This window comes from Pedococcus sp. (genome assembly GCF_036554925.1).
In the GTDB taxonomy this organism is placed as follows: domain Bacteria; phylum Actinomycetota; class Actinomycetes; order Actinomycetales; family Dermatophilaceae; genus Pedococcus_A.
In genome coordinates, this window is record NZ_DATBMI010000062.1 from 1 (window position 1) to 54,930 (window position 54,930).

56 protein-coding genes (1 of these 56 only partly in view) are annotated in these 54,930 nt (G+C 72.6%); 31 read left to right on the top strand and 25 right to left on the bottom strand.

From position 1 onward, the window contains the following. Positions 1 to 15 precede the first annotated feature (15 nt). From arc to VIB11_RS04990, 3 genes are all read left to right on the top strand, one after another. Positions 16 to 1,623, top strand: coding sequence for a proteasome ATPase (gene arc / locus VIB11_RS04980; protein ID WP_332029065.1), 1,608 nt, complete (start codon positions 16 to 18; stop codon positions 1,621 to 1,623). Positions 1,624 to 1,653: 30 nt separating this feature from the next. Next, on the top strand, positions 1,654 to 2,235 hold the full coding sequence (locus VIB11_RS04985; RefSeq protein ID WP_332028947.1) for a DUF6226 family protein: 582 nt from the start codon (positions 1,654 to 1,656) through the stop codon (positions 2,233 to 2,235). Positions 2,236 to 2,353: 118 nt separating this feature from the next. After that, positions 2,354 to 2,548 (top strand): hypothetical protein, encoded by a 195-nt coding sequence (locus VIB11_RS04990; RefSeq protein ID WP_332028949.1) that lies wholly within the window; start codon positions 2,354 to 2,356, stop codon positions 2,546 to 2,548. A gap of 25 nt (positions 2,549 to 2,573) precedes the next feature. On the opposite strand, the gene VIB11_RS04995 is transcribed toward VIB11_RS04990, so the two are convergent. Genes VIB11_RS04995 through VIB11_RS05005 form a run of 3 tightly spaced genes read right to left on the bottom strand, consistent with a single transcriptional unit; the run spans position 2,574 to position 4,993 of the window. Beyond that, positions 2,574 to 2,960, bottom strand: a complete 387-nt coding sequence (locus tag VIB11_RS04995) for a DUF3054 domain-containing protein (RefSeq protein WP_332028951.1) — start codon at positions 2,958 to 2,960, stop codon at positions 2,574 to 2,576. Then, positions 2,957 to 3,946 (bottom strand): ribose-phosphate pyrophosphokinase, encoded by a 990-nt coding sequence (locus VIB11_RS05000; protein ID WP_332028953.1) that lies wholly within the window; start codon positions 3,944 to 3,946, stop codon positions 2,957 to 2,959. Before VIB11_RS05000 ends, VIB11_RS04995 begins: the two co-directional genes overlap by 4 nt. A 39-nt stretch (positions 3,947 to 3,985) precedes the next feature. Beyond that, positions 3,986 to 4,993, bottom strand: a complete 1,008-nt coding sequence (locus tag VIB11_RS05005) for an alpha/beta hydrolase (RefSeq protein WP_332028955.1) — start codon at positions 4,991 to 4,993, stop codon at positions 3,986 to 3,988. A gap of 94 nt (positions 4,994 to 5,087) precedes the next feature. Here VIB11_RS05005 and dop point away from each other — a divergent pair, with 94 nt between their 5' ends. The 4 genes from dop to prcA are packed head-to-tail and all read left to right on the top strand — an operon-like array spanning position 5,088 to position 8,517. Further along, positions 5,088 to 6,605 (top strand): depupylase/deamidase Dop, encoded by a 1,518-nt coding sequence (gene dop, locus VIB11_RS05010; RefSeq protein ID WP_332028957.1) that lies wholly within the window; start codon positions 5,088 to 5,090, stop codon positions 6,603 to 6,605. Positions 6,606 to 6,650: 45 nt separating this feature from the next. Beyond that, positions 6,651 to 6,857, top strand: a complete 207-nt coding sequence (locus tag VIB11_RS05015; protein WP_332028959.1) for a ubiquitin-like protein Pup — start codon at positions 6,651 to 6,653, stop codon at positions 6,855 to 6,857. Further along, a complete protein-coding gene (gene prcB / locus VIB11_RS05020) occupies positions 6,854 to 7,681 on the top strand; it encodes a proteasome subunit beta (RefSeq protein WP_332028961.1) in 828 nt (275 codons plus the stop codon). Before VIB11_RS05015 ends, prcB begins: the two co-directional genes overlap by 4 nt. Next, positions 7,678 to 8,517, top strand: coding sequence for a proteasome subunit alpha (gene prcA / locus VIB11_RS05025; protein WP_332028962.1), 840 nt, complete (start codon positions 7,678 to 7,680; stop codon positions 8,515 to 8,517). Before prcB ends, prcA begins: the two co-directional genes overlap by 4 nt. Before the next feature lie 81 nt (positions 8,518 to 8,598). On the opposite strand, the gene VIB11_RS05030 is transcribed toward prcA, so the two are convergent. From VIB11_RS05030 to VIB11_RS05050, 5 genes are all read right to left on the bottom strand, one after another. Continuing rightward, the gene (locus VIB11_RS05030) at positions 8,599 to 9,237 is read right to left on the bottom strand and encodes a peroxiredoxin (RefSeq protein WP_332028964.1); all 639 of its coding nucleotides are present in this window, start codon (positions 9,235 to 9,237) and stop codon (positions 8,599 to 8,601) included. A gap of 155 nt (positions 9,238 to 9,392) precedes the next feature. Then, positions 9,393 to 10,289 (bottom strand): alpha/beta hydrolase, encoded by an 897-nt coding sequence (locus VIB11_RS05035; RefSeq protein WP_332028966.1) that lies wholly within the window; start codon positions 10,287 to 10,289, stop codon positions 9,393 to 9,395. 73 nt (positions 10,290 to 10,362) lie between these two features. Beyond that, positions 10,363 to 11,373: an NAD-dependent epimerase/dehydratase family protein gene (locus tag VIB11_RS05040; protein ID WP_332028968.1), complete on the bottom strand. Its 1,011-nt coding sequence runs from the start codon at positions 11,371 to 11,373 to the stop codon at positions 10,363 to 10,365. A 46-nt stretch (positions 11,374 to 11,419) separates the two neighbouring features. Then, entirely contained in the window at positions 11,420 to 12,556 is a 1,137-nt protein-coding gene (locus VIB11_RS05045) for a hypothetical protein (RefSeq protein ID WP_332028970.1), read from the bottom strand. Next, on the bottom strand, positions 12,553 to 14,043 hold the full coding sequence (locus tag VIB11_RS05050; RefSeq protein WP_332028973.1) for a hypothetical protein: 1,491 nt from the start codon (positions 14,041 to 14,043) through the stop codon (positions 12,553 to 12,555). Before VIB11_RS05050 ends, VIB11_RS05045 begins: the two co-directional genes overlap by 4 nt. Before the next feature lie 75 nt (positions 14,044 to 14,118). Between VIB11_RS05050 and pafA the strand changes: the two genes are divergently transcribed. The 3 genes from pafA (at position 14,119) to VIB11_RS05065 (ending at position 16,977) form a co-directional block, all read left to right on the top strand. Continuing rightward, a complete protein-coding gene (pafA, locus tag VIB11_RS05055; protein ID WP_332028975.1) occupies positions 14,119 to 15,486 on the top strand; it encodes a Pup--protein ligase in 1,368 nt (455 codons plus the stop codon). A gap of 72 nt (positions 15,487 to 15,558) precedes the next feature. Continuing rightward, a complete protein-coding gene (locus VIB11_RS05060) occupies positions 15,559 to 16,509 on the top strand; it encodes an FKBP-type peptidyl-prolyl cis-trans isomerase (protein ID WP_332028977.1) in 951 nt (316 codons plus the stop codon). Between the two features lie 81 nt (positions 16,510 to 16,590). Next, positions 16,591 to 16,977 (top strand): FKBP-type peptidyl-prolyl cis-trans isomerase, encoded by a 387-nt coding sequence (locus tag VIB11_RS05065; RefSeq protein WP_332028979.1) that lies wholly within the window; start codon positions 16,591 to 16,593, stop codon positions 16,975 to 16,977. A gap of 47 nt (positions 16,978 to 17,024) precedes the next feature. Here VIB11_RS05065 and VIB11_RS05070 read toward each other — a convergent pair whose 3' ends face one another. After that, the gene (locus VIB11_RS05070; protein WP_332028981.1) at positions 17,025 to 18,122 is read right to left on the bottom strand and encodes a DUF3866 family protein; all 1,098 of its coding nucleotides are present in this window, start codon (positions 18,120 to 18,122) and stop codon (positions 17,025 to 17,027) included. Positions 18,123 to 18,217: 95 nt separating this feature from the next. Between VIB11_RS05070 and VIB11_RS05075 the strand changes: the two genes are divergently transcribed. Genes VIB11_RS05075 through VIB11_RS05105 form a run of 7 tightly spaced genes read left to right on the top strand, consistent with a single transcriptional unit; the run spans position 18,218 to position 25,539 of the window. Continuing rightward, on the top strand, positions 18,218 to 19,222 hold the full coding sequence (locus VIB11_RS05075; RefSeq protein WP_332028983.1) for a helix-turn-helix transcriptional regulator: 1,005 nt from the start codon (positions 18,218 to 18,220) through the stop codon (positions 19,220 to 19,222). Beyond that, on the top strand, positions 19,219 to 20,232 hold the full coding sequence (locus tag VIB11_RS05080; RefSeq protein WP_332028985.1) for a WYL domain-containing protein: 1,014 nt from the start codon (positions 19,219 to 19,221) through the stop codon (positions 20,230 to 20,232). Before VIB11_RS05075 ends, VIB11_RS05080 begins: the two co-directional genes overlap by 4 nt. Before the next feature lie 11 nt (positions 20,233 to 20,243). Continuing rightward, complete coding sequence (locus VIB11_RS05085) at positions 20,244 to 20,555, top strand: hypothetical protein (RefSeq protein ID WP_332028986.1); 312 nt, start codon at positions 20,244 to 20,246, stop codon at positions 20,553 to 20,555. A gap of 37 nt (positions 20,556 to 20,592) precedes the next feature. Continuing rightward, the gene (gene tatA / locus VIB11_RS05090; protein WP_332028988.1) at positions 20,593 to 20,871 is read left to right on the top strand and encodes a Sec-independent protein translocase subunit TatA; all 279 of its coding nucleotides are present in this window, start codon (positions 20,593 to 20,595) and stop codon (positions 20,869 to 20,871) included. 52 nt (positions 20,872 to 20,923) lie between these two features. Then, entirely contained in the window at positions 20,924 to 21,736 is an 813-nt protein-coding gene (tatC, locus tag VIB11_RS05095) for a twin-arginine translocase subunit TatC (protein WP_332028990.1), read from the top strand. 9 nt (positions 21,737 to 21,745) lie between these two features. Continuing rightward, positions 21,746 to 22,654: a diacylglycerol/lipid kinase family protein gene (locus VIB11_RS05100; RefSeq protein WP_332028992.1), complete on the top strand. Its 909-nt coding sequence runs from the start codon at positions 21,746 to 21,748 to the stop codon at positions 22,652 to 22,654. Between the two features lie 26 nt (positions 22,655 to 22,680). Further along, entirely contained in the window at positions 22,681 to 25,539 is a 2,859-nt protein-coding gene (locus VIB11_RS05105; protein WP_332028994.1) for a DEAD/DEAH box helicase, read from the top strand. Between the two features lie 7 nt (positions 25,540 to 25,546). Here VIB11_RS05105 and VIB11_RS05110 read toward each other — a convergent pair whose 3' ends face one another. Further along, positions 25,547 to 26,476 carry a 5'-3' exonuclease gene (locus VIB11_RS05110; protein ID WP_332028996.1) on the bottom strand — a complete coding sequence of 310 codons (930 nt, stop codon included), beginning with the start codon at positions 26,474 to 26,476 and terminating at the stop codon, positions 25,547 to 25,549. Between the two features lie 49 nt (positions 26,477 to 26,525). Here VIB11_RS05110 and VIB11_RS05115 point away from each other — a divergent pair, with 49 nt between their 5' ends. Beyond that, positions 26,526 to 26,948 carry an Lrp/AsnC family transcriptional regulator gene (locus VIB11_RS05115; protein WP_332028998.1) on the top strand — a complete coding sequence of 141 codons (423 nt, stop codon included), beginning with the start codon at positions 26,526 to 26,528 and terminating at the stop codon, positions 26,946 to 26,948. A 159-nt stretch (positions 26,949 to 27,107) separates the two neighbouring features. Here the strand turns inward: VIB11_RS05115 and VIB11_RS05120 are convergent, their stop codons facing one another. Both VIB11_RS05120 and VIB11_RS05125 read right to left on the bottom strand, forming a co-directional pair. Next, positions 27,108 to 27,692: a biotin transporter BioY gene (locus VIB11_RS05120; protein ID WP_332029000.1), complete on the bottom strand. Its 585-nt coding sequence runs from the start codon at positions 27,690 to 27,692 to the stop codon at positions 27,108 to 27,110. A gap of 84 nt (positions 27,693 to 27,776) precedes the next feature. Then, entirely contained in the window at positions 27,777 to 29,237 is a 1,461-nt protein-coding gene (locus VIB11_RS05125; RefSeq protein WP_332029002.1) for a lysine 2,3-aminomutase, read from the bottom strand. An 86-nt stretch (positions 29,238 to 29,323) separates the two neighbouring features. On the opposite strand from VIB11_RS05125, the gene VIB11_RS05130 reads away from it, so the two are divergent. Continuing rightward, entirely contained in the window at positions 29,324 to 30,406 is a 1,083-nt protein-coding gene (locus VIB11_RS05130) for an L-erythro-3,5-diaminohexanoate dehydrogenase (RefSeq protein ID WP_332029004.1), read from the top strand. On the opposite strand, the gene VIB11_RS05135 is transcribed toward VIB11_RS05130, so the two are convergent. Continuing rightward, positions 30,403 to 32,073, bottom strand: a complete 1,671-nt coding sequence (locus tag VIB11_RS05135; RefSeq protein ID WP_332029006.1) for a hypothetical protein — start codon at positions 32,071 to 32,073, stop codon at positions 30,403 to 30,405. The genes VIB11_RS05130 and VIB11_RS05135 overlap by 4 nt on opposite strands. A gap of 77 nt (positions 32,074 to 32,150) precedes the next feature. Between VIB11_RS05135 and VIB11_RS05140 the strand changes: the two genes are divergently transcribed. From VIB11_RS05140 to VIB11_RS05170, 7 genes are all read left to right on the top strand, one after another. Beyond that, the gene (locus VIB11_RS05140; protein ID WP_332029008.1) at positions 32,151 to 33,776 is read left to right on the top strand and encodes an amidohydrolase; all 1,626 of its coding nucleotides are present in this window, start codon (positions 32,151 to 32,153) and stop codon (positions 33,774 to 33,776) included. A 66-nt stretch (positions 33,777 to 33,842) separates the two neighbouring features. Next, positions 33,843 to 35,441, top strand: coding sequence for a lysine 5,6-aminomutase subunit alpha (locus VIB11_RS05145; protein WP_332029010.1), 1,599 nt, complete (start codon positions 33,843 to 33,845; stop codon positions 35,439 to 35,441). Further along, positions 35,438 to 36,205, top strand: a complete 768-nt coding sequence (locus VIB11_RS05150; RefSeq protein WP_332029012.1) for an OAM dimerization domain-containing protein — start codon at positions 35,438 to 35,440, stop codon at positions 36,203 to 36,205. The genes VIB11_RS05145 and VIB11_RS05150 overlap by 4 nt, the downstream gene beginning before the upstream one ends. After that, a complete protein-coding gene (locus VIB11_RS05155) occupies positions 36,202 to 36,609 on the top strand; it encodes a hotdog domain-containing protein (RefSeq protein WP_332029014.1) in 408 nt (135 codons plus the stop codon). The genes VIB11_RS05150 and VIB11_RS05155 overlap by 4 nt, the downstream gene beginning before the upstream one ends. Before the next feature lie 426 nt (positions 36,610 to 37,035). Then, complete coding sequence (lnt, locus tag VIB11_RS05160) at positions 37,036 to 38,742, top strand: apolipoprotein N-acyltransferase (protein WP_332029016.1); 1,707 nt, start codon at positions 37,036 to 37,038, stop codon at positions 38,740 to 38,742. Further along, complete coding sequence (locus tag VIB11_RS05165) at positions 38,735 to 39,532, top strand: polyprenol monophosphomannose synthase (RefSeq protein ID WP_332029018.1); 798 nt, start codon at positions 38,735 to 38,737, stop codon at positions 39,530 to 39,532. Before lnt ends, VIB11_RS05165 begins: the two co-directional genes overlap by 8 nt. After that, positions 39,517 to 40,023 carry an FxsA family protein gene (locus VIB11_RS05170; RefSeq protein WP_332029019.1) on the top strand — a complete coding sequence of 169 codons (507 nt, stop codon included), beginning with the start codon at positions 39,517 to 39,519 and terminating at the stop codon, positions 40,021 to 40,023. The genes VIB11_RS05165 and VIB11_RS05170 overlap by 16 nt, the downstream gene beginning before the upstream one ends. A 137-nt stretch (positions 40,024 to 40,160) precedes the next feature. Here VIB11_RS05170 and VIB11_RS05175 read toward each other — a convergent pair whose 3' ends face one another. From VIB11_RS05175 to VIB11_RS05190, 4 genes are all read right to left on the bottom strand, one after another. Beyond that, positions 40,161 to 40,520 carry an RNA polymerase-binding protein RbpA gene (locus VIB11_RS05175; protein ID WP_332029021.1) on the bottom strand — a complete coding sequence of 120 codons (360 nt, stop codon included), beginning with the start codon at positions 40,518 to 40,520 and terminating at the stop codon, positions 40,161 to 40,163. 168 nt (positions 40,521 to 40,688) lie between these two features. After that, positions 40,689 to 42,071, bottom strand: coding sequence for an MFS transporter (locus VIB11_RS05180; RefSeq protein ID WP_332029023.1), 1,383 nt, complete (start codon positions 42,069 to 42,071; stop codon positions 40,689 to 40,691). An 88-nt stretch (positions 42,072 to 42,159) separates the two neighbouring features. After that, on the bottom strand, positions 42,160 to 43,332 hold the full coding sequence (locus VIB11_RS05185) for a M15 family metallopeptidase (RefSeq protein WP_332029025.1): 1,173 nt from the start codon (positions 43,330 to 43,332) through the stop codon (positions 42,160 to 42,162). Between the two features lie 230 nt (positions 43,333 to 43,562). After that, complete coding sequence (locus VIB11_RS05190; protein WP_332029027.1) at positions 43,563 to 44,087, bottom strand: GNAT family N-acetyltransferase; 525 nt, start codon at positions 44,085 to 44,087, stop codon at positions 43,563 to 43,565. Between the two features lie 219 nt (positions 44,088 to 44,306). On the opposite strand from VIB11_RS05190, the gene VIB11_RS05195 reads away from it, so the two are divergent. Further along, the gene (locus VIB11_RS05195; RefSeq protein ID WP_332029029.1) at positions 44,307 to 44,660 is read left to right on the top strand and encodes a single-stranded DNA-binding protein; all 354 of its coding nucleotides are present in this window, start codon (positions 44,307 to 44,309) and stop codon (positions 44,658 to 44,660) included. A 35-nt stretch (positions 44,661 to 44,695) separates the two neighbouring features. On the opposite strand, the gene VIB11_RS05200 is transcribed toward VIB11_RS05195, so the two are convergent. Beyond that, positions 44,696 to 45,010, bottom strand: a complete 315-nt coding sequence (locus VIB11_RS05200; RefSeq protein ID WP_332029031.1) for a WhiB family transcriptional regulator — start codon at positions 45,008 to 45,010, stop codon at positions 44,696 to 44,698. A 140-nt stretch (positions 45,011 to 45,150) separates the two neighbouring features. Between VIB11_RS05200 and VIB11_RS05205 the strand changes: the two genes are divergently transcribed. Next, the gene (locus tag VIB11_RS05205) at positions 45,151 to 46,188 is read left to right on the top strand and encodes a MerR family transcriptional regulator (protein ID WP_332029033.1); all 1,038 of its coding nucleotides are present in this window, start codon (positions 45,151 to 45,153) and stop codon (positions 46,186 to 46,188) included. Positions 46,189 to 46,249: 61 nt separating this feature from the next. Here VIB11_RS05205 and VIB11_RS05210 read toward each other — a convergent pair whose 3' ends face one another. The 3 genes from VIB11_RS05210 to VIB11_RS05220 form a co-directional block, all read right to left on the bottom strand. Beyond that, positions 46,250 to 46,813 (bottom strand): dihydrofolate reductase family protein, encoded by a 564-nt coding sequence (locus tag VIB11_RS05210; RefSeq protein WP_332029035.1) that lies wholly within the window; start codon positions 46,811 to 46,813, stop codon positions 46,250 to 46,252. A 111-nt stretch (positions 46,814 to 46,924) separates the two neighbouring features. Next, positions 46,925 to 47,374 (bottom strand): DUF5655 domain-containing protein, encoded by a 450-nt coding sequence (locus tag VIB11_RS05215; protein WP_332029037.1) that lies wholly within the window; start codon positions 47,372 to 47,374, stop codon positions 46,925 to 46,927. A gap of 2 nt (positions 47,375 to 47,376) precedes the next feature. Beyond that, positions 47,377 to 49,353, bottom strand: coding sequence for an alpha-amylase family protein (locus VIB11_RS05220; protein WP_332029039.1), 1,977 nt, complete (start codon positions 49,351 to 49,353; stop codon positions 47,377 to 47,379). A 63-nt stretch (positions 49,354 to 49,416) separates the two neighbouring features. Here VIB11_RS05220 and VIB11_RS05225 point away from each other — a divergent pair, with 63 nt between their 5' ends. Then, positions 49,417 to 50,262 carry a DUF72 domain-containing protein gene (locus VIB11_RS05225; RefSeq protein ID WP_332029041.1) on the top strand — a complete coding sequence of 282 codons (846 nt, stop codon included), beginning with the start codon at positions 49,417 to 49,419 and terminating at the stop codon, positions 50,260 to 50,262. A gap of 61 nt (positions 50,263 to 50,323) precedes the next feature. On the opposite strand, the gene VIB11_RS05230 is transcribed toward VIB11_RS05225, so the two are convergent. Further along, complete coding sequence (locus tag VIB11_RS05230) at positions 50,324 to 50,944, bottom strand: L-threonylcarbamoyladenylate synthase (RefSeq protein ID WP_332029043.1); 621 nt, start codon at positions 50,942 to 50,944, stop codon at positions 50,324 to 50,326. A 71-nt stretch (positions 50,945 to 51,015) separates the two neighbouring features. Between VIB11_RS05230 and tdh the strand changes: the two genes are divergently transcribed. Next, entirely contained in the window at positions 51,016 to 52,053 is a 1,038-nt protein-coding gene (gene tdh / locus VIB11_RS05235) for an L-threonine 3-dehydrogenase (RefSeq protein ID WP_332029045.1), read from the top strand. 72 nt (positions 52,054 to 52,125) lie between these two features. After that, entirely contained in the window at positions 52,126 to 53,319 is a 1,194-nt protein-coding gene (locus VIB11_RS05240; protein ID WP_332029047.1) for a glycine C-acetyltransferase, read from the top strand. Here VIB11_RS05240 and VIB11_RS05245 read toward each other — a convergent pair. The 3 genes in view from VIB11_RS05245 to VIB11_RS05255 are tightly spaced (at most 1 nt apart) and all read right to left on the bottom strand, a layout consistent with a single transcriptional unit that may run on beyond the window. Continuing rightward, on the bottom strand, positions 53,316 to 53,780 hold the full coding sequence (locus VIB11_RS05245) for an OsmC family protein (RefSeq protein ID WP_332029048.1): 465 nt from the start codon (positions 53,778 to 53,780) through the stop codon (positions 53,316 to 53,318). The genes VIB11_RS05240 and VIB11_RS05245 overlap by 4 nt on opposite strands. 1 nt (position 53,781) lies before the next feature. Next, positions 53,782 to 54,324, bottom strand: coding sequence for a DUF1697 domain-containing protein (locus VIB11_RS05250; RefSeq protein ID WP_332029049.1), 543 nt, complete (start codon positions 54,322 to 54,324; stop codon positions 53,782 to 53,784). A gap of 1 nt (position 54,325) precedes the next feature. Beyond that, positions 54,326 to 54,930: the 3' portion of a PhzF family phenazine biosynthesis protein gene (locus VIB11_RS05255; RefSeq protein WP_332029051.1), read on the bottom strand. It continues 271 nt past the right edge of the window; only the last 605 of its 876 coding nucleotides appear in the window; its start codon lies off the right edge, out of view — the gene reads right to left on this strand; its stop codon occupies positions 54,326 to 54,328.

A 54,930-nucleotide genomic window follows, 5' to 3' on the forward strand; every position in this document is an offset into this window, starting at 1 on the left:
GAGCTCGAGACCAAGGTGCTCCAGCTGCAGTCCAACCTGGCCACCATCTCCTCCCAGAACGAGCGACTGGTGCGCACGCTCAAGGAGGCGCGCGAGCAGATCGTCACCCTCAAGAGCGAGGTGGACCGGCTGGCCCAGCCGCCGGCGGCCTATGGCATCGTCATGGAGTCCTACGACGACGCGACGGTCGACATCCTGACGGGCGGCCGCAAGATGCACGTGGCGGTCAGCCCCGCGGTCGACCCCGCCGAGCTCTCCGCGGGCCGCGAGGTGCGGCTCAACGAGGCCATGAACGTCGTGGCCACCTGCGGCTTCGAGCGCACCGGCGAGGTCGTCATGATCAAGGAGCTCCTCGGCGGCGACCGGGTGCTCGTGGTGGCCCACGCCGACGAGGAGCGCGTGTGCCGGATCGCCGAGTCGCTCGAGGGCGAGCCGATCCGCGTCGGTGACGCGCTCATGCTCGAGCCCCGGTCCGGCTTCGTGTACGAGCGGATCCCCAAGGCCGAGGTCTCCGAGCTGGTCCTGGAGGAGGTCCCGGACATCGACTACGAGGACATCGGCGGCCTGGCCGGGCAGATCGAGGCGATCCGTGACGCCGTCGAGCTGCCCTACCTCCACCCGGACCTCTTCAAGGAGCACCAGCTCAAGCCGCCCAAGGGCGTCCTGCTCTACGGCCCGCCCGGCTGCGGCAAGACCCTCATCGCCAAGGCGGTCGCAGCCTCCCTGGCCAGGAAGGTCGCCGAGAAGGAGGGCAAGCCGGTCGGCAAGTCGTTCTTCCTCAACATCAAGGGCCCCGAGCTGCTCAACAAGTACGTCGGCGAGACCGAGCGGCACATCCGGCTGATCTTCCAGCGGGCGCGTGAGAAGGCCTCCCACGGCACCCCTGTGGTCGTCTTCTTCGACGAGATGGACAGCCTGTTCCGCACCCGCGGCTCCGGTGTCTCCTCCGACGTGGAGACGACGATCGTGCCGCAGCTGCTCTCGGAGATCGACGGCGTCGAGCGCCTCGAGAACGTCATCGTGATCGGGGCGAGCAACCGCGAGGACATGATCGACCCCGCGATCCTGCGCCCGGGCCGCCTCGACGTGAAGATCAAGATCGAGCGCCCCGACGCCGAGAGCGCCCGCGACATCTTCTCCAAGTACCTCGTGCCGAGCCTGCCCCTGCACGAGCACGACCTCTCCGAGCACGGGGGGTCCCGTCAGGCGACGGTCGACGCGATGATCACCGCGGCGGTCGAGCGGATGTACTCCGAGATCGAGGAGAACCGCTTCCTCGAGGTCACCTACGCCAACGGCGACAAGGAGGTCCTGTACTTCAAGGACTTCAACTCCGGAGCCATGATCCAGAACATCGTCGACCGGGCGAAGAAGATGGCCATCAAGGACTTCCTCACTCAGAACCAGCACGGCATCCGGGTGGACCACCTGCTCGCGAGCTGCGTCGACGAGTTCAAGGAGAACGAGGACCTCCCGAACACCACCAACCCCGACGACTGGGCGCGCATCTCGGGCAAGAAGGGCGAGAGGATCGTCTACATCCGCACCCTCATCACCGGGAAGTCCGGCACGGAGCCGGGCCGCTCGATCGACAACGTCGCCAACACCGGCCAGTACCTCTAGCCCATCCCTCTCGACGCCGGGATCCGCTGGATGGGGTTGCGCTGGGGGCGCGAGGGGCCACCGGAGGTGGCCTACTCGCGGGTCACCCGCGATCTCTCCGAGGTGTATGCCGGCCTGCCCGCCGACGTGTCCAGGCGCCTGCAGCGCCTTGCCGGCGAGTTCGAGGTCCGCGTGCGCCGCGGCCGGCCTTCGGAGCTCGACCTGCGGCAGCCATGGCCCGATGACGCACGCGTGGCCGGAATCCGTGAGGTGTTCGTCCTCACGCCCGCACGCCGCTCGGCGGCCGTGCTGGAGGTGGCGATCACCGAGGTCCCGACCCTGATGTGCCGGACGACCAGTCCGCACTGGTTCGGTGTCCCGGCGTGCACCTGCGACGCCTGCGACGCCGACCTTGCCGAGGCCCTGGGCGAGCTCGAACAGGTGATCGACGACGTGACAGGGGGCGGCACCGAGCGGGTCAGCGGGCTGCGGCGCGTGCGGGTCGAGCAACGCTTCGGCGCGACCACGTCCACCGTGTGGCACACGCCGGGGGAGGCACGGGCTCTGGGCGTGCGGCGCGGCCGCCGGGAGTGGGCACCGTGGCCGGCGAGAAGTCTCGCGAGGGACATTTAGCGCAGATCCGGGCATAGGGCACCATGCCTCGTGAACGCGTGTAACTTTTCGATCTTGCCCAGGTCAGGGAACGGTAAGGATCCGCGGGCAACCGGATCGACGGACCTACGCTCATTGCATGATCCCTCGATACGCCCTCTGCACCGGAGGCACTCGTGACGGCAAGCGGTACCCGCTGCACCGCGAGATCCGCCCGGGGTACGAGTTCACGTGGGATGGCTCCACCTACCGTGTCATCCGTCAGGTCGTCCAGACCAACGCCGGCCCGATGTGGGTCGCCACCGCCTCCTGCGCCGCCAGCGCCGCAGCCTGACAGGCCAGCCGCTCGGGCCCGCCCCTCAGCGCCGCCGGAGGACCATCGCCGCGGCGCGCCACCCGAGCAGCGCGGCGCCGAGGAACACCGTCGCGACGACGACGAACGCCGGGTCGGTGCCCGCACCCGTGAGCCGCCGAAGAAGCATTCCGCCCGCCACCGCGCCGACCCAGACGACCGCGCCGCCGCGAGGGGACAGCGGCCACTGACCTGCGCTCGCGCGGGCGATGAGCCAGCCGGCACCCGCCCCTGCCAGGAACGGCCAGGCCGTCTGCAGCACGCCCGCCGCGCTCAGCCCCTCGGAGTGGCTGCTGCGCCCGAGCGCCGCGAAGAGCAGGATCGCCGCGCCGTCGGCGCAAGCAGCGGCCCCGACCCCCGTGGTGCGGGCAGGGGCGTGGGGGCCAGCGGTCACGCGCGCACCCTGTCGAAGAGCGTGGGGTGCGGCGGGGCGTGCGTGGGGTCGACTCCGTCGAAGAGGCTGCTGACCGACTCCCCGGCGTGGATGCGCGAGATGGCCTCCGCGAACAGGCCGGCGACCGAGCGCACCCGCAGCTCGGGCCAGCGTGCCGGCGCGGGCACGGTGTCGGTGGTGACGACCTCGCTGATGTGCGGGTGGTCGCGCAGGCGCTCGACCGCCGGACCGGCGAAGAGCCCGTGCGTGCAGGCGACGGCGGCTTCGGTGCACCCCCGCTCGGCGAGCCGGTCGAGCAGCTCGACGATGGAGCCGCCGGTGGCGATCTCGTCGTCGAGGATGATGGCGCGCCTGCCCTCGACGTCGCCCACGATGGAGTCGATGACGACCCGGTCGTCGCCCAGCCGCTGCTTGCTGCCGGCCGCGACGGGCAGGCCGAGCAGCCGGGCGAACTGGGTGGCGGTCTTGGCGTTGCCGAGGTCTGGCGAGACGACCACGGCCCGGGTCAGGTCGTGGTCGCGGAAGTGCTCGGCGAGCACTCCGATGGCAGTGAGGTGGTCGACCGGCACGGAGAAGAACCCGTGGACCTGGGGCGCGTGCAGCGTCATCGTGAGGACGCGGTCCACGCCGGCGGCCACGAGCATGTCGGCCACCAACCGTCCCCCCAGCGAGATGCGGGAGGCGTCCTTCTTGTCAGAGCGCGCATACGCGTAGTGCGGGATGACGGCCGTGATCTGCGCGGCCGACGCCCCACGGGCCGCGTCGATCATGAGGAGGAGCTCCATGAGGTGCTCCTGGGTCGGTGGCACCAGCGGCTGCACGATGTAGACATCGCGCTGGCGGCAGTTGGCGAGCAGCTGCGCCTGCAGGCAGTCGTTGCTGAAGCGCTTGGTCTCCGAGGGGGCGAGGTCGACGGAGAGCTCGGCACAGATGTGCCGGGCGAGCTCACGGTGGGCGCTGCCGGAGAACACGACGATGTCGCGCATGGGACTCCTCGGGGGCTCAGGGCGGCTGCTCCTCGCAGACTAACGGGGCGGAGGCGCGCCGTCGCCCCCGGCGGCATACAGGTGGGACCTCAGCTCGTGGACCAGCTCGGCGCGGTGCTGGGCACCGATCGGCGTGGCCCCGGGGAAGGACGCGAAGCCGTGGGGGACCCGGACGTAGTTCGTCAGCCGCGTCGGCACCCCTGCGGCCCGGAGGGCATCGGCGTAGCGGAGGCCGTCGTCGCGCAGCGGGTCGAGGTCCGCGGTCTGGATCAGCGCTGGTGGGAGCCCGGCGAGGTCGCCGAACAGCGGTGAGAGCACGGGGCTGGTGAGGTCGGCGCCCTCGGGCAGGTAGTGGCGGCGGAAGGCCAGGATGTTCGCCCGGGTGAGCATGGGGGCGTCGGCGTGCTCGTCGATCGACGGCGAGGCGAGCGTGAGGTCGGTGGCGGGGTAGACGAGCGACTGGTGCAGGATCCGGGGGCCGCCCTCGTCGCGGGCCGCCTGCGCGAGCACCGCCGCGAGGTTGCCGCCGGCGCTGTCGCCGCAGACCGCCAGGCGGGAGGTGTCGGCGCGCAGCACCGCTGCGTGCCCGGCGACCCACCGGGTGGCGTCGATGCAGTCGTGTGCCGCGGCGGGCGCCTTGTGCTCCGGTGCCATCCGGTAGTCGACGCTCACCACCACGGCCCGGACCCTCCGCGCGAGGTGGGTGCAGAGGGGGTCGTAGGCCACGACGTTGCCCTGGACCCAGCCGCCGCCATGGAGGAAGACCACCACCGGGATGTCGGTCTCGCTGTCGCGGGCCTCGCGGGGCCGGTAGATGCGCAGGGGGACCTCGTACCCGTCGCGCGCGGGCGCCGTGCCGTAGGTGATCCCGACCACGGGGTCGACCGTCCCGGTGACCCAGGTGAACGGTGGCCTGGCTGGGTAGGCGAACCCGCGCCCGGCCTGGATCTCGGCGAGGTCGAGGGTCTCCACCGGCGTGCGCAGCCGGCTCATCAGGGCGGTGAACCCGGCGGTGACGGGCGACATCGCGACGGGGGAGTGGCGCATCGGCCCATCATGGTGGTCGGGGTCCGCCCCCGCTACAGGGCCCCGGGGCGCGGTCCCGCCGCGCGGCGCCGTCCCGGGCGCTTAGGGTTCAGGCATGACGGTACGCCGCGTGATGGGGATCGAGACCGAGTACGGCATCTCCGTGCCCGGCGACCCCGCCGCCAACCCCATGCTCCTGTCGGGCCAGGTGGTGCACGCCTACGCGTCGGCGCAGGGCATCCGAGCGGCACACGCCTCGTGGGACTACGCGGACGAGGCCCCCCTGCGTGACGCGCGGGGCTTCGAGATGGGCCGTGCCGCCGCTGACGCGAGCCAGCTCACCGACGAGGACGACCCCTCGCTGGCCAACGTGGTGCTCACCAACGGGTCACGGCTCTACGTCGACCACGCCCACCCCGAGTACAGCTCACCCGAGGTGACCTCGCCGCGGGCGGCGGTCGCCTGGGACCGCGCGGGGGAGCTGATCATGCGGGAGTCGGTGCGCCGGCTCTCGCAGGTGCCGCCCGGGGTGAACCTCTACAAGAACAACACCGATGGCAAGGGCGCGTCCTACGGCACCCACGAGAACTACCTGATGCGGCGCGAGACGCCGTTCAGCGACATCGTCCGCCACCTGATCCCCTTCTTCGTCGCGCGCCAGGTGATGTGCGGCTCGGGCCGGGTCGGGATCGGCCAGGACTCCCGCACCGCGGGCTTCCAGATCAGCCAGCGCAGCGACTTCTTCGAGGTGGAGGTCGGGCTCGAGACCACCCTGAAGCGGCCGATCGTCAACACCCGCGACGAGCCGCACGCGGTCGCCGACCTCTACCGCCGGCTGCACGTCATCATCGGTGACGCGAACCACTGCGACGTCGCCAACCTGCTCAAGCTCGGGACGACCTCCCTGGTGCTCGCGATGATCGAGGACCGCTTCCTCGACGTCGACCTCACGGTGAACCGGCCGGTGCACACCCTCCACCAGGTGAGCCACGACCCGACGTGCCAGGAGGTCATCGAGCTGCGCGACGGCACCCGCCTGACCGCCGTCCAGCTGCTCTGGCGCTACCACGAGCTGGCGGACCGCTACCTCCAGAGCCGCAACGGTGGGGAGCTCGACCCCGACACGGCAGAGGTCATGCGCTGGTGGGCCCTGGTGCTCGAGCGGCTCGAGCGGGACCCGATGGAGGCCGCCCGCGAGGTGGACTGGGTCGCCAAGCTGAAGGTGCTGCAGGGCTACATCGACAGGGACGGGCTGGAGTGGACCGACCATCGGCTCAAGGCCATCGACATCCAGTGGTCGGACGTGCGGCCCGACAAGGGTCTGTTCCACCGGCTGCGGGCCGCCGGCCGCTTCGAGGAGCTCGTCACCGACGAGGAGGCGCTGCACGCCGTGCACGAACCACCCACGGACACCCGGGCGTACTTCCGGGGCAAGTGCCTCGCGAAGTACCCCGACCAGATCGCCGCCGCCTCGTGGGACTCGGTGATCTTCGACGTGCCGGGGCACTCGTCACTCCAGCGGGTCCCGATGCTCGAGCCGCTGCGGGGCACTCGGGAGAGTGTCGGGCCGTTGCTCGACCGAAGTGTGGATGCCGCCGCCCTTCTTCGCGAGTTGGCGTCGGCATCGGGCTAGGGTCGCACTAGGGTCGTCAGCAGGGACACAGACGGAGGTCACGAGATGCCAAGCCAGGAGCAGAGCCGGCCGCAGCGCCGCGACGACGCGCCCGACGAGGCGCCGGAGCCCACCCCGGCGTCGCCGGAGGCCAGCGCCCGCAAGGAGAACCTCGACAGCGACATCGACACCGTCCTCGACGAGATCGACGGGGTGCTCGAGTCCAACGCGGAGGAGTTCGTGCGCGGCTTCGTCCAGAAGGGCGGCCAGTGAGCCTCGGACCTGACGCTGGACGGCTGCCGGCGGCGTTCCTCGCCGCCGGCTCGTCGTCCTTCACCGAGTTCGTCGGCGCGCACGCGCCCCACCTGCTGCCGTCACGCCGACCGCTCCCACCGGGGGGCGCCTTCGAGGCCCCCCACGGCACGACCATCGCTGCGGTGACGTTCGACGGTGGCGTGGTGATGGCCGGCGACCGCCGGGCGACGATGGGCAACATCATCGCCAACCGCGACATGGAGAAGGTGTTCGCGGCCGACGAGTACTCCGCCGTCGGCATCGCCGGCACGGCGGGCATCGCCATCGAGCTCGTGAAGCTGTTCCAGGTCGAGCTCGAGCACTACGAGAAGATCGAGGGGACGCTCCTCTCGCTCGAGGGCAAGGCCAACCGGCTGGCCTCGATGATCAGGGCCAACCTCGCGATGGCGATGCAGGGCCTGTCCGTGGTGCCGCTCTTCGCCGGGTACGACCTCGACCGCGGCCAGGGCCGGATCTTCTCCTACGACGTCACCGGTGGCTGCTACGAGGAGAAGGACCACCACAGCGTCGGCTCGGGCTCGCTCTTCGCCCGGGGGGCGATGAAGAAGACGTGGCGCCCCGGCCTGTCCGCCGACGAGGGCATCGCCGTGGCCGTGGAGGCGATCTACGACGCCGCCGACGACGACTCCGCGACGGGCGGGCCCGACGTCGGCCGGCGCATCTGGCCGTCCGTGGCCGTCGTCGACCTCGACGGCGTGCGCTTCCTCCACCACGACGCCCTGCAGGTGGTGGTCGAGCAGGTCATCTCCGGCCGCAACGGCAACCCGGGGGGTGCCCGATGACCAGCATGCCGTTCTACGTCTCGCCCGAGCAGCTGATGAAGGACCGGGCGGACTACGCCCGCAAGGGCATCGCCCGCGGGCGGTCGGTGGTGGTGCTCGGCTACGACCGCGGCATCGCCTTCGTCGCGGAGAACCCGTCGCGGGCGCTGCACAAGGTCTCGGAGATCTACGACCGCATCGCCTTCGCAGCGGTCGGCAAGTACAACGAGTTCGAGAACCTCCGGGTGGCCGGGGTCCGCTACGCCGACCTCCGTGGCTACTCGTACGACCGGATCGACGTCACCGCCCGCGGTCTCGCCAACGCCTACGCGCAGACCCTCGGCACGGTCTTCACCCAGGAGTCCAAGCCGTACGAGGTCGAGATCGTGGTGGCCGAGGTGGGTGAGAGCCCGGAGACCGACCAGATCTACCGGCTGACCTATGACGGCTCCGTCGCCGACGAGCACGGCTTCGTGGCCATGGGCGGCGCGGGGGAGCAGATCGAGGCCGCGCTGAAGGACCGCTGGCGCCCGGGCCTGAGCCTGGCCGACGCACTCTCGCTCGCGGTCGAGCTGCTGGGCAAGGACCCAGCGGGCGGTGCGCCCCGCACCCTGACCGCGGGCCAGCTCGAGGTGGCCGTCCTGGACCGGGAGCGTCCGCGACGCACGTTCCGGCGGATCGGCGGCCGCCTGCTCACCGCGCTGCTCAACCGCGACGACCCGACCCGTGACGCGCCGGTGGCCGACGACGCGACGCCGGGGCACCACGACGTGCTGACCGGCGACGCGCCGCGGGACGCGTCGACCAACCCGCAGACCCAGCGGGCGGAGGGCACCTCGGAGCCCGAAGGCGACTGAGGCCGCGCCTCACGGACCACGCGCAGGGGTGCCGTGGGCCACACCCGGTGCGACCACGGCACGCCTGCGTGGTCTGCCCGCTCAGGCGGAGGCGGGCTCCCGGACGAAGCGGAGGTAGGGGCGAACCTCCTCCACGTCGCTGAAGCGGGCGCGTGCCTCGTCGGTGCTCAGCGTGGGTGCCACGATGATGCGCTCGCCCGGCTGCCAGTCGGCCGGCGTCGAGAACGGGCCGGAGTCGGTGACCTGGAGGCTGTCGAGGGCGCGCAGCACCTCGTCGAAGTTGCGCCCGGCCGTCTTGGGGTACGTGATGGTGAGGCGGACCTTCCCGGCGGGGTCGATCACGAAGACCGAGCGCACGGGGGAGGTGTCTCCCGCGCCGGGGTGGATCATGTCGTAGAGCGCGGCGACCGTGTGGTCGGGGTCGGCGATGATCGGGTAGTCCACCGGCGTGCCACCGACCGCCTCGATGTCCGGCTTCCAGGCCACGTGGTCCTCGAGGGCGTCGACGGAGACGGCGATCACCTTCGTGTTGCGCTTGGCCCACTCCTCGCGCAGGGCGGCGACGCGCCCCAGCTCGGTGGTGCACACGGGGGTGAAGTCGGCGGGGTGGCTGAACAGCACCGCCCAGCTGTCGCCCTTCCACTCGAGGAAGGAGAGCTCGCCCTCGGTGGTCGCGGCGGTGAAGTCGGGCGCGTCGTCGCCCAGTCGGAGGGTCGCCATGGGCCCTGGTCCTTTCAGCACATGTGGGTAACGGCAGGTTTGCCGATACCCAACATGCCGTTATTCCGGAGGGCGCCGGGGGTCCCGTCCGGATGATGGAACGACCGAGACGAGCCCAGCACGACCTCGTCGCCCGCGAGCTCACGCGGGTGCGGCTACCGGGCGAGGGGAGCCAGGTCCCTGATCGCGCGGGCCACCTCGACGACGGCATGGGGCTCGAGGAGCGTGCCGTAGTGGTTGGTGGAGAGCTGCGTCACCGCGATGTCGTCAGGCAGCCGCGCGGCCTCGAGGCGCTCGGTCGTGTAGAGGCCCTGCGGCTCGTCGAGCAGCCCCCGGTTCGCCCACAGCAGGTGAGCGGGGCACTGGAGTGCGTGGACCGCGGCGAGCGTGGCGGGGTCGGAGGTCATGTCGCCCCAGTCGGCGCGCACGCACTCGAGGGAGCTCGAGGACCGCAGCGCACCGCTCGCGCCGACGAGGTCGTGCAGGAGGAAGGCCCGCAGGTACCCGCTGCCGGGTCCGTGCAGGTAGGGCGCCAGACCGCGGTGTGAGCGCCAGTAGTCGAGGTAGGCGTGCTCGTCCTCGAAGGTCATCCGCAGCCGGTCCATCGCGGGGCCGATCACCGAGGCGAGCACGGCGTCGACCTCGGCCGTGCTCGGGGTCGGGAAGGCCACACCGCCGTCCACGAGGACGACGGCCGCGGTGCGCTCCGGGTAGGTGGCGGCCGCGAGGACGGCGGCGAAGGCGCCCATCGAGTGGCCCGACACCAGGGGGCGCGCCAGCCCGAAGTGGTCCGCGATGGCGAGCACGTCGGCCGCGTGGTCGGCGAGCCCGCCGGAGCGCAGCCCGGCGCTCTCGGCCCGCCCGCGCATGTCCGGGGCCACCACGCCCACCTCGCCCTCGAGGAGGTCCGCCACGGGCTGCCAGGACAGCCCGTTGGAGGAGATGCTGTGGAGGGCGACGAGCGTGGGGGCGCCGACGGGGGCCCGGTTGAGCAGGTGGACGACCAGGTCACCGCCCGCGACCGCGACGCGCTCGGTCCGGGGCCCCCGCATGCCGGCGACGCTACGGCAGCGCCTCGCGTGCGCGTATGGCCTCCCGCCCCACACCCGACCGCTCGGGGATGTGTCAGGAGTCCGAGGGCGAGCGCAGGGCCCGCAGCAGGGCCTGCTCGTCGGCCGGCAGGAGCCCTGCCTTCCTCGGGCGCCCCGGGCCGGCGGCCAGCTCCCACACCAGGGTGTCCCGCAGGGTGTCCTCGAGCGGTCGCGGGACCAGCCCAGCCGCCCGGGCGGCGCCGGTGCCCCGGGCCATGAAGGCCTCCCAGCCCGGGGTGCTCAACCACAACGGCAGGGACCGCTCTCCGGCCCACTCCTGGACGCCCTGCTCGGCGAGCCAGTCCGGGGCGGCCGGCACGACCGGCCCGTCATGGCCTGCGACCCGGCGCGCGCAGTCCAGGTGCTCTGCCAGGGGGACGACGTCGCCGGCCGCGTTGAAGGTGCCGGCCTGCCGGGTCTCTGCGGACGTCACGAGCCACGCCGCAAGGTCGCGGACGTCGATGACCTGGGTCGCCAAGCCGGGCTGGTCGGGCACCAGGACCGCGCCGTCGACGGTGGCGGGGTGGGCGAACCGCAGCGGCCAGTAGCCCGTGCGGTCGGTGTGGTCGCCGGGACCGCTGATGAGCCCGGCGCGGGCGATGAGGTAGCTGCCCCCGGCGCGGTGGGCCGCCACCGCACCCTCACAGGCCACCTTGCCCTCGCCGTAGGACTCTGGCGGGGCGGTGTCGCCCGGGTGGGCGGGCAGCAGCGCGGCCGACTCGTCCGCGCCGGGGGTGTCATGGGCGGCATACACCGAGCACGAGGAGACGAACACCCAGTGCTCCGTGCGCTCGCCGAGGGCGCTCAGCGCGCCGCGCACGTGGCCCGGCTGGCGCGCCACGTCGATGACGGCATCCCACTCGGCGTCCGCCACCGCGTCGTACGCGCCGGGCTCGCCCCGGTCCGCCCGCACGAGGGTGACGCCGGGGGGAACGTGGCCCGACACGCCGCGCGCCAGGGCCGTCACCTCGTGGCCACGCGCGACGGCCTTCCGGGCCACCGTCGACCCGAGCCACTGCGTCCCGCCCAGCACCAGCAGTCTCATGCAGGCACTGAACACCGCCGCCGAGCCGCCCGCCAGCCGAGTTCGCTCAGCGCGTAGCGGCGGTGCCGCTGCGCTGCTTCCGGTCGCCCTTGCTGCCCGTCTCGTCCGCCTCGTCGGGCTGCTGCTCGCCCTCGGGCTGCTGCGTGCTGTCGTCCTCCTTCGAGGCCTCGGCGCCACGCGTGGAGCCGGCCGCCGGCGCGCCGTCGGCACCTGGCTCGCCCTTGGGCGGTGCCGCCGTCGGTGCAGCACCCTCGGTGTCGCCGACCAGGTGCTCGACCATGGGGGCACCCCCCAGGGTGGAGAGCATCTGGCGCACGTTGCTCAGCTGCGCGGTGATGCTGTCCCTCCGTGCGGTGGCAGCGGCCAGCTCGCGCTCGGACTCCCGGCGAACCCGCTCCGCCTTCTCGCGGGCGGCGGCGACGAGGCCCTCGGCCTCCTGTCGCGCGCTGTCCAGCAGGGTGGTGGCCTCGGTGCGAGCCTGCCGGTGGGCGCTCTCGGACTCGGCTGCGAGCGAGGCGGCCCGTTGCTCCGCCTCGGCCAGGGCCTGCTCGTGGACCGCCATCTGGCTCGCGAACTCCTCGGCGGCGCTCTCGCGCCGCGCGCCGAGCGTCGCCTCGAAGTCCGCCGCGGCGGCCGCCGCCCTGGCCCGCTGGCTCTCGTAGAACGCCTCGCCCTCCTCGCGACGGGCCGAGGCCTCGCGGTCGGCGTCGTCGAGCAGGGCGTCGGCCTGCTGACGGGCCTTCTCCACGACCCGGGCGGCCTCGGCCTCGGCCGAGCCACGCACCTCCGTGGCGTAGCGCTCGGCGGAGCGACGGCTCTCGTCGACCTCCGTGGTGGCACTGCCCCGGAGGGCCCTGGCGTCCTCCACCGCCGAGCGCCGGATCTCGTCGGCCTCCTCGTCGGCGAGGCTGAGGATCGTGCCGATGCGCTCCCCGAGGTCGGCGAACGACGGCGCGGCCGCCCGGCGCTGGGAGTCCTCGAGCTCGCCCAGGCGCCGCTCGAGGTCGGCCTGGCCCTCCTTCAGACGGGTGTTGGCCTGCTGGAGCTGGGTCAGCTCGACCGTGCGGTCGGCCGCCTCCTGGCGGGCGGCGACCAGGGCTCTGGAGAGCTCGCTGAAGCGCTGGTCGACGTCGCCGGGGTCGTAGCCCCGCAGGACGGTGCGGAAGCTGGGCGTCTGGGTCATGGCGTGTGCTGTTCCGTTTCGTCGTGGGTGGTTGCGGGAAGGGTCGGGGGTGTGTCGGCGCGCCGGGCGGCGGGGCTCTCGGGCACGGCCAGGGCCTCGATGACGCCCGACAGGTGACCGAGCTGGCGGGTGATGTCCTCACGCCGGCCGGCCAGCACCGACACCTCGGCGCGGGCCCGCTCGAGCATCGTGCGCGCCTCCTCGCGGATGCGGTCGGCGTCGGCGCGGGCCTCCTCGGTCACGCGGATCAGCTCGGCCCGGGCGGCCCGGCTGCTCTGGTGGGTGTCGCGCTGCAGCCGCTCGACCTCGGTGGCGGTGCGCTCGCGCACGAGCCGGGCGCCGCGCTCCGCGTCGTCGATCCTTCGCTGTGCGCGGGCCGTGATGGTCTCCGCGGTCTCCCGGGCGTCGGCGACGATGCGCTCGGCACGCTCCGTCGCGAGCTGCTCGCAGCGTGCTGCCGCGGCGTCCGCGGAGGCCAGGACGGCCTCGGCCTGGGCGCGCAGCCGCTCGGCCTCGGCCCGGGCGTCGCCGAGCTCGGCCCTGGCCCGGTGGGTGGCCCGGGCCAGGGCGCTCTGGATGGCCTGCCGCCGCTGGCGCGCCCGGGCCGCGAGCTCCCGGTGGCTCGCGCGGCGCTGTCGCCGCACCTCGGTCTCGGTCTGGGACACGAGCTGCCGCACCGTCTCCTGACCCCACGTCATGTGGGCGGCCGCCTCGGCGAGGGTCTCCTCGGCCCGCCGCGAGGCCTCCTCGGTCCGGGCACCGGCCTCCGCGCGGGCCTGCTCCCGCAGCCGGTCGGCGTCCTGCCGGGCCTCGGCGAGCGCCCTGGCCGCCTCCACGGTGGCGTGGGAGGCGGTGGCCGCGGCCTCGGCGCCGACCCGCTCGGCCTCCTGCCTCGCCTGGTCCCGCAGCTGCTCCGCCTCGGCCCTCGCGGCCTCGACCAGGGCCCGGGCCTCGGCCCCTCGCGCCGCGACCTCCTCCTCGAGGCGGGCGCGCTGCGCTGCGGACTGCGCGGCGGCGCCCTCGAGCAGGCGGTCGTGCTCGGCCTCGGCCTCACTGCGCAGCCGCATCGCGTCAGCATCCGCCGCGTGGCGGTGCGCGGCCGCCTCCTCCCGTGCCTGGGCGACCGCCTCGTCGCTGGTGCGGGTGGCGCTGGCGGTGATCAGGGCGGCCTGCTCGGCGGCATCCGCGAGCAGCGCCTCCGCGTCGGACTGCGCCTCGGCCAGGACCTCACCTGCCCGGGAGCGCACCCGCGCCGCGTCGTCGTGGAGCGCCGCCGCGGCATCGTGCAGCCCCTGGGCCTCGGACCGGAGCCGGGCGGCGTCCTCGCGCGCCCGGGCGAGCTCGGCGTCGGCCTCGGTGCGCAGCTGGTCGGCATGGCGCTGGGCGCGCTCGAGGATGCTCTGGGTGTGCCGCGTCACGTCACCGATCGAGGAGACGAGCCCCGGGGCGGTCGGTGACTCGGGCTGGCGGGCCGCGAGATCGGGCATGCGGCACATGATTCCAGACTTATCGGGCGCCCAAGTCACCCGTACCGCGGCCTCCGGCGGCCTAGAGTGGTGGGCATGGACCGCCGGATCTTCGGGATCGAGAACGAGTACGGCATCACCTGCACGTTCGACGGTCAGCGCCGTCTCACCCCGGACGAGGTGGCCCGCTACCTCTTCCGCAAGGTCGTGTCCTGGGGGCGGTCGTCCAACGTCTTCCTCTCCAACGGCTCGCGGCTCTACCTCGACGTCGGCTCGCACCCGGAGTACGCCACCCCGGAGTGCGACCACGTCCGCCAGCTGGTGGTCCACGACAAGGCGGGGGAGCGGATCCTCGAGGGCCTGGTCGCCGATGCCCAGGAGCGCCTCACCGAGGAGGGGATCCAGGGTGAGATCTACGTCTTCAAGAACAACACCGACTCCGCGGGCAACTCCTACGGCTGCCACGAGAACTACCTCGTCGGCCGTGCGGGGGAGTTCCAGCAGCTCTCCGACGTCCTCATCCCGTTCCTCGTGAGCCGGCAGATCACCTGCGGGGCTGGGAAGGTCGTCTCCACCTCCAAGGGGGCGACCTACTGCGTGAGCCAGCGCGCCGACCACATCTGGGAGGGCGTGTCCTCGGCGACGACCCGGTCGCGGCCGATCATCAACACCCGCGACGAGCCGCACGCCGACGCCGAGCGCTACCGCCGGCTGCACGTCATCGTCGGCGACTCGAACATGAGCGAGACCACGACGATGCTCAAGGTCGGCTCGTGCGACCTGGTGCTGCGGATGATCGAGGCCGGCGTCGTGATGCGCGACCTCACCCTGGAGAACCCCATCAGGGCGATCCGCGAGATGAGCCACGACATGACCGGCCGCAAGACGGTCCGGCTCCACAACGGCCGCGAGCTGTCCGCCCTCCAGATCCAGGGCGAGTACCTCGAGCGGGCCCAGGCCTTCGCCGACCGGGAGGGCCTCGAGGACCCGATCCACAAGCAGGTGCTCGACCTCTGGGAGCGCACCCTGCGCGCGGTGGAGTCCGGCGACCTCTCGCTCGTCGAGACCGAGATCGACTGGGTGATCAAGCACCGGCTGATCACGAGGTACGCCGAGAAGCACCGGCTGCCCCTGGAGCACCCCCGGATCGCCCAGCTCGACCTCGCCTACCACGACATCAACCGCCAGCGCGGGCTGTTCTACCTGCTGCAGAAGCACGGGCGAGCCGCGAGGGTCTGCACCGACCCGGAGGTCTTCGAGGCGAAGACCAGACCGCCGCAGACGACCCGCGCGCGGCTCCGCGGGGACTTCATCCGCGCCGCGCAGGAGCACCGCCGCGACTTCACCGTCGACTGGGTGCACCTCAAGCTCAACGACCAGGCACAGCGCACCGTCCTGTGCAAGGACCCCTTCGCCTCGGTGGACGCACGGGTGGAGCGGCTCATCGAGGGCATGACGGGCTAGCGCCGAGTCGGGGGATCACAGCCGCTGAGGTTATGGTGGACGCTGCTTTTGCCTCCCACCGAAAGAGTCCTTGTGCTGAAACGACGGATCCGCGCTGTCTCGGCGGCTGCCCTCCTCGGCGTCCTCGCCCTCACCGCGTGCGGTGACGGGGACGGCGCGTCGAAGTCCACCGCCCTCGACCAGACCACCGTCTCCGGCGGCAGCGCCACGGAGGCACCCAAGGTCGAGGTGAAGCCCAAGCCGCTGAAGGTCACCGAGACGCAGACGCGGGTCCTGAAGGAGGGCGACGGCGCGACCGTCAAGGGCAGCGAGATCGTCAGCCTGAAGTACGTCCTGCTCAACGGCAAGGACGGCAGCCAGCTCGACAGCAACTTCGGCAAGGAGAACCTCGGCCTCAGCCTCGGCGACACGAACCTGCTGCCGGGCCTGAAGAAGGGCCTGACGAACCAGAAGATCGGCTCGCGGGTGCTCGTGGCCATGCCGCCGAAGGACGCCTTCGGCACCCAGGGCAACCCCAACATCAAGGTGGGCGGGGACGACACGGTCATCTTCCTGCTCGACGTCGTCTCGGCGACCACGCCGCTCAAGGGCGCCGAGGGCAAGGCGGTCACCCCGCCCAAGGACCTGCCGGCGGTGAAGATGGCCGAGGGCAAGGCCGCCACGATCACCATCCCCCGGGGCCAGAAGCCGCCGACCACGACGGTCGGCCAGCTGCTCGTCGAGGGCAAGGGCGCCGAGGTCAAGGCCGGCCAGACGATCCGGGTCACCTACACCGGTGCTCTCTGGAAGGACGGCAAGAACTTCGACAGCAGCGCGAACGCGCCGGAGGGCTACTTCGAGACGGTGATCGGCCAGAAGCAGGTCATCAGCGCCTGGGACACCCAGCTGGTCGGCAAGAAGGTCGGCAGCCGGGTGCTGATGGTGGTCCCGCCGAAGGACGGCTACGGCGCGGCCGGCTCACCGCCGAAGATCAGCGGTACCGACACGCTCGTGTTCGTCGTCGACATCCTCGCGGCCTACTGAGCCCCTGACGAGCACGACCCACTCACCTCAGGACCCACTCACCGCACGACCCACCACCCCCTCGCGAAGGAGAGCACTGCCATGGGTTTCGACCCCAACACCACCAAGCCGGAGATCGACTTCCCGGGCGACGCGGCCCCGACCGAGCTCGTCATCGAGGACCTCGCTGACGGCGACGGCGCCGAGGCCGGCGCGGGCGACACCATCAAGGCCCACTACGTGGGCGTGGCCCACTCGACCGGCGAGGAGTTCGACGCCTCCTGGAACCGCGGCGCCCCGCTGGAGTTCCGCCTCGGTGTCGGCCAGGTCATCCGCGGCTGGGACGAGGGCATCGTGGGCATGCGGGTCGGGGGCCGGCGCAAGCTGACCATCCCCGCCCACCTGGCCTACGGCGACCGCGGCGCCGGCAACGTCATCAAGCCGGGCGAGACCCTGATCTTCGTCGTCGACCTCGTGGACGTGGCCTGACCGGCCCCACCCGCCCGCACCGAGCCGTCCCGCACCGCCGGGGCGGCTCAGTGCGTTCCGGCGCGGGCGGCATACCGGCCGGCCGCGGCCGCGGCCAGGAACGCCGCGAGGTCCTCGTCCAGCCCGCGGCCCATGGTCGAGAGCCGCACCGGCGCTCTGCGCAGGGCGTCCTCGAGGCCGTCGACCGGGACGTCGACCAGCAGCAGCCGCCCGCCGGAGGCATCGGCGAGCGCACGCGCCTGGGAGGCCACGAGCTCCCCGATCTCGCCGGGGAGGTCCGGGACGGGCACGGTGGCCGGCACGAGGGCGACGCGCCCGTATGCCGTGCGGCTGTGGTGCGAGATCCCGCGGTGGCGTGGCCGGGCGTCACCCTCGGAGACGCGCAGGGAGGCGACGGGGTGGCCGCCGAGGACGTGCGCGGCGTTGAGCGCCTCGCCTGCGGCGGTGCCGGAGAACCCCCACGGCGTCCCCGTGCCGACGTTGCCCGGCCCCTGGGCCACCACGACCACGTCCGCCCCGAGGACGTGCACGGCGGCCAGCAGGCCCGTGTGGACGTTGACGGCCTCGTGGTCGCCTCCGTAGGCCTGCCCCACGGTGACCGTGCCGGCCAGCCAGTGCGCGGCGCGCAGCGTGGAGACGGTCCGCGAGAAGGCGGCCGGGAGGGCGCCGCCGTCGGTCATGACGTAGGCGACCCGGGCCGTGGGGTGCTCCGCGCGCACGCCGGCGACGACCGCGGGCAGCGCCGAGTGCAGGTCGGCCACCACCACGGGAACCCCGCGCAGGTCGTCGGCCGACGCCAGCGCGGAGTGGTGCGGGCTGTCCTGCTCGTCGACGGCGAGGAACATCTGCTGCTCGGGGGTGTAGCGGGCCTTGACGATGTGCCCCGGCCCCGGGTGCGGGTCGGGCGGGAGCCGGTCGGGGACGGCGACGATGAAGGCCAGGCCGCCGGTTCCGAGCCCGCGGAGCAGGGCAGAGGCGTTCAGCAGGACCCGGTCCCCGGGGTGGGGGGCGCCGACCACGTCGCTGTAGGCCAGTGCCTTCACCGTGCCGTCGGCGTCCTCGCCCTCCAGCCGCACGGCATACACCGCCGCTCCCGCCCACCGCTGGAGCTCGCGTTCAACCGTCCCGGCGCGCCACTGCATCACGACAGGCAGACTAGCCACGAGCGGTGTCGCGTCGGGTAGCGTCGGCTCGGCGGACCAGCCGCCACCCCTCGAGCAGATCGGAGTGCTGAGCGCGCATGACCGCCCACGGAGGGCCCGCGGCCAAGACCGAGCGGCTGCTCAACCTCGTCCTCTGCCTCCTGTACACCCGCCGGCCGCTGCCGAAGTCGAAGATCCGCGAGGTCGTCCCGCAGTACGGCTCCGCCGCGTCCGACGAGGCCTTCGACCGCATGTTCGAGCGAGACAAGGACGAGCTGCGCGAGCTCGGCATCCCGCTGGTCACCGAGGACGTCAGCACCCTCTGGGAGGACGAGACCGGCTACCGGATCGACCAGCGCGAGTACGCGCTGCCGGAGATCGCGTTCGAGCCTGACGAGCTCGCCGTCCTCGGCCTCGCCAGCCGGGCGTGGGCGCAGGCGTCCCTGGCCGGACCCGCCGCGCAGGCCCTGCGCAAGCTCAAGGCCTCCGGCATCGAGCGCGACAGCGAGTCCCTCATCGGGATCGAGCCCCGGCTGAGGACGACCGAGCCGGCCTTCGAGGCGGTCAAGAACGCCGTCCTGATGCGCCAGGAGGTGGCCTTCGACTACCGCACCGGCGGTGAGGGGGAGGTCCGCCGGCGGCGGGTGCAGCCGTGGGGGCTGGCGTCGTGGCACGGCCGCTGGTACCTCACCGGCCATGACCTGGACCGCGCCGCCGAGCGGGTCTTCCGGCTCTCCCGGATCACCGGCCCGGTGCAGGTCCTCCCGGGGATCGGTGCCTTCGCCGTCCCGGCACACCACCGCCCGCGCGACCTGATCCGCAGGACCGTGGGGGAGCAGGAGCCGCAGCGGGCGACCCTGCGCGCCCGCGAGGGCCGCGGCCAGTCGCTGCGGCGTCGCGCCCTGGCGGTGCACGACGACGGCCCCGGCTGGTCGGTGCTCGACGTCGAGTTCGCCGACCCCGAGGCGCTGGCCGACGAGGTGACCGGTTTCGGGGCCGACGTGCTGGCCGTCGAGCCGTCCGAGGTGGTGGCAGCGGTCGTGCGCCGGCTGCAGGGTGCCGCAGGGGCCCACGGCGCGACGACAGAGGGGGAGCTCCCATGAGCGCCGCGGCACGCGGGCCCAGGAAACCGCCGGAGTCGGCGACCGCCCGGCTGGCGAGGCTGCTCACGATGGTGCCGTGGCTGGTCAACCGGCAGGGCATCGACCTCGCGGAGGCTGCCGCCGGGCTGGGGGTGTCGGAGGCGCAGCTCGAGGACGACCTGCGGCTGCTGTTCCTCTGCGGCTACGGCCAGATGCCCGACGAGCTGATCGACGCCCAGTGGGAGGGCGGCCGGGTCTTCGTCACCAACGCCGATGCCATCGCCCGGCCGCTGCGGCTCGGCATCGACGAGGCGCTGACCCTCATGGTGGGGCTGCGTGCCCTGGCCGCCGTGCCGGGGATCGGTGAGCGGGAGGCCATCGAGCGCGCGCTGGCCAAGCTGGAGCAGGCCACCGGCGCGAGCGCGGAGGCGGCGGCCCGGGTCGACGTCGCCATCGACGACGCGGTCGAGGCACAGGTGCTCGAGGGCGCCCGCCGCGCGCTGGAGCAGCGGCGTCGTGTGCACCTGCGCTACCTCGTGCCGAGCCGCGACGAGTCCACCGAGCGCGACGTCGACCCCATGCGCGTGCTGAACCTCGACGCCCACTGGTACCTCGAGGGCTGGTGCCACCGCGCCCAGGACACCCGGCTGTTCCGCATGGACCGCATCGAGCGGCTCGACGTCCTCGACGTCGACGGCACACCGCCCGAGCAGGCCCGGCTGCGCGACCTCACCGCGGGCACGTTCGTGCCGCGCGAGGACGACCTCGTGGTGCGGATGCGCCTGCTGCCCGGCGCCACGTGGGTCAGCGACTACTACCCCGTGGACTCCGTGGACCGGCACGACGACGGCTCGCAGACCGTCACGCTCCGCACGGCCGACACGCTCTGGCTGCACCGGCTGCTGTGGCGCCTCGGTGGTCGTGGGATCGTCCTCGAGCCCGCCGAGCTGGCAGCCGAGGTGAGGGCGGGCGCTCAGGAGGCCCTCGCGGCATACGAGGGCCTCACCGGCACCACGCCGGCGGACGGGTAGGGTCGGGCACCGTGTGGTGGTGGGTACTGATCTGGACGCTGCTCGTGGTCATCGCGGGCGCGTACCTCGCTGGGCGGCTGTGGGCGCTCTGGGGGCAGGTCAAGGAGCTGACCGCCGAGACCGAGCGCGCCGCGCAGACCCTCTCCGCCCTCGAGGCCCAGGTGGAGCGGCTGGGGGAGCGGGCCCCGGCTCCGCCCCTGGCCGTCTTCCAGGACCCGCGTGACCTGCGGCACCACCGCACGACCACCCGGGCAGAGCTGCGGCGACAGCGCGCCGAGCGCCGTGCCGAGCGGCTCCCGCGCTGGGCCCGCGACGTAGACTGACGCCTGAGACCACCACCGCCACGGAAAGGCACCCTTCATGCCCAATATCGGCGCCCCCGAGATCATCATCATCGCGGTCGTGATCATCCTGCTCTTCGGCTGGAAGCGGCTGCCCGATGCCGCGCGCAGCGTCGGCCGCTCCATGCGCATCTTCAAGTCCGAGGTCAACGAGATGAAGACCGACACCAAGAGCGCAGCCAGCCAGGACACCGTCAAGGGCGAGACCGTCCAGAACGCCGACGGCGCGACCGGCACCCACCCGCTCCGCGAGGACAACAGCCCGAAGACGGACAACCAGTCCGGCCCGGTGGCCTGAGCGTCCCGACGACCGAGCACCCGACCCGATCACCGACACCGCCAGCCCACGCATGGCCCCACTCCGCCGACGACGCCGCAACCCCGAGGGCCGGATGTCGCTGGGCGACCACCTGCGCGAGCTCCGGCGCCGCCTGTTCATCTCCGCGGTGGCCCTCGCCCTCGGCGCGGTGGTCGGCTGGATCTACTACCCGCAGGTCTACGCCCGGCTGGCCGCGCCGTTCTACGCCTACAAGGAGGCGAGCGGCAACGAGCTCGTCAGCCTGAACTTCAGCAACGCGACGGCAGCCTTCTCGCAGCAGGTCAGCATCTCCATCTTCGTCGGCGTGCTGCTGTCGAGCCCGGTGTGGCTCTACCAGCTGTGGGCGTTCATCGTGCCGGGGCTGACGAAGAAGGAGAAGCGCGTCTCGCTGGCCTTCGTCGCGGCCATCGTCCCGCTGTTCCTCGCGGGCTGCTGGATGGCCTACCTCACGATGCCCAAGGCCTTGACCCTGCTCTACGGCTTCACCCCCGAGGGCGCCTCCAACATCCAGCAGACCTCGGACTACTTCGGGTTCGTCACCCGCTTCATCGTCGTCTTCGGCCTGGCCTTCCTGCTCCCGGTCTTCCTCGTCGCGCTCAACGTCGCCCACGTGGTCTCGGCGCGGGGCATGCTGAAGACCTGGCGGCCGGCCGTGTTCGTGATCTTCGTCTTCGCGGCCGTCGCGACCCCGACCCCCGACCCCTTCACGATGTTCCTGCTCGCCGGTCCGCTCGTGGTGCTCTACTTCGCGGCGATCGGCGTCGCGTGGCTCATCGACCGGCGCCGCTCCAAGGCGCGCCCCGAGTGGGCCGACCTGGCGGACGACCAGGCCTCGGCGCTGTAGCGTTCGCGCGTGGGCAAGCGCATCGGCCTCGTCGTCAACCCGACGTCGGGCAAGAACCGCGGGGGAGCTCTCGGCATCGAGGTGGCGCACCGGCTGCGCAGTGCCGGTCACGAGGTGCTCGACCTCTCCGACGAGACGGCCGGGGCGGCCCGCGACCGGGCCCTGGGCGCGATCGCCCAGGGGATCGACGTGCTCGCCGTCACCGGCGGCGACGGCATGGTCAACCTCGGCGTGAACCTCTGCGCGGACACCAAGACCCCGCTGGCCATCATCGCGGCCGGAACCGGCAACGACGTCGCCCGTGGCCTGGGGCTGCCGGTGCACGACCCGCTCGCTGCGGCCGACATCGTCACCACTGGCCTGCCCCGCCAGATCGACGCGGTCCGCCACACCACGGCCGCCGGCGACACCCACTGGTATGCCGGGGTGCTGGGTGCCGGGTTCGACTCCCTCGTCAACGAGCGGGCCAACACCTGGCCCTGGCCCAAGGGCAGGATGCGCTACAACCTCGCCATCGCCCGCGAGCTCCCGCTCTTCCGTGCCATCCCGTATGCCGTGACCGTCGACGGCGTGCGCCACCAGACCGCCGCGATGCTCGTGGTCGTGGCGAACGGGCCGTCCTACGGGGGTGGGATGCGGGTCTGCCCGGACGCGCGGCTCGACGACGGCCTCGCGGACGTGATGATCCTGCACGAGCTGAGCACCATCGAGTTCCTCAAGGTGTTCCCCAAGGTCTTCAGCGGCTCCCACCTCGGCCACCCCGCGGTGGAGGTGCTGCGCGGCCGGGAGGTCACGCTGGAGGCGGACGGCATCGTGGCGTACGCCGACGGCGAGCGCTTCGCGCCACTGCCGATCACGGTCGAGGTGGTTCCGGGGGCGCTGACCGTCCTCGCCCCCGTCGCGCCGCGCCGCTCGTGAGGGCTCGGCTGACATAGCCTGACGGCATGTCTTCCCCCGCCGAGCGCTATGCGGAGGCTGCCCGCCGCGCGCAGCAGGCCCAGACCCAGCTCACCACCTTCATCGAGGGCCTCGCCTTCCCCCTGGACGACTTCCAGGTGCACGCCTGCGAGGCGGTCGAGGCCGGCAAGGGCGTCCTCGTGGCCGCGCCGACCGGCGCGGGCAAGACGATCGTCGGCGAGTTCGCCGTCCACCTTGCCCTGGCCACCGGGCGGAAGGCGTTCTACACCACGCCGATCAAGGCCCTGTCGAACCAGAAGTACAACGACCTGGTCCGCGTCCACGGCGCCTCGAAGGTCGGCCTGCTGACCGGCGACTCCTCGATCAACGGGGAGGCGCCGGTGGTGGTCATGACCACCGAGGTGCTGCGCAACATGATGTATGCCGGGTCCTCCACCCTGCGCGGCCTCGGCTTCGTGGTCATGGACGAGGTGCACTACCTCGCCGACCGGTTCCGAGGCGCCGTGTGGGAGGAGGTCATCATCCACCTCGCCGAGGACGTGCAGGTCGTCTCGCTGTCGGCGACGGTGAGCAACGCCGAGGAGTTCGGTGCGTGGCTGGCGGAGGTGCGCGGCAACCATGAGGTCATCGTGTCCGAGCACCGGCCGGTGCCCCTGTGGCAGCACATGATGGTGGGCCAGACCCTGCACGACCTGTTCGTCGACGAGACGTCGGCTCCGACCGCCTCGCTCGACGCCACGCGCGTCAACCCCGAGCTGCTCGGGGCGATCCGCCAGCTCGAGCAGCGCGGGCGGTTCCTCGACGACGGCCGCCTCGGTGGGGCGCCGCGGGGTGGCGCACGTGGCGGCGGGCGCGGGAGAGGCTCCCGCGGCCCCGGGGGCGGCCCCGGGGGCGGCCCCGGGGGCGGTCCCGGGGGGCGGGGGTTCGTCCGCGACGGCGGCGGTGGCCGACCCGGTGGGGGAGCCACGCGGGCCGAGGTGGTGGCCCGGCTCGACCGCGAGGGGCTGCTGCCGGCGATCACGTTCATCTTCAGCCGCGCCGGGTGCGACGCCGCGGTGCGGCAGCTGCTCCAGGACGGCATGCGGCTGGTTCCCGAGCAGGAGGGGGAGCGGATCCGACGGCTGGTCGAGGAGCGGGTGCAGGCCCTGCTCGACGAGGACCTCTCGGTGCTGGGCTACTGGGACTTCGTCGAGGGCCTGACCCGCGGCTTCGCGGCCCACCACGCGGGCATGCTCCCGACGTTCCGCGAGATCGTCGAGGAGCTGTTCACCGCGGGGCGCATCCGGGCCGTCTTCGCCACCGAGACGCTCGCCCTCGGCATCAACATGCCCGCGCGGACCGTCGTCATCGAGAAGCTCGTGAAGTTCAACGGCGAGACCCACGCCGACATCACCCCCGCCGAGTACACCCAGCTGACGGGCCGTGCCGGACGCCGGGGCATCGACATCGAGGGGCACGCCCTCGTGCTGTGGAACCGGGGCATGGATCCCCTCGCCGTGGCGGGCCTGGCCTCCACCCGCACCTACCCGCTGAGGTCGAGCTTCCGGCCCACGTACAACATGGCCGTCAACCTCGTGGCGCAGGTGGGCCGCGACGTGGCCCGCGAGATCCTCGAGACGTCGTTCGCACAGTTCCAGGCGGACCGTGCAGTGGTGGGCCTGGCCCGAGCCGTGCGGCGCAACGAGGAGGGCCTCGAGGGGTACGCCGAGGCGATGACGTGCCACCTCGGCGACTTCCGCGAGTATGCCGCGCTGCGCAACGAGATCCGCACCCTCGAGAAGGAGGGGGCCAGGGCCCGGGCGGCCAGCCGCCGGGCCGAGGCGGCCTTGAGCCTGGAGGCCCTCAGGACCGGCGACGTGATCCGGATCCCGGCCGGCCGTCGGGCGGGCTACGCCGTGGTGGTGCAGCCCAGCAAGAGCCACCGGGGCGAGCCCGCTGCCCCGACGGTGCTGACTGAGGACAAGCAGGTGCGCCGGCTCACCCTCGTCGACGTGCCCGAGCCTGTCGAGGCCCTGACCCGGGTGAAGGTGCCGCCGCACTTCAACGCCAAGAGCCCCAAGTCACGGCGCGACCTCGCCACCAGCCTGCGCATCGCCGTGCCCCACGAGCCGCCGCCTCGCAAACGGGCCCGGGAGGCCGCCGCGGGGGAGGAGGGCCGCGTCGACGACCTCCGCCGCCGGATGCGGGCGCACCCGTGCCACCAGTGCCCCGACCGCGAGGAGCACGCCCGGTGGGCGGAGCGCTGGTGGCGGGTCAAGCGCGAGACCGTGGGGCTGCAGCGCAAGGTCGAGGGCCGCACGAACTCCGTGGCCAAGACCTTCGACCGGATCTGCAGCCTCCTCGACGAGACGGGCTACCTGTCGGAGGACGGCCGGCGCGTGACCCCGCAGGGGGAGACCCTGCGACGCCTCTACACCGAGAAGGACCTGCTGGCCGCCGAGTGCCTCCGGCTCGGGCTGTGGAAGCGCCTCGACCCGGCAGAGCTGGCCGCCGTGGTGTCCGCTCTCGTCCACGAGCCGCGCCGGGACGAGGCCGACCCCAACCCCAGGCTGCCGACCGACGAGGTCGCGGAGGCGGTGGCCGGCATGAACCGGGTGTGGTCCGAGATCGAGGACCGCGAGCGCGACCTCGGTCTGCCTCTCACCGCAGACCCGGACGCCGGGATGGCCTGGATGATGCACCGCTGGGCCAGTGGCCAGCGCCTCGACGCCGTCCTGCGCGGCCACGACATGGCTGCGGGAGACTTCGTACGCCGCTGCAAGCAGGTCGTCGACCTGCTCGACCAGATCGGCGACGCCGCGCCGGAGCCCACGCTGCGGGCGACGGCTCGCAAGGCCGTCGACGCCGTCATGCGTGGCGTGGTGGCCGCCGACCGTCTCGACTGACCCGGCGTCAGATGATGTCGAGGGCGGTGAGCACCCGCTTGAACGGGTTGGTCAGCCCGTAGTCGTCGGCCAGGCGGCCGAGCAGGTCGGGGTCGGCGACCTCGCGCGGCAGCGCGGCGCTGACCTCCGGGACGGGTGCGTCGTGGGCGACCTTGACGACCATGGGCGCGACGTCGAGGTAGGCCGCGCCCGCCTCGAGCCGCACCCGCTGGGCGCCCTTGATCTCCGGGTCCCCGCCGTCGACGGCGGCCCGCAGCGAGGCGAGGTCGCCGTAGCGGGCGATGAGCTTGGCCGCCGTCTTCTCCCCGATGCCGGCCACCCCCGGCAGCCCGTCACTGGCGTCTCCCCGGAGCACCGCCAGGTCGGCGTAGGCACGCCCCGACGCCACGTCGTACCGGGCGGACAGGAAGGCCTCGTCGACCAGGTCGGGCTCGCGCACGCCGCCCTTGCCCGTGTAGAGGACCCGAACCCCCGCCGCGTCGTCGACGAGCTGGAAGAGGTCCCGGTCGCCCGTGACCACGTCGACCGGGATGCGTCCGGCGGCCTGGTGCACCAGCGTGCCGATGACGTCGTCCGCCTCGTAGCCGTCCGCGCCGACCCGCGCGATCCCCACAGCCGCCAGCGCGTCGCGGATGAGCGGGACCTGCGGGGTGAGCGCCTCGGGTACCTCCTCCTCGTGCCCGCTCCCGTCCGCGAGCCGGTGCGCCTTGTAGGTCGGGATGGCGTCGACCCGGAACTGTGGGCGCCAGTCGTTGTCCCAGCACGCCACGAGGTGCGTGGGTCGGTGGGCCGTCACGAGCGTCGCGATCATGTCGAGGAAGCCGCGCACGGCGTTGGTCGGCGGCTCCGACGTGTCCCTGCGCTGGTCCGGCACACCGAAGAAGGCGCGGAAGTACAGGCTTGCGGAGTCGAGGAGCATCAGACGGCCGGCGGTCATGGGCCCATGCTCCCACCCCGCGCACCGCTGCCTCAGTAGGGTGTCGTCCGTGGAAGACCAGGACCGCCGCATCGTCGAGCTCCTTCGCGCCGACGGCCGGATGAGCTATACGGATCTCGGCAAGGCCATGGGCATGTCCACCTCGGCGGTCCACCAGCGCGTGCGGCGCCTCGAGGAGCGCGGCGTCATCAAGGGCTACTCGGCCGTCGTCGACCACGGTGCGCTCGACCTCCCCCTCACGGCGTTCATCTCGATCACGCCCCTCGACCCCGCCGCACCGGACGACATCCCCGACCGGCTGCGTGACGTCACCGAGCTCGAGGCCTGCCACTCCGTCGCCGGCGACGAGAACTACATCCTCAAGGCCAGGGTCCGGGCGCCGGGCGACCTCGAGGAGCTGCTCGCGCGGATCCGGGCCACCGCGAACGTCGCCACACGCACGACCGTCGTGCTCTCGACCCCCTGGGAGTGAGCGGCGGCCTCCAGTCCGTAGGAGGCCGCCGCGGGGTCGTGCGGGCAGGGATGGGCGTCGAACGTGACGCCCGCCCGGCTCAGCGCCGTGGTGGCCGGCGTGCCGGGGGTGGAGTCCCTGCGTCGCGCCACCACAGCCTGGGTGTGCCCCTCGGCCGCGTCAGCGGGACTCGACCCGCTCGACGATCTTCCACGCACCGGGGAGCAGGCCCGCGGCGATGACGATCTTGATCGCGTCGCCGACCAGGAACGGCACGACGCCCTTCTCGATCCCGGTCGCGAGGTCCATGCCCGTCGCCCCCATGAGGTAGGGGACACCCACGGCGTAGATGACGAGGTTGCCGAGCACCATCGTGCGCACGGTGCGGAGCGGGGTCCGGTCACCGCCCCGGGAGGCGAGCCAGCCCACCAGGGCCCCGGCGAGCACGAAGCCGATGATGTAGCCGAACGACGGGAAGCCCCAGCCGCTGGTCTGGCCGGCGAACCAGGGCATGCCGGCCATGCCTGCCAGCAGGTAGATGCCGATGCTGAGCGCTCCGCGGACGGGGCCGAGGGCTGCGCCGGTGAGCAGCACGGCGAAGGTGCCGAGCGACAGCGGGACCGGCGTGAAGGACAACGGGATGCTGAGCTGGGCGAGCAGGCCGACGAAGGCCGCACCGCCGAGGACGAGGACGGCGTCACGAACGAGGCCACCGGGGATGGCGTCGGCGAGGACACGGTTGCGGGGGATGGCGATGACAGTCACGGGAGCAACCTAGCGAACCCGGTGCGCGCGGCACACCGGCATCTCAGGACGAACCCCACGGTGACGCCCCCTGTGGTTGGCGCCTCAGACCAGCGCTGCGTCCCGGGCCGCGGCCTCGCGGCTGGCCGCGGCGTGGTCGAGCGCCGTGGCGTGGGCCTCCTCGTGCCCGTCCTGCTCGCGCCACCAGGCCTGGCCCGACTCGGGCAGCGTGTAGATCGGGTCGTAGTAGACGTAGTCGCGGGACAGCGCCTCGGTGTCGGCCCCCTCGATGGAGGTGCGGTAGTTCTTGCGCCAGTACGACATGCCCTTCTCGGTGTCGTAGGACTCGACCTGGTGCACCCAGCGCTTGCCGACGAACGGTACGTCGCACACGATGCGCGGCGTCGCGAAGCCCGGCAGGTAGCCCATCATCGCGTGCTGGAGGTGCTGGGCCTCGGCGAGCGAGAGCCGCCAGTGCTCGCTGAACGGGATCATGTCGCACATGTAGAAGTAGTACGGCGTGACCATCGCGTCGTCCTGCAGGGCGAAGCAGAGGTCGAGGAGCTGCTCGGTGGAGTCGTTGACACCGCGCATGAGCACGCCCTGGTTGCGCACGTCGCGGACACCGGCCTCGAGCATCGCCCTCGAGGCCCGGGCGACCGCCGGCGTCACGGACTGGGCGCTGTTCACGTGGGTGTGGATCGCCAGCGAGACCCCGCGCTCGCGGGCCGTGCGGGCCACCCGGCCGACACCCTCGACCACGTCGTCCTGCAGCCAGTGCTGCGGCAGCCCCATGAGCGCCTTGGTGGCCAGGCGGATGTCGCGGATGTTCTCGATCTCGAGGAGCCGGTCGAGGAAGGCCTCGAGGTTCTTCCAGGGCATGTTGGCCACGTCACCGCCGGAGACCACGACGTCGCGCACGGAGGGCGTGGCGGACAGGTAGGCGAGCATCGCGGCATACCGGTCGACCGGCTTGCCCGCGAGCTTGAGCTTCGCGATCTGCGGCGTGGAGTTGCCGACGAGGTCCATGCGGGTGCAGTGCCCGCAGTACTGCGGGCAGGTCGGCAGCATCTCCGCGAGCACCTTGGTCGGGTACCGGTGCGTCAACCCCTCGGCGACCCACATGTCGTGCTCGTGCAGGCTGTCACGGGTCGCGTGGGGGTGGGAGGGCCAGTCGGCGCGCCGGTCGGAGAACACCGGGAGCATGTAGCGGCGCACGGGGTCGGCGTAGAAGGCGCGGGTGAACTCCGCGCCGGCAGCCGGCATCCGGCCGTCGGCCCAGGTCACCTCGCTGACCATGGTGTTGAGCATCTGGGGCGGCACGAGCATCGACATCGTCGCCCGCTCGGCCTGGTCGCGCTCGAGGTCGGCGTAGAAGGACTCGGTCAGCAGGTCGCCCATGAGCTCGCGCAGCTGGCGGACGTTCTTGACGCAGTGGGCACGCTGCCACTGGGCGCTGGCCCAGTCCGACTCGGTGACGTCGCGCCAACCGGGGAAGCGCGTCCAGTCCGGCTCCACCAGCTCGCGGTGGCGGTAGGCGTAGGGCTGCTCGATCTGCGTGCTCATAGATGGCAGGATACGCAATGTCTGCGCGTCTTCGTGCCAGCAGGCCGCAAGTTTTCCCGTCCGTGTCGTGTTCAGAGGGAGATTCTGTGTCCCAGCGCCCATCCTCGCCCGTCGGCCTCCACCGCGTGCTCGACCCGGAGGGTGCCGCGCTTCCGCAGGCCGCCCGCCGCGTGGATGCCAGGCCCGAGCTCTGGCCGGACGAGGTGCGGATCCGGGTCGAGACCCTCAACCTCGACGCGGCGTCGTACCGCCAGCTCGCCGACACCCACACCGGCCCGGGCGGCGAGGTCGACGGGGATGCGCTGCGGGCCGCCGTGCTGGAGATCATCGAGGCCCGCGGCAAGATGCAGAACCCGGTCACGGGTTCCGGCGGCATGCTGATCGGGACGGTCGACGAGGTCGGGCCGGAGAGCCCCCTGGGGCTCCAGCCGGGCGACCACGTCGCCACCCTGGTGTCGCTGTCCCTGACCCCGCTGCACATCACGGACGCGCTCGCCCGCTGGGACGGCCGCTCCGAGCGGGTTCCTGCCGAGGGTCACGCCATCCTCTTCGGCCGCTCGATCGCCGCGGTGCTCCCCGAGGACCTGGCCCCCGACCTCGCACTCATGGTCATGGACGTGTGCGGAGCACCCGCCCTCGTGGCCAGGGTGGTGCGGGAGTATGCCGCGCGGCCCGGCCGGGAGGCGCCGTCGGTGCTCGTCCTCGGCGGCGCCGGGAAGTCCGGCTCGCTGTCGCTCGCCGCGGCGGCGGACGCCGGTGCCGGCCGGCGGGTCGCCGTGGTGCCGAACGAGCGGGAGGCGGCCCTGCTCGCGGGCACCGGGCTGGCCGAGGACGTGGTCGTCGCCGACGCGCGCAGCCCCCTGGGCCTGTCCGAGGCCGTTGCTCGGGCGGGCGGCCCGGCCGACATCACCGTGGTCTGCGTCGACGTGCCCGGCTGCGAGCAGCCCGCCATCCTCTCGACCGCACAGGGCGGGACGATCATCTACTTCTCCATGGCGACGAACTTCGCGGCCGCCGCCCTCGGGGCCGAGGGCCTGGCCGCGGATGTCCGCATGCTCGTGGGCAACGGGTACGTCCCGGGACACGCCGCCTACGCCCTGGACCTCGTGCGGGGGAACGCGGCCGTACGGGGCCTGTTCGAGGCGCGGCTGGCGGCGGAGACCGCCTAGCCCGCGTCGTTCGCCGCCGGCTCGGTGGGGGTGGCGCCCTTGGTCGAGCCCTTCTCGCGCCCGGGTGAGGTGGGCTCGTCCCCCTTCGACGACCCGCCGCCGGATCCGCTGCCCCGACCGTCGTCGGTCTCGGACTGGCCCGGAGCAGTGTCACGCCCACCACCGCTGCCCTGCCCCTTGCCACCCGAGGCGTCCGCGTCGTCGGACGTGGGAGCGGGGGCAGGCTCGGGCGAGGGCTGCGTGGAGGGTTCGGGCGCCTCCGTGGTCGTGGGCGGGGGAGTGGGCTCCGTCGTCACCGGGGGTGTCGAGGGGGTCTCCTCCGGGGTCACCGGGGGCGTCGTCGGGGCGGTGGTCTCGCTGCTGGGCGGCGTCGACGTCGTCGACGGCGCTGGGATGGTGGTCGCCGGTGCGCTGGGCTCAGCCGTCTCCGTCGCCGTCGAGGCAGGCGCCCCGAGGCTGGCGCAGTAGGCCGGGACAGCGGTCACGCTGCCCGCGGCCACGACGAGCGGGCGCATCTCCACGGAGGTCTCGGGCGCTCCGCCACGGGAGGTCTGGGCGTCCCAGGCCGTGCACAGGACGACCAGGGCGAGCCTCTCCTCCGTCACCGCGGTGGTCGCGGAGGGCAGTCGCAGCCCGGTGGCGGACCTGCCCGCCAGCGAACGCTCGCCGACGACCGTGCCGGCCGGGGGAGCGGAGGACCTGGTCGTGGACCGGGGTGAGGGCGGTGCAGCAGCCGCGGGCGCGGTGGACTCGGACGGCTCGGCAGGCGGGGGCGCGCCGATCACGCGGTGCATGACCTGCTGGACCGGCGCGGGCAGCCCACCGGTGTAGGCGGCGGCACTGAGAGCGCCGATGCCGACGACGAGGGCGGAGGCTGCGGCCGCGCCCGCGCCCAGTCGCCCGGCGCGCCGGAGCGGGATCACGGTGGCCGGGGGGGCAGGAGCCGCGGGCCGCGCGGTCGGAACCGCGGGCCGTGCCGGCGGGACGACGGCCGCGAAGACGGTGAGGACCGCCGCCTCGTCAGCGACCTCCTCGGGCCGGAACGGCTGCTGCAGGATGGCCGTGAGCTCCTCGGGCGAGCGGCCGAGGGCGTGCAGCCCGTCCAGCTCGTCGCGGGTGACCGAGTCGACGTCAACACCCAGCAGGGCCGCCACCGATGGCGCGGCGAGTCCGCCGACCAGGCGCAGGGCCAGGACCTCGGCCTGGGCCTCCGGCAGGGCGCGCAGGGCCTCGACGGCGGCGTCGAGCTGCACGACCGAGGGCTCGGGACCGGCCGACGAGAGGGTCTCGCGGTCGGCGCTCCCGGGCTCCGCGGGGTCGTCGACGCTGCCGGCGAGGAACGCTGCCATCTCGCCGTCGAGGTCGTCGTCCGCCAGGAGTGGCACGGACTCGAACAGCCAGTCGAGCCTCGCCTTCTCGTCGGCGGCCTGCTGCCGCGCGAGGCCGAAGACGAGCTCGCGCCAGCTGGTCTCGTCGCCGGAGAACCCGGGGACGCGGCGCACCGCGGTCACCCAGCTCTCGCACGCGAGGTCGTGTGCGTCGGCGGGGGAGACGACGCGCAGGTAGCGGATGACGGCAGGGTTCAGGTCGCGCCACAGGCAGGCAAAAGCCTGCGCGTCACCCTGCTGGGCAGCGCGCATCGCGTCGTAGAACCTTCCCCCGGCCACGTGCCCAGTATGGCTGAGGCGGCCGCCGGGTTCCCTAGTCCGTTCGGTTGGTTCTCACACCCTCTAGGGTGACGCGGGTGACCACTCTGTACCGCGGCGGATTCGTCTACAGCCCGGTCGACCCCTTCGCGAACGCGATGGTGGTCGACGGCGGCACGATCGCGTGGATCGGTGGTGACGACGCAGCGGCCGTGCACGCCGACGGGGTCGACGAGGTGGTGGAGCTCGACGGCGCGCTGCTGGCCCCGGCCTTCGTGGACGCCCACGCCCACCTGTCGCAGACGGGCGCGGCCCTGCGCGGCGTCGACGTCTCCAGCGCCCCCTCCCTGGCCGCCGCCCTCTCCCGGGTGGAGGACGCCGCCCGCGCGCAGCAGGGCCGGCCGGTCTACGCCCCCAACTGGGACGAGCGCCACTGGCCCGAGGCGCGGCCCGCCACGGCCAACGAGCTCGACCGCGCCACCTACGGCGGTGTCGTCTACATGCCCCGCGTCGACGGCCACTCGGCGGTGATCTCCTCGGCCCTCGCCGCTGCCTCCGGGGCCGACCGGCATGCCGGGTGGCTGGGCGACGGACTCGTGACCCGCGAGGCGCACCACGTCGCCCGCGAGGCGTTCAACCGGGCGATCAGCCCGTCCCAGCGCCGCTCCGACATCGACCTCGCGCTCCGGGCGGCGGCCAAGGCAGGCATCGGCCTGGTGCACGAGAACGGCGGACGGATCCTGTCCTCGGACGACGACTTCTCCGACGTGCTGGCGGCGGGGGAGCGGGGCGACGGCCCGCAGACCCTCGGCTACTGGGCCCAGCTGGTCGCCACCGAGCAGGAGGCGCGCGAGGCGGCCCGCCTGCACGGCGCCCGTGGGCTGGCCGGTGACCTCAACGTCGACGGATCGATCGGCTCCCGTACGGCCCACCTGCGGGAGCCGTACGCCGACGCACCCGGCCACCGGGGGAACGGCTACCTGACCGTGGAGCAGGTCCGCGACCACATCGCGGCGTGCTCGCTCGCCGGCGTGCAGGGTGGGTTCCACGTCATCGGCGACGCCGGCGTCGAGACGGTCGTCGAGGGCATCGAGGCCGCTGCTGCGCTCGTGGGCGCCGACGTCGTCCGGCGCGCCCGGCACCGCCTGGAGCACCTCGAGATGATCGACGCCGACGGCATCCGTCGGCTCGTGGCCCTCGGCGTGACCGCCAGTGTCCAGCCCGCCTTCGACGCCCACTGGGGTGGGGGAGACGGCATGTATGCCGCTCGGCTGGGCCGGGAGCGGGTGGCCGGCATGAACCCGTTCGCGTCGATGCTCGCCGAGGGCATGAGCGTCGCGCTCGGCTCCGACTCCCCGGTGACGCCGTTCGCGCCCTGGGAGGCGGTGCGGGCGTGCGTGAACCACCACGTGGCCGAGCAGCGTGTCTCCGCCCGGTCGGCCTTCCTGGCCCACACGCGGGGCGGGTGGCGTGCGGCCGGCCTCGACGACCGCGGCTACCTCGACCTCGGGCTGCCCGCGACGTTCGCCGTCTGGGAGGTCGGTGACCTCGTCGTGCAGGCCCCCGACGACCGGATCCAGACCTGGAGCACCGACCCGCGCTCGGGGACCCCCGGCCTGCCCGACCTCAGCCCCGGCGCCCCCGCGCCGCGGGCCCTGCGCACCGTGGTCCGGGGCCGTACCGTCTTCGACGCAGGGGCTCTCGTCCCGACCACAGGGCACTAGAGAGGATCTTGCGGTGCGGAGGGCCCGCGACCGCAAATCCTCTGCTGTCACTGCTAATCTCGCGGAGTGTCTGCAAGAGTGAAACCGCTGCTCGACCTCGATCCCACTGTCGTCCGCCGCGCCCGGACCCTCGCCCGGCAGGCAGGCCGGCCGGTCGTGAAGCTGGCCCAGAGCCACACCACCGTGTCCGTCGAGCGGGCCACGCTCCGGCTGGCCGGACTCGCCGGCGCCGACCACGAGCGCGTGCCGTGGGTGAACCACCTCGTCGACGCGGTCCGCGAGGAGGTCGGCCTCGAGCACGGCGTGACCACTCCGGTCTTCGACGCCCTGCGCCGAGGGGAGGCCGAGGACCTCCTCACCCTGGCCCAGAAGTCGTCGAGCGGGTCGGTCTCGTTCCGCCTGCCCGAAGGCCGCGAGGCTGCCCGCGCCCAGTCCGCGGCGCGGCGGGAGGTCGCGCGCGGTATCCGGACCATCGACCGGCAGCGGGCCACGCGCGAGCGGCTGGTGAAGCGCCACGGCGACCCGAAGCAGCGTCCGTGGATCTACCTGATCGTCGCCACCGGCGACATCCACGAGGACATCCCGCAGGCGCAGGCTGCGGCCCGCGAGGGCGCCGACATCATCGCGGTCATCCGCTCGACCGGGCAGTCGCTGCTCGACTACGTGCCCGAGGGCGCGACGCGCGAGGGCTACGCCGGCACGTACGCCACCCAGGAGAACGTCCGTCTCATGCGGGCCGCGCTGGACGAGACCTCCAAGGAGCTCGGCCGGTACATCCGCCTGACCAACTACGCGTCCGGCCTCTGCATGCCGGAGATCGCGACGCTGGCCGGCCTCGAGCGGCTCGACATGATGCTCAACGACTCGATGTACGGCATCCTCTTCCGCGACATCAACCCGGTGCGCACGTTCGTCGACCAGCGCTTCAGCCGCCAGATCCACGCCAGGGCCGGGATCATCATCAACACGGGCGAGGACAACTACCTCACGACGGCGGACGCGGTGGAGGCAGCCCACACGGTCACCGTGAGCCAGCTCCTCAACGAGTACTTCGCCAAGGAGGCGGGGCTGCAGGACTGGCAGCTCGGCCTCGGCCACGCGTTCGAGATCAACCCGGACCTGCCCGACTCCTTCCGGATGGAGCTCGCCCACGCGCTGCTCGCCCGCCAGCTCTTCCCGGACGCCCCGCTGAAGTGGATGCCACCGACCAAGCACATGACAGGGGACGTCTTCCGCGGGCACCTGCTCGACGGCTTCTTCAACCTGGCCGGCGCCATGACCGGGCAGGGGATCCTGCTCGTGGGCATGATGACCGAGGCCGTGGTGACGCCGTTCCTGTCCGACCGTGACCTCGCCCTTCAGAACGTCAGGTACGTCCTCGGCGCCGCAGGTGGGCTCACCGAGGACTTCCACCCGCCGCGTGACGGGTTCATCCAGACCCGGGCCCGGCAGGTCCTCGGCGAGGCCGTCGACCTGCTCGAGGCGATCGTGCACGACAGCGACGCCGCCGGGGACCCCCCACTGCTCGCGGCGATCGCCGACGGCACGTTCGGGCTGATGAAGCGGCCCGCGAGCAGGGGCAAGGGCCTCGACGGTGTCGTGCGCCGGGCCCAGGGCTACGACAACCCGGCGATCACCCTGCTCGAGGCGGGGGAGACCCGATGACCGCCACGGAGCGCGTGCAGCCCGACCTCATCCGCCCCTACGGCGACACCACCGGCGACGGCATGGTGCAGCTGTCCTTCACCCTCCCGCTGCCGCACGACAAGCGCGCCGAGGGCGCCGCCCTGCAGCTGGCCGCCAAGATGGGCCTGGACCCGGCCCTGCTGGTCCACGCCAAGCCCATCGGCGACGGCTACACCTTCTTCGTCGTCTACGGCAGCGTGCACCACCTCGTCGACCTGCGGAAGGTCGAGGTCGTCGAGCGCGAGTTCCCGCTCCTGAGCCCGAAGGAGGTCAACCGGGCCATCAAGACGCGGCTGCGGCGCAAGCTCGTGGTGGTGGGCGCCTGCATCGGCACGGACGCCCACACCGTCGGGATCGACGCGATCCTGAACATCAAGGGCTTCGCCGGTGAGAAGGGTCTGGAGTACTACCGCGAGATCAAGGTGGTGAACCTCGGGGCCCAGGTGCTGGTCCCCGAGCTGGTCGCCCGGGCCCGCGAGGAGAAGGCCGACGCGGTGCTCGTCAGCCAGGTCGTCACCCAGAAGGACGCCCACATCCACAACACCTCCACGATGTCCGCGGCCTTCCGGGAGGCCTACCCCGCTGGGAAGGTCCCCCTCCTGATCGCCGGTGGCCCCCGCTTCGAGGAGGGTTCCGCGCCGCGCCTCGGCGTCGACCGCATCTTCGGCCGCGGCACCACGCCCGGCGAGGTCGCGAGCTACCTCGTCCACGCCCTCGTCGCCAGCAAGGAGAGCAGCCGATGACCCGCTCGAGCCAGCCCGAGGTCGGCCTCAGCGTCGTACACCGCCGCTACGTGCCCTACAGCCACGCCCACTACGCCGGCAACCTCGTCGACGGTGCCTACTCCCTCGCTGCCTTCGGCGACGTCGCCACCGAGATGTGCATCCGCACGGACGGCGACGAGGGCCTCTTCGCCTCCTACTCCGACGTGCAGTTCCGCGCGCCGGTGCGCGCCGGAGACGTCATCGAGGTCGAGGCCCGCCTGGTGCGCGTCGGCTCGCGCAGCCGCGAGATGGAGTTCGAGGTGCGGGTTGTCGGACGAGGGGCGCCGGGGCGCGGCGAGTCTGCCGCCGACATTCTCGAGCCCCCCGTGGTGGCCACCACGGCGAGGGGCGTCGTGGTGGTTCCGCCGACGTCCATCGGGTGAACGGATGAGGTGGGACGGGCTGCACCGGCGTGTCGACGACGACACGCCGACGTGGCCCGGAATCTCTGCGCCACAACGGGTTTCGCACAGGGGTCTGACCTGCGCGGATGGCCGTCGCCGCAGGTGAACGACGGGTTGACACCGCTCGACCGGGCGGTTGTATGTTTGCCCACGGTCGTCCACGGAGTTCCGCAGACGGGGGACCGCAGGAGCAGGGGTAGAGACAGCGGCATTCGGTGGCTAGCGCGCGCAGCCACCGCTGAGCCAGTCGCTGGACTCGACCCCTCTGCTGCGCCACCCGCCTCGCGGAGATGGACGCCGGCATGGCCCGCGCGCTCAGTAGACAACAGCCTGCCGCCGATACCCGATCGGCGACCGGCTGGTCCCAACGGCAGCGCGGGCCGTGCTGTGTCATAGCGTGGCCCTGTGCCCGCGCCCTCGATCCGACGCCCCTCACCGGCGCGGGTCCCCGCCCTCCGCCGCGCCGGCCTGGCCGTCGCCTCCGGGCTTGTGCTGGCGTGGGCCTTCCCCACCCACGACCAGTGGTGGCTCGCACCCGTCGCCGTGGCGGCGCTGTCTGCCGCCGTGCTGGGCGCCACCTGGCGACTGGCGGCGGGCCTGGGACTCCTGACCGGTCTGGCCTTCTTCCTCCCGACGCTGTCCTGGTCGGGGATCTACGTCGGTGCCCTGCCCTGGGTCGCCCTCTGCGTGCTGCAGGCGCTCTACCTGGCGGCCATGGCCGCGGTGACCGCCGCCGTGCAGCACCCCCTCCTCGGCACCCGGCTGCAGCCCCTGGTGTATGCCGCCGTGCCCGTCGTCTGGGTCCTGCAGGAGACGGCACGCTCGCACACGCCCTTCGGCGGGTTCCCGTGGGCCCGCCTCGCCTTCAGCCAGGCGGACAGCCCGCTGGCCAACCTGGCCGCGTATGCCGGGGCGCCGGGGATCACCTTCGCCGTCGCCGCGCTGGGAGCCGCGCTCCACGCGGGCATCGCCGCGCTCTGGCACCGCCGCCGCGCCCGCGCGGGCGACCTGGGGCCGGTCGGCACGGAACGGGTCGGCACGGAACGGGTCGGCAGGGAACGGGTCGGTGCGAAGGGTGCCGGCCGCGCGGCATACGGGCTGGCCGTCGCGGTGGGCGCGGCCGCCGTGCTCCCGGCGGCCGCGGCGGTGGCCCTCACGCCCCCCACGGACGGGCGCCCGGTCGACGTGCTGTTCGTGCAGGGCAACGTGCCGCGCCCGGGGCTGGACTTCAACGCCGAGCGGCGCAGGGTCCTCGACAACCACGTCGAGCAGACCCTGCGCGGGACGGCCGGGCTGACGAGGCCGCCCAGCCTGGTCGTCTGGCCGGAGAACTCCTCGGACATCGACCCGTTGCGCAACGACGACGCGGGCGCGGCCATCCGCCGAGCCGTCGACGCAGCCGGGGCCCCGGTGCTCGTCGGGGCGGTCCTGCGCGAGCCCGCCCCGCGGATCTCCAACGTCAGCCTGTTCTACCGACCCGGGGGAGGGGAGCCCGAGCGGTACGTCAAGCAGCACCCGGTGCCCTTCGCCGAGTACATCCCGTTCCGCTCGTTCTTCCGCCTGCTCAGCGACAAGGTGGACCTGGTCAGCTCGGACTTCGCCGCGGGGGAGGCGCCCGCCGCCTTCGAGGTCCCGGTGGCGGGGGCGGCGTCCTACTGGGCGGTTCCGACCATCTGCTTCGAGGTCGCCTACGACGACCTGATGCGCGAGGCGACGCTGCAGCCCGGGCGGCGCGACAACCTCCTGGTGGTGCAGACGAACAACGCCACGTTCGGCTACACGGCCGAGTCGGAGCAGCAGTTCGCCATCTCGCGGATCCGGGCGATCGAGCACGGCCGGTCGGTCGTGCACGTCTCCACCGTCGGCGTCAGCGCGTTCATCCACCCCGACGGCACGGTCGAGGACAAGACGGCCCTCTTCACCGCGGCAGCGGCGCACGGCACCCCCGTGGTCCGCAGCGAGGTCACCGTCTCCGACCGCATCGGGGACGCCCCCGAGTGGGCCGCCGCGCTCCTGCTGCTGCTGCTCGCGGGCGCCGCGCGATGGCAGGCGTCCCGGAGCGCTAGGGTCGTGCCCCACCCACGCACAGAAGAGGAAGCAGCCGTTGTCTGAACGCCCCGAGTCGGCCGCAGCCGGAGGACCGACCATCGGCCGCGTCCTGGTGTGCATCCCCACCTACAACGAGCGAGAGAACCTCCCGCCCGTCGTGGCACGGGTGCGGGCGGCGGTCCCCGATGCCGACGTGCTGGTGCTCGACGACAACTCACCCGACGGCACGGGAGACGTGGCGGACGACCTCGCCGCCGGCGACGACGCCGTGCGCGTCCTGCACCGCGCGGGGAAGGAGGGCCTGGGCGCCGCCTACCTCGCGGGGTTCGCGTGGGCGCTGGAGCGCGGCTACGACGCGATCGTGGAGATGGACGCGGACGGCTCGCACCAGCCCGAGCAGCTGCCGAGCCTGCTGGCCGCGCTCGAGCACGCCGACCTGGTGATCGGGTCGCGGTGGGTCCACGGCGGGTCCGTCGTCAACTGGCCGCTCCACCGCAAGGCGCTGAGCGTCGGGGGCAACCTCTACACCCGCGTGCTGCTCGGCATGGGCGTCAACGACGCGACGGCGGGGTACCGCGCGTACCGCGCGGCCGCCCTGCGCGAGATCGGGCTGCAGGACGTCGCCTCCCAGGGGTACTGCTTCCAGGTGGACCTGACCAACCGGGCGGTGCGCCGCGGTTTGCGCGTCACGGAGGTACCGATCACGTTCGTCGAGCGCGAGATCGGCGACTCGAAGATGAGCGGCGACATCATGCGCGAGTCGCTCCAGCGGATCACCCGGTGGGGCCTGCAGCACCGCGTCACCCAGGTGCGCTCGCTGCGCCACCGCGAGGAGACATGGCACCGCCTGTAGGCGGCCCGCACCGGGCGCGCCGTCGGCCGCCGTGGCTGACGGTCGTGTTCCTGCTGCTGCTGGTCGTGCCCATCCTCGAGATCGCGACCATCATCGCCGTCGGCAGGGTCATCGGGGGCTGGCAGACCCTCGTGCTGCTGCTCCTGGAGTCCGCGCTCGGGGCGTGGCTGGTCCGCCGCGAGGGGGCTCGCACCTGGGCGGCGCTGGTCGAGGCGCTCAACACCGGTCGGATGCCGAGCCGCCAGCTCGCCGACGCCGCGCTCGTGCTCGTCGGCGGCACCCTGCTGCTCACTCCCGGCTTCCTCACCGACATCGTCGGCTTCTTCCTCATCCTGCCGCTGACCCGGCCGCTGGCACGGCGCGCCCTCGAGGCAGTCGTCGCGCGCCGGCTGCTCGGCGGGTTCTTCGGCGGCCCGGGGAGCGGCCGAGGTGGCCAGGGTGGACCCCGGGGCGACGGTGGTCCGGACATCATCGAGGGAGAGGTCCTCTGACCGCACGCCGGGGGTCACCAGGCGGGGCCGCAGCGGACGCGCTGCCCCAGCCCGCGGCCACGGGCATGACGAAGGCCACCCGCGGGCATGACGAAGGCCGCGCCCCCGGGTGGGGGCGCGGCCTTCGTTGCCGTGACCTAGGCGGTGCGCTTGCGCCGCGGCTTCTCGCCGCGTGACTCGCGCAGCAGGGTCAGTCGCTCCTCGAGGAGCTCCTCCAGCTCGGGGATGGAGCGCCGCTCGAGCAGCATGTCCCAGTGGGTGCGCTGGTGCTTGACCTGCTTGGCCTCGGGGGCCGGGCCGCCGACGAGACGGGCCTCGGCGCCGCAGCGGCACTCCCAGGTGGGCGGAATCTCGGCCTCGACCGAGAACGGCAACTCGATCTTGTGGCCGTTGGGGCACTCGTACGTCGTGATCTGGCGCTCACTGGGGACGACGTGCTCGTCGGTCTCCAGGCTGAGCGCACCCAGACGGGTGCCTCGAAGGGATCGTTCTGCCATGAGGGGTCCTCCAACGTGGTTCCCGGCGACAGGAAGGTTCGGCGGGTACACCAGCCACAACGACATCCGCTCGCGCATTGTTCCGCTCTCGGCGGACAACCTGCGATGGGCGTATGGCCTTGCTCACACTGCCCCGTCAGGGCCCCTGCCGTCGCCGGGCGGAGCCGCTCAGACGACCCGCGGCAGCTCGTTCCCGGCGTCGAGAATGCCCTTGCGGACGTCCACCTTCGCCAGCAGGACGCCACCCAGCACGAAGAAGACGACGAGCGCGATGATCGCCCAGCGGTAGGAGTGGGTGAGCTGGTGCACGAGGCCGAAGGTGAGGGTGCCGAACCAGCTCGTGCCGCGCTCCATGGCCTGGTAGAGGCTGAAGAACTCGGCCTCCCGGTTCTTCGGGATGAGCTGGCTGAAGAGCGAGCGGCTGAGCGCCTGGCTGCCGCCCAGGACGACGCCGATGAGGACCCCGAGGGCGATGAACGGCAGGAAGGCCTGTTCGGGGACGAGGAAGGCCAGCCCGACGGTGACGGTCCACAGCACCAGGGACAGCAGGACGCTGCGCCAGGCGCCGATGCGACCGGCCAGCCGCCCGAAGAGCAGCGCGCCGCCGAACGCGACGAACTGCACCAGCAGGATCGTGGTGATGAGCTGCTGCTGGGTGAACCTCAGCTCCTCGGCGCCGTACAGGCTGGAGACGCCGATCACGGTCTGGATGCCGTCGTTGAAGAAGAGGTAGGCCAGGAGGAACAACATCGTCTGCGGAAAGGCGCGCAGCTCGCGGAAGGTGTCCCAGAGCTGTCGCACGCTGCCGCCGACGACGCCGGCCTCGCGGGCGACCTCGGGCCGCTCGACGCCGCGCAGGTCCCACATCCCCTTCACCGGGATGATCGTGAACAGCGCCCACCACAGCCCCGCCGACAGCAGGCTGACCCGGACCGCCGTCTCGGTGTCGAGCCCGAACGGCCTGAGCGTGACGAGGGCGAGGTTGAGGGCCAGCAGCAGGCCCCCGCCGAGGTAGCCGAGCGCCCAGCCGCGCGAGGAGACGGCATCACGGTCGTCGGGGCCGGCGATACGGCACAGCATGGAGTCGTACACCACCTGCGCCGAGCCCAGGCACACCGCCGCGACCATCATCAGCCCGACGCCCAGCTGCCAGTTGCTGCCGACCAGGAAGAACATCAGCGAAGCCGCGGCTGCGCCGACCCAGGCGAAGCCGCCGAGGAGGCGGGCGGGGCGGGGCGAGCGGTCGGCGATGGCTCCCACGAAGATCAGCACGATCGCGGACAGGATGGTGGCAGCCGTGACGGTGTACGGCACGAGCGATCCGGGGTCGACCGGGACGCCGAGCACGCTGAGGTTGGTCAGGCACTTCGCGCCCTCGGCGAGGTCGGGGCAGGCGTCCTCCTTGGCCACCGCCGTGAGGTAGGGCCCGAGCAGGACGGTGGCGGTCGTGGTGACGTACGCCGAGTTGGCCCAGTCGTACCAGTACCAGGACCTGCGGAAGCGCGCGTTCTGCGCGTCGCTGTCCGCCGGGGCGGCGACCTCAGATGTCATGGCTGCAGCGTGGCACAGCGCGCACCGCGGGCCATGGGTATCCGAGCCCAACCTCCAGCGTGTCCCTGGTCGGCCGCCCGGGGCAGGCTCAGCCGGCGTACTCCCAGTGCCACGGCTCCGGAAGGGATCCGCCCGCCTGTGCCCAGCTGGGGTGGAACCAGCCGTAGAGAGGGGCGTTCTGGCGCATCCACAGGTGTGCACCCGTCGCGAAGCTGTTGATTCCGCCGCACAGGTCCACGGCCAGGCCGCGGCCGTGCTCGCTGGTGCCGGGCGTCGCGGCCCACGTGCCCTTCTCGGCCTTGACGGCGACCTGCTCGGCCAGTGAGCGGTAGCTGTCGGTGACGCAGATGGGGGAGCCGGTGTCCCGCTCGTAGGCGGCGCTCATGGCGTTGAAGGCCGCCGCCGCACCAGGGCGCAGCGACTCGCCCGGCGCACCGCTGAGCGGGCACAGCGCCCTGGCCGGGATGGCGCCGTTGGGGTACTCCCGCTCGTCGCCCGAGCATGCCTTGCCCGAGGGGTCGGCGAAGAGCTCGGGCACCTTCAGCGCCTTGCGCAGCTCGCGGGTCGTCTCCACGGCGCGGGGGTCCTCCGAGCCGAGCAGGATCCCGGAGATCGGGCCCACCTTGGCGACCTGTGCCGCATAGAGGGCACGGGTGGCCTCCAGCTCCTGCTTCTGGCGAACGATGATGGCGTCGAGCTGCCGTTTCGCGGCGGCGGCCTGGGCGGCGGCCGCGGTCGCCGCCGCGCGGGCGTCGATGGCCTTGACTGCCGCCTCCTGCTGTTCGGCGGCCAGGCCCTGGACCCGCTCGAGCGCGTGGACGCGCTGCTCGCTGATGTACGCGAGGGCGGCCAGGGGGTCGATCGCCTCGGCCGCTGGTGTGTTGAGTGAGTCGAGCATCGCGGTCATCTCGGCGAGGGAGCCCCCGCCGGAGTAGGCGTCGAAGGCCCACTGGCCGATGGCCCGTCGGTCGTCGGAGGCCTGCGCGTGGAGGGACTCGAAGAGGGCGACGTTGCGGTCGGCCTCGGCCCGAGCGCGTCGCTCGGCGTCCCGGGCGGTGGCGTACTCCTGCAGCAGGGTGTTCGCCTGGCGGGCCAGGCGCTCGAGCCGGGTCGTGGCGGCGCCGATCTGCGAGCTCGTCCCGAGCAGGTTGTCGCGCAGTCTCTCCGCCTCCGCGATCTGCGCGGCGAGCTCACCGGGGCTCAGGGTGTGCTCCGGGTGCGCGGTCTCCGTGGCCGGAGTGCTGGTGGCCGGCGCGCTCATGGACGACGCGGGGCTGGGGGAGGGGGTCGGCGAGGGGGTGGCCTGGGCGGTGGGCTGACCCAGCCACAGCCCCGCTGCGAGCGCCGCGCACACCGCCGCGCCCAGCCCTCTGGTCGAACCCACTGTGGCGTACCCCTGTGTCCTCTGGACTCGGCGGGAGCTCTGGTGCCCGCTCGCCGAGGGGCGAGCCCGGCCCGCCCACGAATGTCAAGAAATGGTAAAGCGACGCCTCACGCCGGCGAATCCCCCGAACGGGCCAGGGGAGGGGTCAGGTCCTTGGCCAGCAGTGCGACGGTCTTGCCCGGCTGGCCGAGCCGGCCCACCTCGACGTACCCGCGGCCCGCGTGGAACGCGAGCGAGGCAGGGTTCGGCGGTTCGATGTTCACCTCCAGGGCCAGCCGGCCCGCCGGCGCCGCCTCACGCTCGAGCTGGTCGTAGACAGCCGTCCCCAGGCCGAGGCGGCGGAACCGGTCGTCGAGCACGATCCGGTCGAGGTAGTGGAAGTGGGCTCCGTAGAGGTCCGAGAACCACTGGTAGTTGGGCGAGTCGTAGCCGGTGCCCGGCCCGAAGGTGATGACGAAGCCGGCTGCTGCTCCGTCGACATCGATGACGTCGGCCCGCCGCGCCCAGGCGACCAGCTGCCCGAGACGCTGGCGGTCCATGGGTGCCAGCAGGTCGACGTTGCGCTCGTTGAGCCGCAGGACGAGGGGAACGTCGTCGTCCTCGATGGGGCGCAGCACGAGCGGGGTGGTCACCGGTCCAGTCTTCCAGTCCCGTGCCGGGCCGACAGGTGGATGACGGATCCCATGGCCCCATGGCCGCATCGCTCCCGCCGATCACTCCACAGGGCGGTGGGGTGCGGCCCCGGCGTCCACAGGCGGAGGCCGGCTCGGTCACGCGCCCTCCCTCACCGCGACACTCGGGGCAGCGCCCTCGGTGTGCGCATATCGGCGGACGACGGCCAGGAGACCAGGATGGCGACGGAGCAGCAGGCTGCGGGGGAGTGGGCGAACGAGGTGCACCTCGTGGGCCGCGTGAGCGCGGACCCGGACGAGCGCGAGATGCCCAGTGGCGACACGGTGGTGCTGTTCCGCCTGGTCGTGCCCAGGGACTCCGCCGCGGTCGGGCCGGGCGGCGCGAGTGTCGACACCATCGACATCGCCTGCTGGGCCGGACGTGCCAAGTCCAGTGGGCGCCGGCTGCGCGCCGGCGACCATGCCGAGGTGAGTGGGGCGCTGCGCCGACGGTTCTTCCGCACCGGCGGCGGCCCGGCGAGCCGGTACGAGGTGGACGCCCGGGCGGTTCGCCGGACACGCCGGGCGGGCTGACGGTGACCCGTCGCCCGCCCGGCGCGGCTTCCGGCTCAGCTGGCGATCTGGCCGCCGATCAGGGCCCGGCGCTCGTCGGTGTTCAGGCCGCCCCACACGCCGTGCGACTCGCGCACCGCGAGAGCGTGGTCGAGGCACTGCCGCACCACGGGGCAGCGCTCGCAGAACGCCTTGGCGGCGGCCTCACGCTGCCGACGGCGCGCGCCCCGCTCGGCCTGGGGGGAGAAGAAGGTCTCGGGGTCTGCCTCGTTGCAGGCGCCCTGGTACTGCCACTCGTAGCTGTCGAGCAGGGGCATCGGAAGACGCTTGGTGCTGGCCATGACGTTCCTTCTCTTCATGCGGCTCTTCATGTGGGCTCGTCGTCACGGGGATCGGTGGCGAACTGCTTCACAACCTATTCATAAACTTGTTCAAAGGGCAAGCCTCGTTGAACAGGTTTATGCTCTGTTCAGAAGCCGTTGTCCAGTCGGGGGTGCGAAGGGAGAGTCACGTGGCAGACACCCAGCACATCTCGACGACGACCCCGGGCACGGCGGCACCGGGGGGTTCCACAGCCGCCATGGAGGCCGTTCCGCCGCCGCACGGCAGCGCGCCGACCGAGGCCGTCGACCTCCTCGCGTGGAGCGTGGGGGCCGTGGCCGAGCGGCTCGACCTCACCCCGTCGACGCTGCGCACCTGGGACCGGCGTTACGGCATCGGCCCCTCGCAGCGCACCGAGGGGGGCCATCGTCGCTACGACGAGGTCGACATCCAGAGGGTGCGCCTCATGGCCCAGCTCACGGGTCGTGGCGTGCCGGCCAGCACCGCCGCTCGGGTGGCGACGTCGATCGACGCGCCCGCGCTGGCCTCGGCGCTCGGTCCGGGGCCCGGTGCCAGCGCCGTGGCCCAGCATGCTGCGGAGAGCACCATCGAGGCGATCGTCTCGTCGGCTGCGGAGCTGGACGCCGACGGGCTGGCCCGGGTCTACCAGCGGGTGACCCGCGAGAGCGATCTCGTCAGCGCCTGGACGGCCGTGCTGGCCCCAGCCCTGCGGCGCATCGGCGAGCGCTGGAGGGACGGCTCCATGGGCGTCGACTCCGAGCACCTCGCCAGCGAGCTGCTGGTGAACGAGCTGCGCGCGCTGACCCAGTCGAACCGGTCGCGGGTTGCGGGGCGGCGTCGGGTGGTGCTCGCCAGCGCCGACGAGGAGCAGCACTACCTGCCGCTCGTCGCGATCGAGGCCGAGCTGTCGCTGCAGGGCGTCGGCTGCGTCTTCCTGGGCCCGCGGGTGCCCGTCGAGGCGTTGCTGGACCTGCTCGGGCGCACCTCGCCTCCGGTGGTCTTCCTGTGGGCCTCGATCAGCCGGCCGACGAAGGACCCGCTGTGGCGGACACTGGTGGCAGCCGAACGCGCGACGACACTGGTGATCGGCGGTCCGGGTTGGCCGGCTGAGCTCCCGGAGCCGCCGTCCGGGAACGTCACCGTGCGTCGCGCCGACTCGCTCGACGAGGCGTGCGCCCTGCTGACCGGCGCGATCGGCGCGGTGTAGGGCGCTGCAGGTCCGTGTCAGCCCGGTCTGGGCACGGTGAAGCCCAGGACGGCCGCGGAACTCAGCGCCTGGTCTCGTACCTGGTGAGGACCACGCCATCGGGAAACGTCCGGGTCTCCACCAGGTTCAGGTTCACCCAGTTGTCCAGGGCCGTGAAGAACGGCGTGCCCCTGCCCACCAAGACCGGTGCGGTGGCCAACACGTACTCGTCGATCAGCCCGGCCCGCATGGCCGCCGCGGCGAGCGTGGCGCCACCGATGTCCATGGGGCCGCCGTCCTCGGCCTTGAGCCGGGTGATCTCGGTGACCGCGTCGCCGGTGACCAGGCGGGTGTTCCAGTCGACCGTGCTGGTCGTCGAGGAGAACACCACCTTCGGCATGTCCCGCCAGCGGCGGGCGAACTCGATCTCCGCCGGGGTGACGCCGGGCTGTTGGTCGGCGGTCGGCCAGTGGGAGCTCATCGTCTCCCACAGCTTGCGCCCGTACAGCGCCAGGCCCGTCGCCCCGACCCGGTCGGACCACCACTGGAACAGCTCGTCGCTCGGCACGCTCCAGCCGATGTCGTCGCCCGGCCCGGCGATGTAGCCGTCCACGCTCAGGTTCATGCCGAAGGTGAGTTTTCGCATGGCGTCAGCCTTCGTGAGTCGGTCTTCGATGTCCAGACCAGCATGGCGCGGAAGAGTATCGATTTCGCCGATAATCCACATTATGTCAATTCACCGATGGCGGGATCTCGCTCACGACTCCCCTCGGTCCGTGGGGCCCGGCTCCTGGCCCTCCGCCTGGCCCGCCTGGTCTCGCTGCTGCTCCGGGTCGGGAGCCTGGTCCAGGTAGGCCTCGGCCAGCCACTGCGCCACCTGGTCGTCGACCTCTCCGGGGCTGCGCATCTCGAGGTGGTGCATCCAGACGCGCGGCGCGGGCCGCACGACCTCCTTGATCCGTGGCGACTCGACCCGCCGCCGCAGGGCGATCGACAGCACCGCCGGCACCTCGGAGCGCAGGTACTGCCCGGGCCGCCACACGAACGCGAAGCTCCGGCCGTGGCGCAGGGCGATCTGGCTGCGCGACACCCGCTCCTCGTAGTCCCCCAGCGCCGCGACCGCCGCCGTGACCGAGCGGTACACCGCCAGGCCGTCCTCGTGGCCGGCGAAGAACTCCTCGGGTGTGTGCGGAGTCAGCACGGCCATGCCTACCCGCCACCGCCCTCCGCTGCGCCCCCCGGAACCGGCAGGCTTCTCACGGTGCCCGCCTCCACGACCCACCACGCGGCATACGGGCTCAGCAGCACCTGGCCGTCGGCGCCGCCGTAGACGTCGTGACCGCCGAGGGCGTTGTGGGGTGCGCCGATCCCGGCCGCGGCGAACTCGGCGAACGCGAACGGCCGCCAGGTGTCGGTGACGTTGTAGACACAGACCATCGGGCCGCTCGGGTGTTGGCGGACCACCGCGAGGACCCCGTCGTCGGTGTGCGGCAACACGTGGGTCACGGCGGCCGCGTGCAGCTGCGGCAGGGCGCCTCGGACCCGCGCGAGGTGTGCCAGTCCCTGGAACACCCGCGCCGGCACCGTCCGCAGGTCGCCGCGCCTCGCGGCCGTGTCCCAGTCGAGCCGGGGCCGGTGGGCCCACCGGTTGTCCCCCTCGTGCCCGGGCTCGGCCGCCCAGTCGGGGTCGTTCGGCAGCGCGAGCTCGTCGCCGCTCCACACCACCGGTATGCCGCCCCAGCCGGCCACGACCGCGTGCGCCAGGAAAAGGCGCGCCAGCGCGGTGTTCTCACCGCGGACACTGACCGCGTCAGCCAGGCCGGTCAGCGACGCGGCGGTGCCGCTGATGCGCTTGTCCCCCGTCGCCGGGTTGTGCTGGAACACCAGGCCCCGGGCCCACGACGCCGGGAACTCCCCCGCGTACCAGTCCGAGAGGAACCGGCGATGGGCGAAGCCGTCGAGGCCCACGGCGCGTGCGTCCTCGTCGTCGATGGCCCAGCCGATGTCGTCGTGACACCGGACGTAGCAGATCCACGTGCCCGAGGGCGGCGTCGGCGGGAGCGCCGAGAGGGCGTGCCGGGCGAGCACGACGTTCCCGGCAGCGAGCATCGACCACACCTGCACCATGAGGCTGTTGTGGTACGCGAGCTCGCTGAGCCGCCCGGCATGCTCCCCCGTCCCGAGGTACTGCACCAGGTCGCGCGGCCCGACGATGGCCTCGGCCTTGAAAACCGTTGCGGGACAGGCGATTCGGGTGACGGCGCGCAGGGCCTGGGTCAGGGCGTGCACCTCGGGCTGGTTCTGGCAGCTGGTGCCGAGGCGCTTCCACGTGAAGGCGATCGCGTCCAGGCGCAACACCTCCACCCCGAGGTTGGCGAGGAACAGGACGATGTCGGAGTACTCGACCAGCACCTCCGGGTTCGCCCAGTTGACGTCCCACTGCCACTCGTTGAACGTCGTCCAGACCCAGCCCCCGAGCTCCGCGTCGAAGGTGAAGCTGCCGGGCGCGAAGTCGGGGAAGACTTCGGGGAGGGTCTGCTCGTAGGCGTCCGGCATCTCCCGGTCCGGGTAGACGTAGAAGTACTCCCGGTACCGCTCCTCCCCCGCCCTCGCGCGCGCCGCCCATTCGTGCTCGCGCGCGACGTGGTTGAGCACCAGGTCGAGCACCAGGGAGATCCCGTGCGAGCGCAGCCGGCGCGTCAGGTCGCGCAGGTCCCCCACCGTGCCGAGGTCGGGGTGCACCGTCCGGTAGTCCTGCACGGCATAGCCGCCGTCGTTGTCGCCCTCCCGGGGCTGGAGCAGCGGCATGAGGTGGAGGTAGGTGACCCCGAGCTCCTCGAGGTAGTCCAGGTGGTCGGGGATCTGTGCAAGTGTGCCGGCGAATCTGTCTGTGTAGCAGGCATATCCGAACATCTCGGGCCGCTGGAGCCAGTCCGGGCGCAGCACCCGCTGCTGGTCGAGCCGCCGCAGGTCGGGGTCACGCTCCCGGTACGCCGTCGCGGCCCGTTCCACGAGCCGGACCGCGAGCGCCGGGGTGTCGTGGTCCGGGTACACGGCGGCCAGTCCGGCCACGAGGTCCTCCCACCAACGCTCCAGCCGCAGGTCGAAGAGCTCCTGCTCCGCCGGCGGCATGGTGCGCAGCTGAATCCGTGCCGCGTCGCGTGCGGACTCGATGCCGGAGGCCATGAGGCGATTCAAGCGCACTCTCGGCCACGGCGCGTGGCGGCCCGCACGGCCTAGGCTCGGTCCATGGGCCGTGTCAGGGTCGGCATCTCGGGGTGGCGCTACCCCGCGTGGCGTGGCGACTTCTACCCCGAGGGCCTGCGCCACGCGGACGAGCTGGCCTACGTCGCGGAGCGGATGGACACCGTCGAGATCAACGGCTCCTTCTACTCGCTCCAGAGGCCCAGCTCGTATGCCGCGTGGCGGGCGGCCGTGCCCGAGGGCTTCGTCTTCGCCGTCAAGGGCGGTCGGTTCATCACGCACATGAAGCGCCTGGAGGGCGTGGAGACTCCCCTGGCGAACTTCTTCGCCTCCGGGGTGCTGGCCCTCGGCCCGACCCTGGGCCCGGTGCTGTGGCAGCTGCCCGCGAGCCTGCCGTTCGACGCCGTGCGTCTCGAGCGGTTCTTCGCGCTCCTCCCCCGCACCACGGCTCAGGCGGCCGAGCTCGCTGGGCACCACGACGACAAGCTCGCCGAGGACCGGGCACTGACCTCTGCCGAGACGGACCAGCCACTGCGGCACGCCCTGGAGCCGCGCCACGCGAGCTTCGACACCCCTGAGGCTCGCCGGCTGCTGGCCGACCACGGGGTCGCGATGGTCCTGGCCGACAGCGCGGGCCGCTGGCCGCGCATGGGCGACGGGAGCGCCGACTTCCACTACGTCCGGCTGCACGGCGACACCGAGCTCTACGCCAGCGGCTACAGCGGCCGGGCCCTCGACCGCTGGGCGGAGCAGTGCCGTGCCTGGGCGGCCGGCGGCACCGACGTGTTCGTCTACTTCGACAACGACGCCAGGGGCCACGCGCCCCACGACGCACTCGCCCTCGCAGCCCGCGTGCACCCTCCCAGCGCCGCCGAGCGCGTGGCGCGGTGACGTCCTCGGCCCCGCGGGGTGCCCGGCTGGCGACCCCGTCGCCCGCCACGCGGCACACGGCTCACTCGAAGGGGGTCGGGTCCCCCGCGCCGCGGCGCACCACCTCGGGCACGCCGCTGGAGAAGTCGACGACCGTCGTGGGCTCGAGGCCGCACTCCCCCGAGTCGATCACGGCGTCGACGAGGTGGTCGAGGCGCTCCTTGATCTCCCAGCCCTGGGTCATGGGCTCCGCGTCGCCGGGCATCAGCAGGGTGCTCGACAGGATCGGCTCGCCGAGCTCGGCGAGCAGCGCCTGCACCACCCGGTGGTCGGGGATGCGCACCCCGACGGTCTTCTTCTTCGGGTGCAGCAGCCGGCGCGGCACCTCCTTGGTGGCCGGGAGGATGAAGGTGTACTGCCCGGGCGTGGCCGCCTTCACCGCGCGGAACACCGCGTTGTCGAGGTGGACCATCTGCCCGAGCTGCGCGAAGTCCTTGCACACGAGCGTGAAGTCGTGGCGGTCGTCGAGGTGGCGGATGCGCAGGATGCGGTCCTTCCCGTCCTGGTTGCCGAGGGCGCAGCCGAGGGCGAAGCAGGAGTCGGTCGGGTAGGCCACCAGGCCGCCGTCGCGGAGGATCTGCACCGCCTGGCTGATGGCGCGCGGCTGCGGGTCGACCGGGTGGACGTCGAAGTACCTCGCCATGGACGTGACTGTATTCCGTGCGGCGGCCCCGTGCGGGATGCCCGCCTCGCTGCGCCCACTATGTTGGGCGCGTGCGCGCACTCGTGAAGACCACCGCCGGCCCCGGCCTCGAGCTGACCGACGTCCCGGAACCAGCCGTGGGGCCCGCCGACGTGAAGATCCGCGTCCTGCGCGCGGGGCTGTGCGGAACCGACCTGCACCTCGAGCAGTGGGACGACTGGGCCGCCTCCACGGTGCACCCACCGATGGTGATCGGACACGAGTTCTACGGCGAGGTCGTCGAGGTGGGCGAGGACGTCACCAGCGTGACGGTCGGCCAGCGGGCCTCCGGCGAGGGGCACATCGTGTGCGGCACCTGCCGCAACTGCCGTGCCGGCCGGCGGCACGTCTGCATCCACACCAAGGGTGTCGGGGTCAACCGTGACGGGGCGTTCGCCGACTACGTCGTGATCCCGGCGAGCAACGTGTGGATCCAGCCCGACGACCTCGACCCCGACCTCGGGGCGGTGTTCGACCCGCTCGGCAACGCGACGCACACCGCGCTGTCGTTCCCGATGGCCGGGGAGGACGTCGTCATCACCGGCGCCGGCCCCATCGGGGTGATGGCGGCCGCCATCGCGCGCCACGTCGGCGCGCGCCACGTCGTGGTCACCGACATCAGCGACTACCGCCTCGACCTCGCCAAGAACGCCGGCGCCGACCTGGTCGTCAACGCCCAGCGCAGCGATCTCCGCTCGGCGATGGCCGAGCTCGGGATGAAGGAGGGCTTCGACATCGGCCTGGAGATGTCCGGCGTGCCCTCGGCGGTCGAGGACATGCTCGCCAACATGAACCACGGCGGCCGGGTGGCGATGCTGGGGCTCCCCCAGGACGCCTTCCCCATCGACTGGGGCCGGGTGATCACGCACATGATCACCATCAAGGGCATCTACGGCCGCGAGATGTACGACACCTGGTACGCCATGAGCTCGATGCTCCAGACCTCGTCCCTGCTGCGCGAGCGGGTCGCAGCGGTCATCACGCACCGCTTCCCCGCCGAGCAGTGGCAGGACGCCTTCGCCGCCGCCCGTTCGGGGCAGTGCGGGAAGGTCGTCATGGACTGGAGCTGACCGGGCTGCCACGGGCCGCTCCCCCTCCGCACACCCCTCCCCCACCACCCACCACCGCTGAGGACTGATCGCATGTACGGCGCCGTCAAGGACGAGATCCGGGCCACCCTCGAGGAGATCCGGGCTGCAGGGCTCTACAAGGACGAGCGGGAGCTCACCTCGCCGCAGAACGCGCACATCACGACGGCCAAGGCCGAGGCGATCAACTTCTGCGCCAACAACTACCTCGGGCTCGCCGACCACCCGGACGTCGTCGCCGCCGCCCGGGCCGCCCTGGACGAGTGGGGCTTCGGCATGGCGAGCGTGCGGTTCATCTGCGGCACGCAGACGCTGCACAAGCGCCTCGAGCAGGCGATCTCGCAGTTCCTGCAGATGCAGGACACGATCCTCTACTCGTCCTGCTTCGACGCCAACGGAGGGGTCTTCGAGGTGCTCTTCGGCACCGAGGACGCCATCATCTCCGATGAGCTGAACCACGCCTCCCTCATCGACGGCATCCGGCTCTCCAAGGCCGCGCGGTACCGCTACCGGAACGCCGACATGGCCGACCTCGAAGCCCAGCTCGAGGCTGCCGACGCGGCCGGCGCCCGGCGCAAGGTCGTCGTCACCGACGGGGTCTTCTCGATGGACGGCTACCTCGCGCCGCTCGACCAGATCTGCGACCTCGCCGAGAGGCACGGGGCGCTGGTGATGGTCGACGACTCGCACGCGGTGGGCTTCGTCGGCGCCGGTGGCCGCGGGACCCCGGAGCACTTCGGCGTCATGGACCGCGTCGACATCATCACCGGCACCCTCGGCAAGGCCCTCGGCGGCGCGTCGGGGGGCTACGTCAGCGCCCACCAGGAGATCGTCGAGCTGCTGCGCCAGCGGTCGCGGCCGTACCTGTTCTCCAACGCGGTGGCGCCCGTGGTCGCCGCCGGGTCCATGAAGGCGCTGGAGATCGCGGCGACCTCCGACGAGGCCCGGCAGACCCTTCAGGGCAACACCGCGCTCTTCCGCGAGCTGATGACTGCCGAAGGGTTCGAGCTGCTGCCCGGCTCGCACCCGATCACCCCGGTGATGTTCCCCGGTGAGGATGGCGCCCGGCGCGCGGCGGAGACCGCCGACGCCATGCTCGCCGAGGGCGTCTACGTCATCGCCTTCTCCTACCCCGTCGTGCCGCAGGGCAGGGCCCGGATCCGGGTGCAGCTGTCCGCCGCGCACTCCGAGGGCGACGTCCGTGCGTGCGTCGCGGCGTTCGTCGCCGCCCGCGACAGGGTCGGCTAGGACCCGTCGGAGGGCTGACCCGGCTCCGCCAGGCGGGTGTCGATCGGCGTTCCCAGCTCCACCGTGCGGCTGACCGTGCAGAGCCGGTCGTGGGAGCGCTTCACGGCCTCCGGCAGCCGCTCGCGGGCCCGGTCACCCTCCTCGCCCTCGGGAAAGGTCACGGTGAACCTCAGCTCGAGGCCGCCCATGAAGTTCCCTCCGTCGTCCCGCAGCTTCTCGCCCGCGGCCGTGACGGTGAACGTCTCCGGGTCGACCCGCTTCGTGGTGATGTAGTCGACGTCGATGGCGGTGCAGCCGGCGATCGCGGTCAGCAGCAGCTCCACCGGTGTGAAGTCGGCGCCGTCACCGCCGATCCGGATGGTCCCGCCGCGGACGTTCGTGACGTCGAAGACGCCCTTGCCCACCCGGGTCATCGACACCGAGCGGTGCCCCAGGCCGGTGCCGCCGGTCTCCTCTGCCATGTCAGCTGCCCCATTTCTGTGCCAGTGTGCGGACGACGGTGAGGTTCCGCGTGGTCGCGGGCCCGCCGACGATCTTCTCGACCTGGGCATTGCCCAGCTTCGCCTCGTGGAACGGCTTGGCCAGCTCCACGAGCACATCCTTGCCGACCACGAAGGCTCGCTCGCCGGGGGCCTCCCACGCCTCGAACGCGCCCTGCGCCCCGGCGGCGTCGGCGCTGCCCTTGCAGAAGGCGACATACCGAGCGAGCACGCCCGACGCGGCCGCTGGTATGCCGTCTGCCGCCTCGATGAGTGCCGTCAGCTCAGCGGGGCGGCGGGCCATCGTGACGATCTCGAAACCGGCGGCCTCGCCCAGGCACTCGGAGACGGCGGCCTCCACCCGCTCGGCGCTGCGCATCCGTGTGCCGACCAGGAGGTTGCCGCTCTGGATGTGCGAGGCGACGTCGAGGAAGGCGTTCTCCTCCAGCACCCTGCGCGCCTGCTCCATCCTCAGGACGCGCCCGCCGACGTTGACCGCGCGGAGGAAGACGACGTAGGCCGGCATGTCAGAGCTCGACCTCGCCGGATCCCATCTCCCGGACCAGGCCCCCGACGCGCACGACCCCGTCGTCAGCGACGCTCAGGCGAAGGGTCGACGGCCGGCCGGCCTGCTCGCCCTGGCTGACCTCCCAGGCGATGCCGGTGCGGCCCTGCGCGACCAGCCAGGCACCGAGGTTCGAGCACGCCGACCCGGTGGCGGGGTCCTCGATCGCGGCAGCTCCCTGCGTGAAGAGCGCCCTGGCCACCACCGTCCCGGGCCCCGTGGGCGCCCACAGGTACACCAGGGTCTCGCCACCGCGGGTGCCCATCCCGGCGTACCGGCGCATGAGCGCGGCGTCACCGGTCGCCCGTCGGACGGCCTCGGGGGAGGCGGCCTGCGCGATGATCTGGCCGCTGCCGGTGCTGACCTGCTGGACGGGGCCCACCAGGTCGCCGGCTGCCAGCCCCACGGTCCCGGCGATCTCGTCGGGGTCCAGCTCGCGCTCGATGACGCCGCGGTGGGCGGTGAGGGTCCAGGTGCTGCCCTCCGCCTCGACGGTGACCACCCCGGCCGGCATCGACAGGCGCACCGCGCCCCCCTGCCCGAGCAGATCGCGGAGGACCTGGGCGG

What these genes read in the sequence shown, in the direction of transcription:
- VIB11_RS04990 (WP_332028949.1), top strand. Translation starts at nt 2,354, where the DNA reads ATGATCCCTCGATACGCCCTCTGCACCGGAGGCACTCGTGACGGCAAG.
- VIB11_RS05080 (WP_332028985.1), top strand. Translation starts at nt 19,219, where the DNA reads ATGAGCGCCGCGGCACGCGGGCCCAGGAAACCGCCGGAGTCGGCGACC.
- VIB11_RS05250 (WP_332029049.1), bottom strand. Translation starts at nt 54,324, where the DNA reads ATGCCGGCCTACGTCGTCTTCCTCCGCGCGGTCAACGTCGGCGGGCGC.
- tatA (WP_332028988.1), top strand. Translation starts at nt 20,593, where the DNA reads ATGCCCAATATCGGCGCCCCCGAGATCATCATCATCGCGGTCGTGATC.
- dop (WP_332028957.1), top strand. Translation starts at nt 5,088, where the DNA reads ATGACGGTACGCCGCGTGATGGGGATCGAGACCGAGTACGGCATCTCC.
- VIB11_RS05245 (WP_332029048.1), bottom strand. Translation starts at nt 53,780, where the DNA reads ATGGCAGAGGAGACCGGCGGCACCGGCCTGGGGCACCGCTCGGTGTCG.
- VIB11_RS05150 (WP_332029012.1), top strand. Translation starts at nt 35,438, where the DNA reads ATGACCGCCACGGAGCGCGTGCAGCCCGACCTCATCCGCCCCTACGGC.
- VIB11_RS05155 (WP_332029014.1), top strand. Translation starts at nt 36,202, where the DNA reads ATGACCCGCTCGAGCCAGCCCGAGGTCGGCCTCAGCGTCGTACACCGC.
- pafA (WP_332028975.1), top strand. Translation starts at nt 14,119, where the DNA reads ATGGACCGCCGGATCTTCGGGATCGAGAACGAGTACGGCATCACCTGC.
- VIB11_RS05065 (WP_332028979.1), top strand. Translation starts at nt 16,591, where the DNA reads ATGGGTTTCGACCCCAACACCACCAAGCCGGAGATCGACTTCCCGGGC.
- VIB11_RS05045 (WP_332028970.1), bottom strand. Translation starts at nt 12,556, where the DNA reads ATGACCCAGACGCCCAGCTTCCGCACCGTCCTGCGGGGCTACGACCCC.
- VIB11_RS05035 (WP_332028966.1), bottom strand. Translation starts at nt 10,289, where the DNA reads ATGCGGGGGCCCCGGACCGAGCGCGTCGCGGTCGCGGGCGGTGACCTG.
- VIB11_RS05175 (WP_332029021.1), bottom strand. Translation starts at nt 40,520, where the DNA reads ATGGCAGAACGATCCCTTCGAGGCACCCGTCTGGGTGCGCTCAGCCTG.
- VIB11_RS05185 (WP_332029025.1), bottom strand. Translation starts at nt 43,332, where the DNA reads ATGAGCGCGCCGGCCACCAGCACTCCGGCCACGGAGACCGCGCACCCG.
- VIB11_RS05005 (WP_332028955.1), bottom strand. Translation starts at nt 4,993, where the DNA reads ATGCGCCACTCCCCCGTCGCGATGTCGCCCGTCACCGCCGGGTTCACC.
- VIB11_RS05170 (WP_332029019.1), top strand. Translation starts at nt 39,517, where the DNA reads ATGGCACCGCCTGTAGGCGGCCCGCACCGGGCGCGCCGTCGGCCGCCG.
- VIB11_RS05195 (WP_332029029.1), top strand. Translation starts at nt 44,307, where the DNA reads ATGGCGACGGAGCAGCAGGCTGCGGGGGAGTGGGCGAACGAGGTGCAC.
- VIB11_RS05240 (WP_332029047.1), top strand. Translation starts at nt 52,126, where the DNA reads ATGTACGGCGCCGTCAAGGACGAGATCCGGGCCACCCTCGAGGAGATC.
- VIB11_RS05030 (WP_332028964.1), bottom strand. Translation starts at nt 9,237, where the DNA reads ATGGCGACCCTCCGACTGGGCGACGACGCGCCCGACTTCACCGCCGCG.
- VIB11_RS05210 (WP_332029035.1), bottom strand. Translation starts at nt 46,813, where the DNA reads ATGCGAAAACTCACCTTCGGCATGAACCTGAGCGTGGACGGCTACATC.
- VIB11_RS05050 (WP_332028973.1), bottom strand. Translation starts at nt 14,043, where the DNA reads ATGCCCGATCTCGCGGCCCGCCAGCCCGAGTCACCGACCGCCCCGGGG.
- VIB11_RS05200 (WP_332029031.1), bottom strand. Translation starts at nt 45,010, where the DNA reads ATGAAGAGCCGCATGAAGAGAAGGAACGTCATGGCCAGCACCAAGCGT.
- VIB11_RS05180 (WP_332029023.1), bottom strand. Translation starts at nt 42,071, where the DNA reads ATGACATCTGAGGTCGCCGCCCCGGCGGACAGCGACGCGCAGAACGCG.
- VIB11_RS05040 (WP_332028968.1), bottom strand. Translation starts at nt 11,373, where the DNA reads ATGAGACTGCTGGTGCTGGGCGGGACGCAGTGGCTCGGGTCGACGGTG.
- VIB11_RS05225 (WP_332029041.1), top strand. Translation starts at nt 49,417, where the DNA reads ATGGGCCGTGTCAGGGTCGGCATCTCGGGGTGGCGCTACCCCGCGTGG.
- VIB11_RS05125 (WP_332029002.1), bottom strand. Translation starts at nt 29,237, where the DNA reads ATGAGCACGCAGATCGAGCAGCCCTACGCCTACCGCCACCGCGAGCTG.
- prcA (WP_332028962.1), top strand. Translation starts at nt 7,678, where the DNA reads ATGACCAGCATGCCGTTCTACGTCTCGCCCGAGCAGCTGATGAAGGAC.
- VIB11_RS05230 (WP_332029043.1), bottom strand. Translation starts at nt 50,944, where the DNA reads ATGGCGAGGTACTTCGACGTCCACCCGGTCGACCCGCAGCCGCGCGCC.
- VIB11_RS05215 (WP_332029037.1), bottom strand. Translation starts at nt 47,374, where the DNA reads ATGGCCGTGCTGACTCCGCACACACCCGAGGAGTTCTTCGCCGGCCAC.
- tatC (WP_332028990.1), top strand. Translation starts at nt 20,924, where the DNA reads ATGGCCCCACTCCGCCGACGACGCCGCAACCCCGAGGGCCGGATGTCG.
- VIB11_RS05015 (WP_332028959.1), top strand. Translation starts at nt 6,651, where the DNA reads ATGCCAAGCCAGGAGCAGAGCCGGCCGCAGCGCCGCGACGACGCGCCC.
- VIB11_RS05220 (WP_332029039.1), bottom strand. Translation starts at nt 49,353, where the DNA reads ATGGCCTCCGGCATCGAGTCCGCACGCGACGCGGCACGGATTCAGCTG.
- VIB11_RS05105 (WP_332028994.1), top strand. Translation starts at nt 22,681, where the DNA reads ATGTCTTCCCCCGCCGAGCGCTATGCGGAGGCTGCCCGCCGCGCGCAG.
- VIB11_RS05075 (WP_332028983.1), top strand. Translation starts at nt 18,218, where the DNA reads ATGACCGCCCACGGAGGGCCCGCGGCCAAGACCGAGCGGCTGCTCAAC.
- VIB11_RS04985 (WP_332028947.1), top strand. Translation starts at nt 1,654, where the DNA reads ATGGGGTTGCGCTGGGGGCGCGAGGGGCCACCGGAGGTGGCCTACTCG.
- VIB11_RS05000 (WP_332028953.1), bottom strand. Translation starts at nt 3,946, where the DNA reads ATGCGCGACATCGTCGTGTTCTCCGGCAGCGCCCACCGTGAGCTCGCC.
- VIB11_RS05110 (WP_332028996.1), bottom strand. Translation starts at nt 26,476, where the DNA reads ATGACCGCCGGCCGTCTGATGCTCCTCGACTCCGCAAGCCTGTACTTC.